Origin of the sequence: Pseudomonas lactucae, from assembly GCF_036688725.1 — a bacterium.
Lineage (GTDB): Bacteria > Pseudomonadota > Gammaproteobacteria > Pseudomonadales > Pseudomonadaceae > Aquipseudomonas > Aquipseudomonas lactucae.
The window spans coordinates 113,582-171,252 of sequence record NZ_JAQQPT010000004.1; the positions used below are offsets into that span (position 1 = coordinate 113,582).

At 61.5% G+C, this 57,671-nt stretch carries 47 protein-coding genes (2 of these 47 running past the window's edge); 23 read left to right on the forward strand and 24 right to left on the reverse strand.

Translation table 11 applies throughout. The annotated features are described in order from the left end of the window. Window positions 1-156 carry the 5' portion of a rubredoxin gene (locus V6M90_RS05595; RefSeq protein WP_027616797.1) on the reverse strand. 12 nt of this gene lie to the left of the window's left edge, so the window shows 156 of its 168 coding nt (coding positions 1-156); the start codon lies at window positions 154-156; its stop codon lies off the left edge, out of view. 195 nt (window positions 157-351) lie between these two features. On the opposite strand from V6M90_RS05595, the gene V6M90_RS05600 reads away from it, so the two are divergent. Further along, the gene (locus tag V6M90_RS05600; RefSeq protein WP_078826602.1) at window positions 352-915 is read left to right on the forward strand and encodes a chorismate--pyruvate lyase family protein; all 564 of its coding nucleotides are present in this window, start codon (window positions 352-354) and stop codon (window positions 913-915) included. Further along, complete coding sequence (gene ubiA / locus V6M90_RS05605) at window positions 915-1,805, forward strand: 4-hydroxybenzoate octaprenyltransferase (protein ID WP_332846190.1); 891 nt, start codon at window positions 915-917, stop codon at window positions 1,803-1,805. Before V6M90_RS05600 ends, ubiA begins: the two co-directional genes overlap by 1 nt. A 109-nt stretch (window positions 1,806-1,914) precedes the next feature. Here ubiA and V6M90_RS05610 read toward each other — a convergent pair whose 3' ends face one another. Beyond that, window positions 1,915-2,292, reverse strand: a complete 378-nt coding sequence (locus V6M90_RS05610; RefSeq protein WP_003176963.1) for a COG4315 family predicted lipoprotein — start codon at window positions 2,290-2,292, stop codon at window positions 1,915-1,917. A 155-nt stretch (window positions 2,293-2,447) separates the two neighbouring features. On the opposite strand from V6M90_RS05610, the gene phoB reads away from it, so the two are divergent. The 3 genes from phoB to V6M90_RS05625 all read left to right on the forward strand — a co-directional run bounded on the left by phoB (window position 2,448) and on the right by V6M90_RS05625 (window position 6,027). Then, on the forward strand, window positions 2,448-3,137 hold the full coding sequence (phoB, locus tag V6M90_RS05615) for a phosphate regulon transcriptional regulator PhoB (protein ID WP_003176964.1): 690 nt from the start codon (window positions 2,448-2,450) through the stop codon (window positions 3,135-3,137). Window positions 3,138-3,232: 95 nt separating this feature from the next. Further along, window positions 3,233-4,519 carry a phosphate regulon sensor histidine kinase PhoR gene (phoR, locus tag V6M90_RS05620; RefSeq protein ID WP_258317757.1) on the forward strand — a complete coding sequence of 429 codons (1,287 nt, stop codon included), beginning with the start codon at window positions 3,233-3,235 and terminating at the stop codon, window positions 4,517-4,519. Between the two features lie 167 nt (window positions 4,520-4,686). Then, window positions 4,687-6,027 (forward strand): hemolysin family protein, encoded by a 1,341-nt coding sequence (locus tag V6M90_RS05625; protein WP_078826606.1) that lies wholly within the window; start codon window positions 4,687-4,689, stop codon window positions 6,025-6,027. 63 nt (window positions 6,028-6,090) lie between these two features. Here the strand turns inward: V6M90_RS05625 and V6M90_RS05630 are convergent, their stop codons facing one another. The 7 genes from V6M90_RS05630 to V6M90_RS05660 form a co-directional block, all read right to left on the reverse strand. Continuing rightward, window positions 6,091-7,002 (reverse strand): response regulator, encoded by a 912-nt coding sequence (locus tag V6M90_RS05630; RefSeq protein WP_305428108.1) that lies wholly within the window; start codon window positions 7,000-7,002, stop codon window positions 6,091-6,093. Between the two features lie 166 nt (window positions 7,003-7,168). Beyond that, window positions 7,169-7,930, reverse strand: a complete 762-nt coding sequence (phoU, locus tag V6M90_RS05635; RefSeq protein ID WP_003176968.1) for a phosphate signaling complex protein PhoU — start codon at window positions 7,928-7,930, stop codon at window positions 7,169-7,171. Window positions 7,931-8,000: 70 nt separating this feature from the next. Beyond that, window positions 8,001-8,834, reverse strand: a complete 834-nt coding sequence (gene pstB / locus V6M90_RS05640) for a phosphate ABC transporter ATP-binding protein PstB (RefSeq protein WP_049710890.1) — start codon at window positions 8,832-8,834, stop codon at window positions 8,001-8,003. Between the two features lie 93 nt (window positions 8,835-8,927). Next, window positions 8,928-10,598: a phosphate ABC transporter permease PstA gene (gene pstA, locus V6M90_RS05645; protein ID WP_141062841.1), complete on the reverse strand. Its 1,671-nt coding sequence runs from the start codon at window positions 10,596-10,598 to the stop codon at window positions 8,928-8,930. 15 nt (window positions 10,599-10,613) lie between these two features. After that, window positions 10,614-12,647: an ABC transporter permease subunit gene (locus V6M90_RS05650; protein WP_198140494.1), complete on the reverse strand. Its 2,034-nt coding sequence runs from the start codon at window positions 12,645-12,647 to the stop codon at window positions 10,614-10,616. Between the two features lie 384 nt (window positions 12,648-13,031). Then, window positions 13,032-14,018 (reverse strand): phosphate ABC transporter substrate-binding protein PstS, encoded by a 987-nt coding sequence (locus V6M90_RS05655; protein ID WP_003176973.1) that lies wholly within the window; start codon window positions 14,016-14,018, stop codon window positions 13,032-13,034. A 261-nt stretch (window positions 14,019-14,279) separates the two neighbouring features. Next, window positions 14,280-15,569: an MFS transporter gene (locus V6M90_RS05660; protein WP_003176974.1), complete on the reverse strand. Its 1,290-nt coding sequence runs from the start codon at window positions 15,567-15,569 to the stop codon at window positions 14,280-14,282. Between the two features lie 409 nt (window positions 15,570-15,978). Between V6M90_RS05660 and V6M90_RS05665 the strand changes: the two genes are divergently transcribed. Both V6M90_RS05665 and V6M90_RS05670 read left to right on the forward strand, forming a co-directional pair. Continuing rightward, the gene (locus V6M90_RS05665; protein ID WP_003176975.1) at window positions 15,979-16,383 is read left to right on the forward strand and encodes an acyl-CoA thioesterase; all 405 of its coding nucleotides are present in this window, start codon (window positions 15,979-15,981) and stop codon (window positions 16,381-16,383) included. A gap of 58 nt (window positions 16,384-16,441) precedes the next feature. Beyond that, complete coding sequence (locus tag V6M90_RS05670; protein ID WP_003176976.1) at window positions 16,442-17,341, forward strand: D-hexose-6-phosphate mutarotase; 900 nt, start codon at window positions 16,442-16,444, stop codon at window positions 17,339-17,341. A gap of 132 nt (window positions 17,342-17,473) precedes the next feature. Here V6M90_RS05670 and V6M90_RS05675 read toward each other — a convergent pair whose 3' ends face one another. The 5 genes from V6M90_RS05675 to V6M90_RS05695 all read right to left on the reverse strand — a co-directional run bounded on the left by V6M90_RS05675 (window position 17,474) and on the right by V6M90_RS05695 (window position 21,248). Beyond that, window positions 17,474-18,010, reverse strand: a complete 537-nt coding sequence (locus V6M90_RS05675; RefSeq protein WP_050784921.1) for a DUF3299 domain-containing protein — start codon at window positions 18,008-18,010, stop codon at window positions 17,474-17,476. Between the two features lie 77 nt (window positions 18,011-18,087). Beyond that, on the reverse strand, window positions 18,088-18,333 hold the full coding sequence (locus V6M90_RS05680) for a GlsB/YeaQ/YmgE family stress response membrane protein (protein ID WP_003176978.1): 246 nt from the start codon (window positions 18,331-18,333) through the stop codon (window positions 18,088-18,090). 108 nt (window positions 18,334-18,441) lie between these two features. After that, the gene (locus V6M90_RS05685) at window positions 18,442-19,527 is read right to left on the reverse strand and encodes a 5-(carboxyamino)imidazole ribonucleotide synthase (RefSeq protein WP_003176979.1); all 1,086 of its coding nucleotides are present in this window, start codon (window positions 19,525-19,527) and stop codon (window positions 18,442-18,444) included. Between the two features lie 11 nt (window positions 19,528-19,538). Further along, window positions 19,539-20,030 carry a 5-(carboxyamino)imidazole ribonucleotide mutase gene (gene purE / locus V6M90_RS05690; protein ID WP_003176980.1) on the reverse strand — a complete coding sequence of 164 codons (492 nt, stop codon included), beginning with the start codon at window positions 20,028-20,030 and terminating at the stop codon, window positions 19,539-19,541. A gap of 309 nt (window positions 20,031-20,339) precedes the next feature. Continuing rightward, window positions 20,340-21,248, reverse strand: coding sequence for a LysR substrate-binding domain-containing protein (locus tag V6M90_RS05695; protein WP_078735269.1), 909 nt, complete (start codon window positions 21,246-21,248; stop codon window positions 20,340-20,342). Window positions 21,249-21,430: 182 nt separating this feature from the next. Between V6M90_RS05695 and aspA the strand changes: the two genes are divergently transcribed. The 7 genes from aspA (at window position 21,431) to V6M90_RS05730 (ending at window position 33,834) form a co-directional block, all read left to right on the forward strand. Next, a complete protein-coding gene (gene aspA / locus V6M90_RS05700; protein WP_042945500.1) occupies window positions 21,431-22,855 on the forward strand; it encodes an aspartate ammonia-lyase in 1,425 nt (474 codons plus the stop codon). A gap of 389 nt (window positions 22,856-23,244) precedes the next feature. Then, entirely contained in the window at window positions 23,245-24,690 is a 1,446-nt protein-coding gene (locus V6M90_RS05705) for an alanine/glycine:cation symporter family protein (protein ID WP_078826612.1), read from the forward strand. 77 nt (window positions 24,691-24,767) lie between these two features. Next, on the forward strand, window positions 24,768-25,745 hold the full coding sequence (locus V6M90_RS05710) for an asparaginase (RefSeq protein ID WP_332846191.1): 978 nt from the start codon (window positions 24,768-24,770) through the stop codon (window positions 25,743-25,745). A gap of 84 nt (window positions 25,746-25,829) precedes the next feature. After that, entirely contained in the window at window positions 25,830-26,822 is a 993-nt protein-coding gene (locus tag V6M90_RS05715) for an AraC family transcriptional regulator (RefSeq protein WP_003176987.1), read from the forward strand. Between the two features lie 128 nt (window positions 26,823-26,950). Further along, window positions 26,951-27,991 (forward strand): histone deacetylase family protein, encoded by a 1,041-nt coding sequence (locus V6M90_RS05720; RefSeq protein WP_141062837.1) that lies wholly within the window; start codon window positions 26,951-26,953, stop codon window positions 27,989-27,991. Continuing rightward, complete coding sequence (locus tag V6M90_RS05725; protein ID WP_141062836.1) at window positions 27,988-29,079, forward strand: polyamine ABC transporter substrate-binding protein; 1,092 nt, start codon at window positions 27,988-27,990, stop codon at window positions 29,077-29,079. The genes V6M90_RS05720 and V6M90_RS05725 overlap by 4 nt, the downstream gene beginning before the upstream one ends. Window positions 29,080-29,196: 117 nt before the next feature. After that, entirely contained in the window at window positions 29,197-33,834 is a 4,638-nt protein-coding gene (locus tag V6M90_RS05730) for a dermonecrotic toxin domain-containing protein (RefSeq protein WP_332846192.1), read from the forward strand. On the opposite strand, the gene V6M90_RS05735 is transcribed toward V6M90_RS05730, so the two are convergent. Further along, window positions 33,814-36,168, reverse strand: a complete 2,355-nt coding sequence (locus V6M90_RS05735; RefSeq protein ID WP_332846193.1) for a hypothetical protein — start codon at window positions 36,166-36,168, stop codon at window positions 33,814-33,816. The genes V6M90_RS05730 and V6M90_RS05735 overlap by 21 nt on opposite strands. Window positions 36,169-36,236: 68 nt before the next feature. Beyond that, complete coding sequence (gene pdxR, locus V6M90_RS05740; protein ID WP_003176992.1) at window positions 36,237-37,778, reverse strand: MocR-like pyridoxine biosynthesis transcription factor PdxR; 1,542 nt, start codon at window positions 37,776-37,778, stop codon at window positions 36,237-36,239. An 87-nt stretch (window positions 37,779-37,865) separates the two neighbouring features. On the opposite strand from pdxR, the gene V6M90_RS05745 reads away from it, so the two are divergent. Genes V6M90_RS05745 through V6M90_RS05755 form a run of 3 tightly spaced genes read left to right on the forward strand, consistent with a single transcriptional unit; the run spans window position 37,866 to window position 39,635 of the window. Then, a complete protein-coding gene (locus tag V6M90_RS05745) occupies window positions 37,866-38,504 on the forward strand; it encodes an FMN-binding negative transcriptional regulator (protein WP_003176993.1) in 639 nt (212 codons plus the stop codon). Beyond that, complete coding sequence (locus tag V6M90_RS05750; protein ID WP_003176994.1) at window positions 38,501-38,947, forward strand: GNAT family N-acetyltransferase; 447 nt, start codon at window positions 38,501-38,503, stop codon at window positions 38,945-38,947. The genes V6M90_RS05745 and V6M90_RS05750 overlap by 4 nt, the downstream gene beginning before the upstream one ends. Before the next feature lie 10 nt (window positions 38,948-38,957). Continuing rightward, entirely contained in the window at window positions 38,958-39,635 is a 678-nt protein-coding gene (locus V6M90_RS05755) for a GNAT family N-acetyltransferase (RefSeq protein WP_003176995.1), read from the forward strand. A gap of 79 nt (window positions 39,636-39,714) precedes the next feature. On the opposite strand, the gene V6M90_RS05760 is transcribed toward V6M90_RS05755, so the two are convergent. Further along, window positions 39,715-40,614, reverse strand: coding sequence for a homocysteine S-methyltransferase family protein (locus V6M90_RS05760; protein ID WP_042945504.1), 900 nt, complete (start codon window positions 40,612-40,614; stop codon window positions 39,715-39,717). A 113-nt stretch (window positions 40,615-40,727) separates the two neighbouring features. Between V6M90_RS05760 and V6M90_RS05765 the strand changes: the two genes are divergently transcribed. Next, window positions 40,728-41,549, forward strand: a complete 822-nt coding sequence (locus V6M90_RS05765; RefSeq protein ID WP_003176997.1) for an ABC transporter substrate-binding protein — start codon at window positions 40,728-40,730, stop codon at window positions 41,547-41,549. Continuing rightward, window positions 41,546-42,316: an amino acid ABC transporter permease gene (locus tag V6M90_RS05770; RefSeq protein WP_003176998.1), complete on the forward strand. Its 771-nt coding sequence runs from the start codon at window positions 41,546-41,548 to the stop codon at window positions 42,314-42,316. Before V6M90_RS05765 ends, V6M90_RS05770 begins: the two co-directional genes overlap by 4 nt. Window positions 42,317-42,319: 3 nt before the next feature. Here V6M90_RS05770 and V6M90_RS05775 read toward each other — a convergent pair whose 3' ends face one another. Together V6M90_RS05775 and V6M90_RS05780 are read right to left on the reverse strand one after the other, a co-directional pair. Continuing rightward, window positions 42,320-42,598: a helix-turn-helix domain-containing protein gene (locus V6M90_RS05775; protein WP_003176999.1), complete on the reverse strand. Its 279-nt coding sequence runs from the start codon at window positions 42,596-42,598 to the stop codon at window positions 42,320-42,322. Next, window positions 42,595-43,929 (reverse strand): type II toxin-antitoxin system HipA family toxin, encoded by a 1,335-nt coding sequence (locus tag V6M90_RS05780; protein ID WP_003177000.1) that lies wholly within the window; start codon window positions 43,927-43,929, stop codon window positions 42,595-42,597. The genes V6M90_RS05775 and V6M90_RS05780 overlap by 4 nt, the downstream gene beginning before the upstream one ends. A gap of 290 nt (window positions 43,930-44,219) precedes the next feature. On the opposite strand from V6M90_RS05780, the gene V6M90_RS05785 reads away from it, so the two are divergent. Continuing rightward, window positions 44,220-45,506 carry an autotransporter outer membrane beta-barrel domain-containing protein gene (locus tag V6M90_RS05785; protein WP_003177001.1) on the forward strand — a complete coding sequence of 429 codons (1,287 nt, stop codon included), beginning with the start codon at window positions 44,220-44,222 and terminating at the stop codon, window positions 45,504-45,506. Between the two features lie 77 nt (window positions 45,507-45,583). Here the strand turns inward: V6M90_RS05785 and oadA are convergent, their stop codons facing one another. Further along, window positions 45,584-47,392 (reverse strand): sodium-extruding oxaloacetate decarboxylase subunit alpha, encoded by a 1,809-nt coding sequence (oadA, locus tag V6M90_RS05790; RefSeq protein ID WP_332846194.1) that lies wholly within the window; start codon window positions 47,390-47,392, stop codon window positions 45,584-45,586. 11 nt (window positions 47,393-47,403) lie between these two features. Further along, window positions 47,404-48,819, reverse strand: a complete 1,416-nt coding sequence (locus V6M90_RS05795) for an acetyl-CoA carboxylase biotin carboxylase subunit (protein WP_010565910.1) — start codon at window positions 48,817-48,819, stop codon at window positions 47,404-47,406. A 197-nt stretch (window positions 48,820-49,016) separates the two neighbouring features. On the opposite strand from V6M90_RS05795, the gene V6M90_RS05800 reads away from it, so the two are divergent. After that, complete coding sequence (locus V6M90_RS05800; protein WP_141062828.1) at window positions 49,017-49,991, forward strand: LysR family transcriptional regulator; 975 nt, start codon at window positions 49,017-49,019, stop codon at window positions 49,989-49,991. On the opposite strand, the gene V6M90_RS05805 is transcribed toward V6M90_RS05800, so the two are convergent. The 3 genes from V6M90_RS05805 to V6M90_RS05815 all read right to left on the reverse strand — a co-directional run bounded on the left by V6M90_RS05805 (window position 49,921) and on the right by V6M90_RS05815 (window position 54,146). Further along, entirely contained in the window at window positions 49,921-50,118 is a 198-nt protein-coding gene (locus V6M90_RS05805) for a PA3496 family putative envelope integrity protein (RefSeq protein ID WP_078735289.1), read from the reverse strand. The genes V6M90_RS05800 and V6M90_RS05805 overlap by 71 nt on opposite strands. Window positions 50,119-50,244: 126 nt before the next feature. Next, entirely contained in the window at window positions 50,245-51,111 is an 867-nt protein-coding gene (hexR, locus tag V6M90_RS05810) for a transcriptional regulator HexR (RefSeq protein ID WP_003177007.1), read from the reverse strand. A gap of 161 nt (window positions 51,112-51,272) precedes the next feature. Continuing rightward, complete coding sequence (locus tag V6M90_RS05815) at window positions 51,273-54,146, reverse strand: EAL domain-containing protein (RefSeq protein ID WP_042945508.1); 2,874 nt, start codon at window positions 54,144-54,146, stop codon at window positions 51,273-51,275. Window positions 54,147-54,424: 278 nt separating this feature from the next. Here V6M90_RS05815 and uvrD point away from each other — a divergent pair, with 278 nt between their 5' ends. Then, a complete protein-coding gene (uvrD, locus tag V6M90_RS05820; RefSeq protein WP_003177009.1) occupies window positions 54,425-56,608 on the forward strand; it encodes a DNA helicase II in 2,184 nt (727 codons plus the stop codon). A 296-nt stretch (window positions 56,609-56,904) separates the two neighbouring features. After that, window positions 56,905-57,671, forward strand: partial view of a Tim44 domain-containing protein gene (locus V6M90_RS05825; RefSeq protein WP_003177010.1) — the 5' portion only. The gene runs 103 nt beyond the window's last position; the window shows 767 of its 870 coding nt (coding positions 1-767); its start codon is at window positions 56,905-56,907; its stop codon lies beyond the right edge, outside the window.

Sequence of the window (57,671 nt, forward strand, 5' to 3'; positions counted from 1 at the left end):
GATCATTTCGAAATCCATTTTGCCCACGCCGCAATCCGGGCACAGCCAGTCTTCAGGGACGTCTTGCCACAGGGTGCCCGGAGCGATTCCGTCATCCGGCCAGCCGTCTGCTTCGTTGTAGATCAGGCCGCAGACTACACATTGCCACTTCTTCATTCTTGCTTCCTCAGGGTCCAGGCATCTTGGCCGACGGTCGATAGACCAGCGTTGCCGTACGGCTCAGGGCGTTTTGTACTGATCGGAGCCTGCAGATGCAAGCGCGATCGACGCAAGGTGCCGGCTCAGCCCGGCAAAAGTCCAAGGCGCCATGGTAAGCTCGCCGCCTCTTTCGCTGCCAATTACTGACTCTCCGTGCCGCACTCAATCGCCCTCCCCGAGGCTTGCCAATGGCTGATCCAGAGCCATTTGAGCCCCCTGCCCACGCCCTTGACCCTCGATTGGCTGTTCGATGAAGGCTCACTGACGCGCCGGTTGACGCGGCTGTCGAACGACGGCTTCAGCGTCACCCCACTGTTCGAAGGCTGGCAACCGCTGCGGGACGATGAGTGTGCGGCCCTGGACCTGGCCCCGGCCACGGTCGGCTGGGCGCGCGAGGTGTATTTACGCGGGCATGGCCAGCCGTGGGTATTTGCCCGCAGCGTGGCATCACGCAGTGCGCTGCAGGGCGACGGTTTGCACATGGACGAACTGGGCAGCCGCTCGCTGGGCGAGTTGTTGTTCTGCGACCAGGCGTTTACCCGCCAGGCGATCGAGGTGTGCCGTTACCCTCGGCAATGGCTGCCGAACGCCGACCAGGCTGATGGGCTATGGGCCCGTCGCTCGCGCTTCGACCGTGGCGCGCTGAGCGTGCTGGTGGCGGAAGTCTTCTTGCCGGGTTTCTGGCAGGCGCTGCATGACCATCCGGAGAACTGCTGATGTATCAACGTGCGCTCAAATCCTTGAACCGCTTGAACCCAAGGGCCTGGGACTTCATTCAGTTGACCCGCATGGACAAGCCCATCGGCATCTACCTGCTGTTGTGGCCGACGCTGTGGGCGCTGTGGATTGCCGGCAAGGGTTCGCCGTCGCTCGCCAATATCGTGATTTTCGTACTGGGCGTGGTACTCACCCGAGCGGGCGGCTGCGTGATCAATGACTGGGCCGACCGCAAGGTGGACGGCCATGTAAAGCGCACGGCACAACGTCCGCTGGCCAGCGGCAAGATCAGTTCAAAAGAGGCACTGGTGTTCTTTGCGCTGTTGATGGGCGTCAGTTTCCTGCTGGTGCTGCTGACCAACGCCACCACCATCCTGCTGTCCCTCGGCGGCCTGGCGCTGGCGGCAAGCTACCCGTTCATGAAGCGCTACACCTATTACCCGCAGGTGGTGTTGGGCGCGGCGTTTTCCTGGGGCATGCCGATGGCGTTTACCGCCGAAACAGGCGATTTGCCCGCCACTGCATGGCTGCTGTACATCGCCAACCTGCTGTGGACGGTGGGTTATGACACTTATTACGCAATGACCGACCGCGACGACGACTTGAAGATCGGCGTGAAATCCACCGCAATTCTGTTCGGCGATGCCGACCGGGTGATCATCCTCACGTTGCAGGGCCTGGCGCTGGTGTGCCTGTTGCTGGCGGGCGTGCGGTTTGAGCTGGGCGGCTGGTTCCACCTGGGGCTGCTGGCGGCGGCGGGCTGTTTTGCCTGGGAGTTCTGGTATACCCGCGACAGGGACCGCATGAAGTGCTTCAAGGCGTTTTTACACAACCACTGGGCGGGGTTGGCGATTTTTGTCGGGATTGTGGCCGACTACGGGTTTCGCTGAGGTTTTTGTGGTGGCTGTACCGGCGTCATCGGGGGCCCCCTCCCACAGGGGTACGCATTCCCACTGCGGGAGGGGGTTTGCCCCCAATGCTCTCAGCGGCGCCGCAGGCTTATGGCTTGATGATGTGCCACGCGCCGCCCTTGCCATCTCCGGTCTTGTCACCGGCCCTCTTGTCGTCCTTGTAGGTGTACACCGGCTTGCCTTTGTAGGCCCACTGACTGGTCTGGTCATCACGTGTAATAACCGTCCAATCGCCCGTCTTTGTATCTGTGGATTCAGCCTTCAGCGGCGGCCAGTTGGTCGCGCACTGGTCCTTGCACACTGACTTGCCGTCGGCATCCTTGTCGAAGGTATAGAGCGTCATCCCCTTGTGATCCACCAACATCCCATCTTTTTTCATCGCCGGCTCTGCGGCAAAGGCCAGGCCTGGCAGCATCAACGCCGCCGATAGCAGCAGGGCTTTCCAGGAAACAGTGCTGTAAGTCATCGGAACCTTCCTTTTGTGGTTGTCAGGATTCGGACCCAAAGGGTAGTCCAGAGTGCCGTGAATTGCCCGGACGACTAAATTACTGTCACACGACTGCAATAATTCCGTTATCTAATGCGGCGCAAGACAGTTAAATGACAAGAGGATTTTTGAGCATGGTTGGCAGGAGCATTCTGATTGTTGACGACGAAGCGCCCATCCGCGAGATGATCGCCGTTGCGTTGGAAATGGCCGGCTACGACTGCCTGGAGGCGGAAAATTCCCAGCAGGCCCATGCCATTATCGTCGACCGTAAGCCGGACCTGATCCTGCTGGACTGGATGCTGCCCGGCACCTCCGGCATCGAACTGGCGCGCCGTCTCAAGCGCGACGAGCTGACCGGGGACATCCCGATCATCATGCTTACCGCCAAGGGCGAAGAGGACAACAAGATCCAGGGCCTGGAAGTGGGCGCCGACGACTACATCACCAAGCCGTTTTCCCCACGCGAGCTGGTTGCACGCCTCAAAGCCGTACTGCGCCGCGCCGGCCCGACGGATGGCGAAGCGCCGATCGAAGTCGGTGGGCTGCTGCTGGACCCGATCAGCCACCGCGTGACCATCGACGGCAAGCCGGCCGAAATGGGCCCCACCGAATACCGCCTGCTGCAGTTCTTCATGACCCACCAGGAGCGCGCCTACACTCGTGGCCAGTTGCTCGATCAGGTCTGGGGCGGCAACGTCTACGTCGAAGAGCGCACCGTGGACGTGCATATCCGCCGTCTGCGCAAAGCCTTGGGCGATGCCTATGAGAATCTGGTACAAACCGTGCGCGGCACGGGCTATAGGTTTTCAACCAAAGGCTGAGCCAGCCGCTTCGTGACTCAAGAGCCTGACTTAAACAGCTGACAAGGACGCATGTTCAAGTGAACCAAAACTGGCATGGCACCCTGATCCGCCACATGCTTCTGTTGATCACCGGCTGCCTGTTGGTCGGGCTGATCAGCGGCTACTACGGCTGGAGCCTGGCCATCGGCATCGGCCTGTACCTGGGCTGGACCCTCAAGCAACTGCTGCGCCTGCATGAATGGCTGCGCCAGCACAAACCCGACGAAGCGCCACCCGACGGCTACGGCCTGTGGGGCGAGGTGTTCGACAGCATCTATCACCTGCAACGCCGCGACCAACGGGTACGCGGGCGCCTGCAAGCGGTGATCGACCGGGTGCAGGAGTCCACCGCCGCGCTCAAGGACGCGGTGATCATGCTCGACAGCGACGGCAACCTGGAATGGTGGAACCGCGCGGCCGAAACCCTGCTGGGCCTCAAGACGCCCCAGGACAGCGGTCAGCCGGTGACCAACCTGGTGCGCCACCCGCGCTTCAAGGAGTACTTCGAGCAGGACAACTACGAAGAAGCCCTGGAAATCCCCTCGCCGACCAACGACCGCGTGCGTATCCAGCTGTACCTGACGCGCTACGGCAACAACGAGCACCTGATGCTGGTGCGCGACGTGACCCGCATCCACCAGTTGGAACAGATGCGCAAAGACTTCGTCGCCAACGTCTCCCACGAACTACGCACGCCGTTGACGGTGATCTGCGGGTATCTGGAGACGCTGCTGGACAATGTCGACGAGATCAACCCGCGCTGGAGCCGCGCCCTGCAACAGATGCAGCAACAGGGTTCGCGCATGCAGACCCTGCTCAACGACCTGCTGTTGCTGGCCAAGCTCGAGGCCACCGATTACCCCTCGGACAACCACCCGGTGGCCGTGCAAAGCCTGCTGCAGACCATCAAGAATGACGCCCAGGCCCTCTCCGGCGAGCGCGGACAGCAGATCAGCCTGGAAGCTGACGCTTCAGTGATGCTCAAGGGCAGTGAGGGCGAACTGCGCAGTGCGTTCTCCAACCTGGTGTTCAACGCCGTGAAGTACACCCAGGACAAGGGCACTATCCGCGTCCGCTGGTGGGCCGACGCGCAGGGCGCGCACCTGAGCGTGCAGGACTCCGGCATCGGCATCGACGCCAAGCACCTGCCGCGCCTGACCGAACGCTTCTACCGCGTCGATTCCAGCCGCAACTCCAACACCGGCGGCACCGGGCTGGGCCTGGCGATCGTCAAGCATGTGTTGCTGCGCCACCGCGCACGCCTGGAAATCAGCAGTGTGCTGGGGCATGGCAGTACGTTTACCTGCCATTTTCCAACGACGCAGGTAACGCGTTCGCGCCTCGTCGGGAATGACGAATAATCCAAACACAACACAGCTGGAAATGTGGGAGGGGCGGATTCCACACACCAACCGGCAGCAACCACTAGGCAAGCGCCCCGTCAGCGGCTACATTGGCCGACTTACGCCTGCCTTTCAGGCCCTTCTGTCATCCCTTATTGAACACACGGAACCCGCAAAACCCCATCATGGACCCTTCCCCTGGCATCACCCTCGCGACCCTCTTCGCCGACTTCGGCATGATTCTTTTTGCTCTGATCCTGGTACTGCTCAACGGTTTCTTCGTTGCGGCGGAATTCGCCATGGTCAAATTGCGCTCGACCCGGGTCGAAGCCATCGCCCACACCAACGGCTGGCGCGGGCAGATCCTGCGCACCGTACACAGCCAGCTCGACGCTTATCTGTCGGCCTGCCAGCTGGGTATCACCCTCGCCTCCCTGGGGTTGGGCTGGGTCGGTGAGCCGGCCTTTGCGCATATCCTTGAGCCTCTGTTGGGCGCCGTGGGCGTCGAATCCCCGGAAGTGATCAAGGGCGTGTCGTTCTTTGCCGCGTTCTTCGTGATTTCCTACCTGCACATCGTGGTCGGTGAACTGGCGCCCAAGTCCTGGGCCATCCGCAAGCCCGAGCTGCTGTCGCTGTGGACGGCGGTGCCGCTGTACCTGTTCTACTGGGCCATGTACCCGGCGATCTACCTGCTCAACGCCAGCGCCAACGCTATTTTGCGCATTGCCGGCCAAGGCGAGCCTGGCCCGCATCACGAACACCATTACAGCCGCGAAGAACTCAAGCTGATCCTGCACTCCAGCCGTGGCCAGGACCCGAGCGACCAAGGCATGCGTGTGCTGGCCTCGGCCGTGGAAATGGGCGAGCTGGAAGTCGTGGACTGGGCCAATTCCCGGGAAGACCTCGTCACCCTGGACTTCAACGCCCCGCTCAAAGAGATCCTGGCGCTGTTCCGCCGCCACAAGTTCAGCCGCTACCCGGTGTATGACGCGGTGCGCAACGAGTTCGTCGGCTTGCTGCACATCAAGGACCTGCTGCTGGAACTGGCGGCCCTGGATCACATCCCCGAGTCGTTCAACCTGGCCGAACTGACCCGTCCGCTGGAACGCGTTTCCCGGCACATGCCGTTGTCGCAGTTGCTGGAGCAGTTCCGCAAAGGCGGCGCACACTTCGCCCTGGTGGAAGAAGCCGACGGCAAGATCATCGGCTACCTCACCATGGAAGACGTGCTGGAAGTGCTGGTGGGCGATATTCAGGACGAACACCGCAAGGCCGAGCGCGGCATCCTGGCCTACCAGCCGGGCAAGCTGCTGGTGCGCGGCGATACACCGCTGTTCAAGGTCGAACGCCTGCTGGGCGTCGACCTGGACCACATCGAGGCCGAAACCCTGGCCGGCCTGATCTACGACACGCTCAAGCGCGTGCCGGAAGAGGAAGAAGTGCTGGAGGTTGAAGGCCTGCGCATCATCATCAAGAAGATGAAAGGGCCGAAAATCGTGCTGGCCAAGGTGTTACTGCTGGACTGACCTCCGGAACGCAAACCAAATGTGGGAGCAAGCCCCCACATTAGTTAGGCGTTGCTCTGCAGATCACGCACCCGGCACAAAATGCTTCTGCGCCGTGCCCCGTGCGATCAGGCGGGAAATGTAGTCGAGTTTCTGCGCGTCCTGGTCGATAAACCGGAAGGTCAGCTGCAGCCAGTCGCTGTCGGGCCTGGGCTCGAAGGCGACGATGGCGTGCAGGTAGCCGTTGAGGCGGGCCACTTCGGCGTTCTCGCCTTGCTCCAGGTCAAGCACGGCGCTTTCCAGTACCTGAGGCAGGACGTCACCTCGACGCACCACCAGCAGCGCTTCCTTGATGCTCAGCGCCTTGATCACGCATTGCTGGGTGCCGCTGGACAGGCGCAGTTGGCCCTGGCCACGGCCGGCGGACGGCGCAGCGGCGGAGGGCGCTTGAACCGGCGGGCTGTTGAGCAGGCCTCTGCTTGGCGCAGGTGCGGCGGCGGCAACGGGCGCTGCGCGCGCGGCCTCAGGCTTGCCGCCCGTCAGGGCGCTCAGAGAGTCGTTGCCGAACGCCGAGTTCATCTTGGTCGGTGCGCTGGCAACCAGGGCGTCGAGGCGACCGACCTTGTGCAGGGCCTGCTTGACCTTGTTCAGCAGTTGCTCGTTGGTGAACGGCTTGCTGACGTAGCCGGAAACCCCAGCCTGGATGGCCTGGACTACGTTCTCTTTGTCGCCACGGCTGGTCACCATCACGAATGGCATGGCCTTGAGGTGCGGTTGCTCGCGGCACCAGGTCAACAGCTCCAGGCCGGACATCTCCGGCATTTCCCAGTCGCACAGCACCAGGTCGAAGGACTCGCGCATCAGGATGGTCTGGGCCTTCTTGCCATTCACCGCATCTTCAAGCTTGATCCCAGGGAAGTAGTTGCGCAGGCACTTCTTCACCAGGTCGCGGATAAACGAGGCGTCATCCACCACCAATACACTGACTTTACTCATCGACCCTTCATCCTATAAAAACTTCGGCACGCAAAACGCCTGACTGATGGCATTTTGCCAAAACTCTGTAGTCACGTTCGGACTTTCTTTTACCCGATTCGTAAAAATTCAGGTGCCACAAACGAAAACGCCCGACCAAAGGCCGGGCGTTAATTTCTCGGGCAACTTACTTATCGTCAGGTTCGCCCGGAACATTAGGGTTTTGATCGGCTGAACCTTCAACTTCAGCCTTCATGCGCTTGAGGCCCATGTGCCGTACGTCGGTACCGCGAACCAGGTAGATCACCAGTTCCGAGATATTGCGCGCGTGGTCGCCGATCCGCTCCAGGGAGCGCAGCACCCAGATAATGCTCAAGACCCTTGAGATAGAGCGCGGGTCTTCCATCATGTAGGTGGCCAGCTCACGCAGGGCGGTTTTGTATTCGCGGTCGATGACTTTGTCGTACTGCGCGACCGACAACGCCAGGTCCGCGTCGAAACGCGCAAACGCGTCAAGGGCATCGCGCACCATGTTGCGCACTTGGTCGCCGATATGACGCACCTCCACATAACCGCGCGGCGCTTCGCCTTCTTCGCAGAGCTGGATGGCGCGGCGGGCGATCTTGGTGGCTTCGTCGCCGATGCGCTCCAGGTCGATCACCGACTTGGAGATGCTGATGATCAAACGCAGGTCCGAGGCCGCCGGCTGGCGACGGGCGAGAATGCGCAGGCATTCTTCGTCAATGTTGCGTTCCATCTGGTTGATCTGGTCGTCAATCTCACGCACTTGCTGGGCCAGGCCCGAATCGGCCTCGATCAGCGCGGTGACCGCATCGTTGACTTGCTTCTCCACCAGGCCGCCCATCGCCAGGAGGTGGCTGCGCACCTCCTCGAGCTCGGCGTTGAACTGCGCGGAGATGTGATGGGTAAGGCCTTCTTTGCTAATCATGTTGGCGTCCTTGGAGCGTCCGGTAAGGTGCGGAGAACCGCAGCGTCAGTGCAATCAGAACCACAGCTTCCTAGCCGTAGCGACCGGTGATGTAGTCTTCGGTCTGCTTCTTCGCCGGATTGGTGAACAGGGTATCGGTATCGCCGAACTCCACCAACTTGCCCATGTACATGAACGCGGTGTAGTCGGACACCCGCGCCGCCTGTTGCATGTTGTGAGTCACGATGACGATGGTGAACTTGGATTTCAGCTCGTAGATCAGTTCTTCGACTTTCAGCGTCGAAATCGGGTCGAGTGCCGAGCACGGTTCGTCGAGCAGCAGCACTTCCGGCTCCACGGCGATGGTACGGGCGATCACCAGACGTTGCTGCTGGCCGCCGGACAAGCCGAGTGCGGATTCGTGCAGGCGGTCCTTGACCTCGTCCCACAGCGCCGCGCCCTTCAAGGCCCACTCGACGGCTTCATCGAGGATGCGCTTCTTGTTGATGCCCTGGATGCGCAGGCCGTAGACCACGTTTTCGTAGATGGTCTTGGGGAACGGGTTGGGCTTCTGGAACACCATGCCCACCCGACGACGCAGCTCGGCCACGTCCTCGCCCTTGCGGTAGATGTTGGTGCCATAGAGGTTGATGGCGCCTTCCACACGGCAACCGTCCACCAAGTCGTTCATGCGGTTGAACGTGCGCAGCAGCGTGGATTTACCGCAGCCCGACGGGCCGATAAAGGCGGTCACACGCTGCTTGGGGATGTTCATGCTGACGTCGAACAGCGCCTGCTTTTCACCGTAGTACAGGCTCAGGCCCGGTACTTCGATGGCCACGGTTTCCTGGGCCAGGCTCAGGCTCTGCTTGTCGCGACCCAGGGCAGACATGTTGATGCCGTGGGAATGGGTGTCTTGTTGCATGGTCTCACTCCGTTCGTAGCTGCAAGCTTTTAGCTGCACGCCGCAAGATTTGAGCAAAAGCGGCGTGTAGCTTGCCGCTTGTGGCTAATAGCTTTAGCTGTCCAACGCTTTGTATTTTTCGCGCAGGTGGTTACGAATCCACACCGCCGACAGGTTGAGCGTGGCGATCACCAGCACCAGCAGCAACGCGGTGGCGTACACCAGCGGCCGCGCGGCTTCGACGTTGGGGCTCTGGAAGCCAACGTCATAGATATGAAAGCCCAAATGCATGATCTTCTGGTCCAGGTGCAGGTACGGGTAGTTGCCGTCCAGCGGCAGCGACGGCGCCAGTTTCACCACGCCTACCAGCATCAGCGGCGCGACTTCGCCGGCGGCACGGGCCACGGCGAGAATCATGCCGGTCATCATCGCCGGGCTGGCCATCGGCAGCACGATCTTCCACAGCGTTTCCGCCTTGGTCGCGCCCAGCGCCAGCGAGCCTTCGCGCACGGTGCGAGGAATCCGCGCCAGGCCTTCTTCGGTGGCCACGATCACCACCGGCACGGCCAGCAGCGCCAGGGTCAGCGAGGCCCAGAGCAGGCCCGGGGTACCGAAGGTCGGGGCCGGCAGGGCCTCGGCGAAGAACAGACGGTCAACCGAACCACCCAGTACATACACGAAGAAGCCCAGGCCGAACACGCCGTAGACGATGGCCGGTACACCGGCCAGGTTGTTCACGGCGATGCGGATGATGCGGGTCAGGGTGTTCTGCTTGGCGTACTCACGCAGGTACACCGCGGCCAGTACGCCGAACGGGGTCACGATCATCGCCATGATCAGGGTCATCATCACGGTGCCGAAGATAGCCGGGAAGATCCCGCCTTCGGTGTTGGCTTCCCGTGGGTCATCGCTGAGGAATTCCCAGACCTTGCTGAAGTAGAAGCCGATCTTGGTCAGCGTGCCCATGGCGTTCGGCTGATAGGCGTGCACCACTTTGCCGATGCCGATTTCAATTTCCTTGCCGTTGCCGTCACGGGCCGTCAACGCGTCGCGGTTGAACTGGGCGTGCAGGTCGGCCAGGCGCGCTTCGATGTCCTGGTAACGGGCGTTCAGCTCAGCGCGGTCGGCGTCCATGTCGGCCTGGGCGGCGGCGTCGAGCTTGCCTTCCAACTCCAGCTTGCGACCGTGCAGGCGGATGCGCTCCAACCCGGCGTTGATCGCGCCGATATCGGTTTTTTCCAGGGTCTTGAGCTGGGCGGCCAACGCGTTGACGCGGTCGACGCGGGCTTGCAGCTCCGGCCACGCGGCCTCGCCTTCGGCGATGACCTTGCCGTCCTGCTTGACGTTGACCAGGGTGCCGTAGAAGTTACCCCACTCGCGCCGTTCGATGGTCATCAGGTTCGCGGGCCTGGTCTGATCCTTGAGCCATTCGCCGACGATCCAGGTGAAATCGTTGCCGTTCAGGTCGCGGTTGCCGACCTTGATCAGCTCGCGGGTCATGAATTCCGGGCCCTGGTCCGGCACCGGCAGGCCCGCGCTTTTCAGACGCTCGCGCGGCACTTCTTCCTTCTGCACCACTTCGCCGATGACGACATGGTTTTCCTGGCCCGGCACGCTGTAGTTGGCCTGGATCAGGTCGGCCGGCCAGAAATGGCCCAAGCCACGCACCGCAATCACAGCCAGCAGGCCAATGGTCATGATGACCGCGATGGACACCGCGCCACCGCTGATCCAGACGCCGGGGGCGCCGCTCTTGAACCATCCATTCAGGGAGTTCTGTTTCACAGACTTCTACCTTTCTTAAAGCGACGAGTATTTCTTGCGCAGACGCTGACGGATCAGCTCGGCGAGGGTGTTCATGATGAAGGTGAACAGCAGCAACACCAGCGCCGAGAGGAACAGCACGCGATAGTGACTGCCGCCCACTTCCGACTCGGGCATCTCCACCGCGACGTTGGCCGCCAGGGTGCGCAGGCCTTCGAACAGGTTCATCTCCATCACTGGCGTGTTACCGGTGGCCATCAGCACGATCATGGTTTCGCCGACGGCGCGGCCCATGCCGATCATCAAGGCCGAAAAGATGCCCGGGCTGGCGGTCAGGATCACCACGCGGGTCATGGTCTGCCACGGCGTGGCGCCCAGGGCCAGCGAGCCCAGGGTCAGGCCGCGTGGCACGCTGAACACGGCGTCTTCGGCGATGGAGTAGATGTTCGGGATCACTGCAAAACCCATGGCCAGCCCCACCACCAGTGCGTTGCGCTGGTCGTAGGTAATTCCCAGGTCGTGGGAGATCCACATGCGCATGTCGCCGCCGAAGAACCAGGTCTCCAGGTACGGGCTCATGTACAGCGACAGCCAGCCCACGAACAGGATCACCGGGATCAGGATCGCGCTCTCCCAGCCATCCGGAACCCGCAGGCGAATCGATTCGGGCAGGCGACTGAAGACGAAACCGGCGACGAGGATGCCTATCGGCAGCAGCATCAGCAGGCTGAAAATCCCCGGCAGATGCCCCTCTACATACGGCGCCAGGAACAGGCCGGCGAAGAAACCGAGGATTACCGTCGGCATCGCTTCCATCAATTCGATCACCGGCTTGACCTTGCGGCGCAGGCTCGGGGCCATGAAGTAAGCGGTGTAGATGGCCGCGGCAACCGCCAGTGGCGCCGCCAGCAGCATGGCGTAGAACGCCGCCTTCAGCGTACCGAAGGTCAATGGCGCCAGGCTCATCTTGGGTTCGAAGTCGGTGTTGGCGGCGGTCGATTGCCAGACGTACTTAGGCTCGTCGTAGTTTTCGTACCAGACCTTGCTCCACAACGCGCTCCAGGACACTTCGGGGTGCGGGTTATCCAGCAGCAGCGGTTGCAGCTTGCCGTCGGCCTCCACGATCACGCGGTTGGCGCGAGGCGACAGACCGAACACGCCCTGGCCGTCAACCACCGGGTCCACCAGCAAAGTGCGGTGGGCGGTGCTGTGGAACACGCCGAATTTGCCGGAAGCGTCGAGGGCGGTGAAACCTTTGCGACGCTCTTCGGCGGTGATTTCCACAATCGGCGCGGTGCCCATCTGGAAGGTGCGGATTTGCTTGAGGTGCTGCTCGCCATCCGGGTCGCGGGCCATGAACCACTGGGCCAGGCCACCTTTGGAGTTACCGACGATCAGCGAGATACCGCCCACCAGCTGGGTGCTGGCGGTGATTTCGGCGTTGCCGTCTTCCAATAGCTTGTATCGACCATTGAGGCTCTTGTCGCGCAGGCTGAACACATCGGCCAAGGCACGGCCGTTGATCACATACAGCCACTGCTGGCGCGGGTCGATGAAGATCGCCTTCACCGGCTCGGTCATCTGCGGCAGCTCGACACGTTTCTGCTCGCTGGTGACTTCGCCGGTCATCATGTTTTCTTCGCGGCTCAGGGTCAGCACATTCAGGTGCGAACCGGCGGAACCGGCCACCACCAGGGAGGTGTCGGTGGCATTGAGTGCTACGTGCTCCAGCGAGCGACCAGCCTCGTCCAGCACGATCGGCGTTTCACCGTAGGGGTATTCGATCGCGGGGGTGATGGTCTTCTTGCCGTCCGGGTAGGACACCTTGTAGGTGTGGCGGAACACCAGGGACTGACCATTGGACAAACCAAGAATCACCAGCGGGCTGCCCGGCTGGTCTTCGCCGATGGATGCAACGCTGACACCGGCCGGAAGCGGCAGGTCGAAACGCTTGAGTTCAGCACCGGTGTCGACTGCAAAAAACAGCGCCTGGCCCTTGTCGGAAACCCGCATGGCGACTTGGTTCTGTTCTTCGAGGGAGATCAGCAACGGCTTGCCGGCGTCCTGCATCCAGGCAGGTGTCAGCGCATCTTCCTTGGTCAGCGAGGCACCCTGGAACAGCGGCGCGACTACATAGGCGAGGAAGAAGAAGATCAGGGTGATAGCGCCAAGGACAGCGAGGCCACCCACCAGCACGTACCAACGGGTCAGGCGGTCCTTGAGCGCGCGAATGCGGCGCTTGCGTTGCAGCTCAGGCGTATTGAAATCAATGCGCTTGGGAGGAGAAGTCGTCGTCATGGTGGAATTGGCCAGATCATTCATGCGCACACCCTAGCGATCCTGTATGACAGAAAGATGACAGTGCAGTGACGCAACGAATCCGCCGCGAAGCAAGGCTGGCAGCGGATTGTAAAATTCGGATGCGGAGCCGGTATTCCGGCCCCGCAGAGGCAATCAGTTGCCTTCTTTCAGACCCAGGTCAGCCAGGGCCTTGGCGGCGACTTTGGCTGGCAGTGGGATGTAGCCGTCTTTCACCACAACTTCCTGGCCCTGTTTGGACAGAACCAGTTTCACGAACTCGGCTTCCAGCGGCGCCAGAGGCTTGTTCGGGGCTTTGTTGACGTACACGTAGAGGAAGCGCGACAGCGGGTATTTGCCGTTCAGGGCGTTTTCTTCACTGTCTTCGACGAATTCAGTGCTGCCTTTCTTGGCCAGGGCCACGGTCTTCACGCTGGCGGTCTTGTAGCCGATGCCCGAGTAACCGATGCCGTTGAGCGAAGAGCTGATCGACTGCACGACCGAAGCCGAGCCGGGCTGTTCGTTCACGTTAGGCTTGTAGTCGCCTTTGCACAGGGCTTCTTCCTTGAAGTAGCCGTAGGTGCCGGATACCGAGTTACGACCGAACAATTGGACCGGCTTGTTGGCCAGGTCGCCGGTCACACCCAGGTCGCCCCAGGTTTTCACGTCAGCTTTGCCACCGCACAGGCGAGTCGAGGAGAAAATCGCGTCGACTTGTTCCATGGTCAGGTGCTGGATCGGGTTGTCCTTGTGCACGAACACGGCCAGGGCATCGACGGCGACCGGGATAGCGGTAGGCTTATAGCCGTACTTTTGCTCGAAGGCCGCCAGTTCGGTGTCCTTCATCTTGCGGCTCATCGGGCCCAGGTTGGAGGTGCCTTCAGTCAGCGCAGGTGGCGCGGTGGCGGAGCCGGCAGCTTGAATCTGGATGTTGACGTTCGGGTATTCCTTTTTGTACCCCTCGGCCCACAGGGTCATCAGGTTAGCCAGGGTATCGGAACCGACGCTGGACAGGTTGCCCGACACACCAGTGGTCTTAACGTAAGCCGGGATTGCCGGGTCAACACCAGCGGCCACCGCGTTGGCGGTCGCAACGCCAGCAGCGACAAAAGTCATTGCCGCCATCAAACGTTTCAGTTTCATGCCTTGCTCCTAGCAGATAGGGATAATTGGATCGGGGCCAAGTATCGAGAGGCCGTGTGAACACTCTATGTCTGGAATATGACAATTAGATGAAAGGCCACTATCGCAAGCAAAGGTTTAAGAAGACTAAAAGTGGGATGAACACCGTCCCTGTGGCGAGGGAGCTTGCTCCCGCTGGGTCGCGAAGCGGCCCTGAAGAGGGGGACTGCTGCGCAGTCCTACGGGAGCAAGCTCCCTCGCCACAGTGAATCGGGCAGGGTATTACCGCCCGCGCTTCCAGAGATACCCACCCACCACCATCCCCATCACGCACAGGACGGCAACATAGTAAGCCGGGCCCATCGGGCTTTCCTTCATCAGCAGCGACACCGCCAGCGGCGTCAGTCCGCCAAATACGGCGTAGGCCACGTTGTAGGAGAACGACAGACCACTGAAACGCACCACTGGAGGGAACGCCTTGACCATCACATACGGCACCACGCCGATAGTGCCGACGAACAGACCAGTCAGCGCGTAAAGCGGGAACAGCCAGTCCGGGTGGGCCATCAGGCTGTGGTACAGCGTCCATGACGTCGCCAGCAGCAAGGCGCAACCGGTGATCAGCACGCGGCCGGCGCCAAAGCGGTCGGCCAACGCGCCGGAGGCGATGCAGCCCAGGCTCAGGGTGACGATGGCCAGGCTGTTGGCCTGCAGCGCAACGGTCGGGCTGAAGTGGTAGATAGTTTGCAGCACGGTCGGGGTCATCAGGATGACCACCACCACACCAGCCGACAGCAGCCAGGTCAGCAGCATCGACAGCACAATGGCGCCGCGGTGGTCGCGCAGCACGGCACGCAAGGGCAACTCGGCGGCCAGGGTCTTGCGTTGCTGCATCTCGGCGAAGATTGGCGTTTCATGCAGCCAGCGGCGCAGGTACACCGACAGCAGGCCGAACACGCCGCCAAGAAGAAACGGGATACGCCAGGCGTAATCCGAAACCTGCTCCGGGCTGTAAATAGTGTTGATGGCGGTGGCCACCAGTGAACCCAGCAGGATCCCGGCGGTGAGGCCACTGGTCAGAGTGCCGCAGGCATAGCCGATATGGCGCGGCGGTACGTGCTCGGAGACGAACACCCAGGCGCCCGGCACTTCGCCGCCGATTGCGGCGCCCTGGATGATGCGCATCAACAGCAACAGGACCGGCGCCCACAAGCCGATCTGCGCGTAGGTCGGCAGCAGGCCCATGATCAAGGTCGGCACGGCCATCATGAAGATGCTCAGGGTGAACATTTTCTTGCGGCCCAGCAGGTCGCCGAAGTGCGCCATGATGATGCCGCCCAGGGGCCGCGCCAGGTAACCGGCGGCGAAGATGCCGAAGGTCTGCATCATGCGCAGCCATTCGGGCATGTCGACGGGGAAAAACAGTTTTCCGACCACGGTGGCGAAAAACACGAAAATGATGAAATCGTAGAACTCCAGCGCCCCGCCCAAGGCAGACAGCGAGAGGGTTTTGTAGTCGTTGCGGGTCAGCGGGCGCGAGGGTTGCGCACTGCTTGCGGGCACGGAGGACATGGCAAGGCTTCTCTTATAGTCATTATCGATATCAAGGACGGCACGCCCGTGACTGGCGGCGGGTTTGGCAAGATAGCAAATCGCTTGTAAAAGCACAGCGCCAGGAGAACAGTTGCCCGCAAAAGCCCCGATACAGCGCCTATTTACCGACCAAATGAGCCTCGAGAGGTCGTCGTGATGCCAGGGTGTCGATATACTCGGCCCTTGCAGGCGCAAGAACCTCAGTCTTGAGGGGCTGCTGTGCCAAAACGCCGTTGGGTGCCACCCAGCCGATTTGGCAGAGTTTCCCTTTAGTACGCCTTACGAGAAACGCATTGAGCGGTGTATGTTGGTGCTGAAACGTTTTTCTACAAGACGGCTATCCACTTGAAATACCCATGAAGCGTCACGGGTCAGAGGCACCCCCGGCATGATCGAACTCGAACAAGAAGATCCTATCCCGCAAGGCGATCTCGCCCTGCAAATCACCGCGCTCCCGCGTGAAACCAACGGTTTCGGCGATATCTTCGGCGGCTGGCTGGTGGCGCAGATGGACCTGGCCGGTACAGCGATGGCCAGCAAGGTCGCGGGTGGCCGTGTGGCGACCGTCGCCATCGACCGCATGGCGTTCCTGGTGCCGGTGGCGGTGGGTGCGCAGTTGTCCTTCTATACCCAGGCCCTGGAAATCGGCCGCAGCTCGATCCAGATGATGGTCGAAGTGTGGAGCGACGACCCGTTGTCCAGCGAATGGCGCAAGGTCACCGAGGCGGTGTTTGTCTTCGTTGCCATCGATGGTAGCGGCCGCACACGCTCGGTGCCGTCACGCGCGCGTTAAACCTCACCGGGTTTTGACGGTCAATTGCCCCATTGCCTGCTATCAAGAGTGCTGTGTCATGCCTTTGCCCCACGTTGAAACCCTGAAAATCGACGAGCTGGACTGCTGGCTCATCCGCCACAACGGCGCCGAACTGAGGGTGGCCCAGCAGGGCGCGCACATCTTCAGTTACCAGCGTGACGGCGAGCAGCCGCTGATCTGGCCTAACCCGGCAGCCGTGTTCAAGCAGGGCAAAGGCATCCGCACCGGAGTCCCGGTGTGCTGGCCGTGGTTTGGCGTGTTCGACCGCAACCCGCCCAGCGTAAAGGCGATGCGCCAAAGCGATCAGCCGGCCGGCGCCCATGGTTTTGTGCGTACAGCGCTGTGGGAATTGGCCGGGACGGCGTTTGAAGGCGAGGCTTTGCGCATCGACCTGATACTACCGGTGCCTGCAGGCGGTTTCCCCGGCTGGCCCCATCAAGTCGACCTGAAACTCAGCCTGCTGCTGGACGACCACCTGCATATCCGCCTGACCAGCCATAACCGTGGCACAGACACCGTGACCCTCAGCCAGGCGCTGCACACCTACTTCGCCGTGAGCGATGTGCGCAATGTGCAGGTCGAAGGCCTGGATGGGACGACGTATATCGACACCGCCGATGGCTGGAGCGAGAAAACCCAGTCCGGGCTGCTGAGCTTTACCGCAGAGACTGACCGTATCTACCTGGGCACGCCCGCTGAGCTGAGTATTGTCGACAACGACTGGCAGCGCCGTATCCAGCTCTCCAGCGAAGGTTCGAAGTCGACCGTGATCTGGAACCCCTGGACCGAACGCGCCAAGGCGTTCGACGATATGGCCGACGATGGCTGGCAGGGCATGCTGTGCATCGAGACGGCGAATGTGCTGGACGATGTGGTTGAATTGGCGCCCGGCAAAAGCCACATCTTGGGCGTGAGCATTACCAGTACTACTTTATAAACCCAATCAAAATGTGGGAGGGGCTTGCTCCCGATAGCAGAGGGTCAGTCAGCACATTTGTGACTGATAGACCGCTATCGGGAGCAAGTCGAATCGTCGCACCGCCCCTCCCACATTGGTTTGTGTTTTGGTTTAGAGATCGGATTCCTTCACCACCCGCACCTTCCCCGCATCCAGCGCATACGCCGCATCCGCCAGGTCGTTGTTCACCTTCTCCACCTTCAAGGTGCCGGTGACCCACAACGGTGTGTAGATATCATCCAACTTCAACCCCTTGGGATAACGCACCAGCACCAACTGATTAGGTGGCGGTGGCGGCACGTGGATGCACGCGCCTGGGTACGGCACCAGGAAGAACAACGTGCTGCGGCCCTTGGCGTCGGTTTCCAACGGTACCGGGTAGCCGCCGATACGGATGTTCTTGCCGTTCATGGCGGCCACGGTCTTGGTGGAATACATCACCGCCGGCAAACCTTTGCTCTGCTTCAGGCCGCCCTTATCGGTAAAGGTGCCCTGGGCTTCGGGGGAGTTGTGGTCAATCTCGGGCATGGCTTCGAGGGCTTTCTGGTCTGAAAGCGGCATGAGGTCGAGCCAGTCGGTTTCCGGCAGTTCACCGGCGTGCGCCAGGCCAGAGCCCAGCAAGAGAAGAGTCAAGAGAAGACGGCGCATGAAGAAGCTCGGCAAGTACAAGTGCCGAGCATTCTAGCCCTCTGCGCCTACGCAGCGCAGAGGACTTCGTCGGCTGATTACTTCTTTTTGATCAAGCCGTAGATCACCAGCAGCACAATGGCGCCGACCAGCGCGCCGAGGAAGCCTGCGCCTTGACCGGCCTGGTAGATACCCAGGGCCTGACCACCATAGGTCGCGGCCAGGGAGCCGGCGATACCCAACAGAATGGTCATGATCCAGCCCATGCTGTCGTCGCCTGGCTTGAGGAAACGCGCGAGCAGACCGACGATAAAGCCGATAACGATGGTTCCGATGATACCCATGGCATTTCCCTCTGAATGAAGTGAACTATGCCAAAGCCTAGACAGGCTTTGGCATCCTGCAATCAGAGGATGGCGATCCCCGAATGGTTCCCGCCATCGCCAGGCAAATTATTGCTCGGCGATCAGCGCTTCGACCTTGAGGATCTGCGCCTGCAGCGTCGCGCGGTCCTTGCAGCGCAGGTTGGCATGGCCGACCTTGCGCCCGGCCTTGAAGGCCTTGCCGTAGTGATGCACGTGGCAATCGTCGATCGCCATCACCCGCTCAACCGGCGGCACCGTACCGATGAAGTTGAGCATGGCGCTCTCGCCGACCTTGGCCGTGGAGCCCAGCGGCAGGCCTGCCACGGCACGCAGGTGGTTTTCGAACTGGCTGCACTCGGCGCCTTCGGTGGTCCAGTGCCCGGAGTTGTGCACACGCGGGGCGATTTCGTTGGCCTTGAGGCCGCCGTCGACTTCAAAGAACTCGAACGCCATCACACCGACATAATCCAGCTGCTTGAGCACACGGCTGGAGTAGTCTTCGGCCAGCGCCTGCAACGGGTGGTCGGTGCTGGCCACGGACAGTTTGAGGATGCCGTTGACGTGAGTGTTGTGCACCAACGGGTAAAAACGGATTTCGCCATCCCGAGCCCGCACGGCGATCAGCGAGACTTCGCCGGTGAACGGCACGAAGCCCTCCAGCAGGCAGGCGACGCTGCCCAGCTCGGCGAAGGTGCCGACCACATCGGCAGCGGTTCGCAGGACTTTCTGGCCCTTGCCGTCGTAACCCAGGGTGCGGGTTTTCAGCACGGCCGGCAGGCCAATGCTGGCGACAGCGGCGTCGAGGTCGGCCTGGGATTGAATATCGGCGAAGGCCGGGGTCGGAATGCCCAGATCCTTGAACATGCTCTTCTCGAACCAGCGGTCACGCGCGATGCGCAGGGCTTCGGCGCTTGGGTATACCGGTACGAACTGCGAAAGGAACGCGACGGTTTCGGCCGGGACGCTTTCGAACTCGAAGGTCACCAGATCCACTTCGTCGGCCAATTGGCGCAAGTGGTCCGGGTCGCTGTAGTCAGCGCGCAGGTGTTCACCCAGGGCGGCCGCGCAGGCGTCCGGCGCCGGGTCAAGGAAAGCGAAATTCATCCCCAGCGGGGTTCCCGCCAGCGCCAGCATGCGGCCCAGTTGGCCGCCACCGATTACACCGATTTTCATCGTCAACAACCTCAGGCGATACGTGGGTCTGGATTGTCCAGCACGCTGTCTGTCTGCTCAGCACGGAATTTTTTCAGCACCGCGTGAAACTGCGGGTGCTTGGCGCCCAGGATGCTGGCCGACAGCAGGGCTGCGTTAATCGCGCCAGCCTTGCCGATCGCCAGGGTGGCCACCGGGATCCCGGCCGGCATCTGCACGATGGACAACAGCGAGTCCACGCCCGAGAGCATCGCCGACTGCACTGGCACGCCTAGCACCGGCAGGTGAGTCTTGGCCGCACACATGCCTGGCAAATGCGCTGCACCGCCGGCACCGGCGATGATCACCTCGATGCCACGGGATTCTGCTTCATCGGCATACTGGAACAGCAAATCCGGGGTGCGGTGGGCGGAGACCACCTTCACTTCATACGGAATGCCGAGCTTTTCCAGCATATCGGCGGTGTGGCTAAGGGTGGACCAATCGGACTTGGAGCCCATGATCACGCCAACCAATGCACTCATCGTCGTGCCTCTTCTCTCTGGGCGCCCGCGGGCGCGTCAAAAAACAACAAGCCACGCGGGAAATCCGGCGTGGCTTGGTGTACGAATTTAGGCCGGTTGGACCGGCCGAAGGCCGCGCAGTATACCGTAATAATGCAGATAAACAGCCCCTGGAATGACCATCCGTCCAGCGGCACAAACCTGCGGTTTTATTGACTTCCGAGTCAGCGAAAACACCACAAAACCCTATGGGAGGGGGCTTGCTCCCGATCGAGGTGTATAAGTGCCAGATTCAGTGCCTGACACACCGTAATCGGCCCGATATTGGGCTCAGGTGCTTTGCGCCGCTCCCCCTTCCAACTTGCGCCACAACAACCGCACATTCGCCTTGCGCACCAACGCACAGCGATACAGGCGAATCTCCAGCGGCACATGCCATTGCGGCCCGCCGCACACCACCAATTCACCACGGGCCAGTTCGGCACGCACGCTCAGTTGCGGCACCCAGGCAATGCCCAGCCCCTCCAGGGCCATGCTCTTGAGGCTGTCGGCCATGGCGGTTTCGTACACGGTGGTAAAGCGCAGCGCACGCTGGCGCAGCAACAGATGCACCGAACGGCCGAGGAATGCACCGGCGCTGTAGGCCAGCAACGGCACGCTGCCCTCGCCTTCGAGGTCGAACAGCGGTTTGCCGTCGGCATCGGCGGCGCACACCGGGAGCATTTCGGTGTCGCCCAGGTGCAGCGACGGGAAGATTTCGGCGTCCATCTGCATCGCGGCGTCCGGGTCGTAGAACGCCAGCATCAGATCGCAGCCCCCCTCGCGCAGGGCGTGCACGGCGTCACCGACGTTGGTGGCGACCAGCCGCGTGGCGATGTTCAAGCCTTCGTTGCGCAATTGCGCGATCCAGCGCGGGAAGAAGCCCAACGCCAGAGAGTGGGCGGCGGCGACTTGCATGACTTCGCCCTGCCCGCCTTCCAGATGATGCAAATGGCGCAACACTTCACCCAACTGTTCGACCACGGTGCGCGCGGTGACCAGAAATAGCTGCCCCGCCGCTGTCAGCTCGACGGGCGTGCGCGAGCGGTTGACCAGGGTCAGGCCCAAGGCGGCTTCCAGGCTGCGGATGCGTCGGCTGAACGCCGGCTGGGTGACGAACCGCCGCTCCGCCGCCTGGGAAAAGCTGCGGGTCGCGGCCAGGGCGCTGAAGTCTTCCAGCCATTTGCTTTCAAGGTTCATCACTGCCTCCCACGGGTACGCACCATTTTGGCACACACGCCCGCCATGATAGCCGGGTCACACCTGCATTATGCCGTTTATGCATAGGCCAGTGTTTAACAGCATTGGCCCAAAAATTCGTACGCGCCTAGCATTCGCAGCGTTCCGGCCAGTTCCGGGTCCCTATCGAGATGATTTCCGTCATGTCCTCTGCTGCATCTTTCCGTACAGAAAAAGACCTGCTTGGCGTACTCGAAGTACCTGCTCAAGCGTATTACGGCATCCAGACCCTGCGTGCGGTGAATAACTTCCGCCTCTCGGGCGTTCCGATTTCGCATTACCCGAAATTGGTGGTCGGCCTGGCAATGGTCAAGCAAGCAGCCGCAGATGCCAACCGCGAGTTGGGCCAGCTCAGCGAAGCCAAGCACGCTGCCATCAGCGAAGCCTGTGCCCGTCTGATCCGCGGCGATTTCCACGAAGAGTTCGTGGTGGACATGATTCAAGGCGGCGCCGGCACTTCAACCAACATGAATGCCAACGAAGTCATCGCCAACATCGCGCTGGAGGCCATGGGCCACCAGAAAGGCGAATACCAGTACCTGCACCCCAACAACGACGTGAACATGGCGCAGTCGACCAACGACGCCTACCCGACCGCGATCCGCCTGGGTCTGCTGCTGGGCCATGACGCGCTGCTGGCCAGTCTCGACAGCCTGATCCAGGCCTTCGCCGCCAAAGGCGTCGAGTTCAGCCATGTGCTGAAAATGGGCCGCACCCAATTGCAAGACGCTGTGCCGATGACCCTCGGCCAGGAATTCCGTGCCTTCGCCACCACCCTGGGTGAAGACTTGGCACGCCTGAAAACCCTGGCGCCGGAGCTGCTCACCGAAGTCAACCTGGGCGGCACCGCCATCGGTACCGGTATCAACGCCGACCCGCGTTACCAGGCCCTGGCCGTACAACGCCTGGCGATCATCAGCGGCCAGCCCGTGGTTCCGGCAGCCGACCTGATCGAAGCCACCTCCGACATGGGCGCCTTCGTGCTGTTCTCCGGCATGCTCAAGCGTACCGCCGTGAAACTGTCGAAGATCTGCAACGACCTGCGCCTGCTGTCCAGCGGCCCACGCACCGGCATCAACGAGATCAACCTGCCGGCGCGCCAGCCAGGCAGTTCGATCATGCCCGGCAAGGTCAACCCGGTGATTCCGGAAGCCGTGAACCAGGTAGCGTTCCAAGTTATCGGTAACGACCTGGCCCTGACCATGGCAGCCGAAGGTGGCCAACTGCAACTGAACGTGATGGAGCCGCTGATCGCCTTCAAGATCTTCGATTCGATCCGCCTGCTGCAACGCGCCATGGACATGCTGCGCGAGCACTGCATCGTCGGTATCACCGCCAACGAAGCGCGCTGCCGCGAACTGGTGGAGCACTCCATCGGCCTGGTGACTGCGCTGAACCCGTACATCGGCTATGAAAACGCCACCCGTATCGCACGTATCGCCCTCGAAAGCGGCCGTGGGGTACTGGAACTGGTGCGCGAAGAAGGCTTGCTCGACGACGCCATGCTCGACGACATCCTGCGCCCCGAAAATATGATCGCTCCACGTTTGGTCCCGCTGAAGGCCTAAGCGCTTGTTGCACCGCTCACCAGGTTGAGGGACTAGACACCTCTCACCTTTTGAGGGCCTGAAGGCTCGTTCTTCAGGCCCTTTTTTTTGCTCCGAGGTTGTGAAATGACGCCCATAAAAAATCCAATATCGCACCGCAAACCCACCTCCCCTGTAATGGCTTGGCTGAAACCTTTAATCGGCCCGGGCAGACGGATCACGTTCGCCTAGGTATAGTGCCGCCCCTCTTCGCATCTGCGGCCGTCGACAACGGCTAGCACGCAGCGAAAGCGCATGAATAACAACACCCGCAAAAGGATTGGGGCCGAAGCGTCGTGCACTGCCTGGTGCCGAGCGATGCGTCGAACCGTCCTGCGTTTGCCATTAGAAAAATCAGCGAGGAACACTCCATGCTCGAAGTCATCAACGACTTCCTCTCAGGGAAAGTACTGATCGTGCTCATTGTCGGGCTCGGCGGTTATTTCACGATCCGCTCGCGTTTCGTTCAGTTTCGTCATTTCTTCCACATGTTCGCGGTGTTTCGCGACAGCCTCAAAAGCAGCTCCGATCAACTCAGCTCGTTCCAGGCGCTGATGCTCAGCCTGGCCGGCCGCGTGGGTGCCGGTAACATCGCCGGTGTCGGCATTGCCGTGACCCTGGGTGGTCCCGGTGCCGTGTTCTGGATGTGGGTCACCGCGCTGGTGGGCATGTCTTCGAGTTTTATCGAGTGCTCCCTCGGCCAGTTGTACAAGCGCACCGACGCCGAAGGCACTTACCGTGGCGGCCCGGCCTATTACATCCAGCACGGTTTGCACAAACGCTGGCTGGGCATGGTCATGGCGTTCCTGCTGCTGGTGACCTTCGGCTTTGCCTTCAACGGCCTGCAGGCCCACGCCGTGACTCACTCGCTGAACAACGCGTTCGGCCTGGACACCACCTACACCGGCCTGGCCCTGGCGGTATTGCTGGGCCTGGTATTCATCGGCGGGATCAAGCGCATCGCCTCGATCGCCGACCTGCTGGTGCCGGTCAAGACCCTGGTCTACATCGCCGTGACCCTGTACGTGATCGTGCTGCAATTCGACCACGTACCGGCCATGCTCGCGACCATCGTCAAGAGCGCGTTCGGCCTCGACCAAGCCTTCGGTGGCCTGGTGGGCAGCGCGATCATCATGGGCGTCAAGCGCGGCGTGTTCGCCAACGAAGCCGGCTTGGGCAGTGCGCCGAACGTGGCGGCGGTAGCGTCGGTTGAACACCCGATCGCCCAAGGCGTGGTCCAGGCGTTCAGCGTGTTCCTCGACACCTTCGTGATCTGCACCTGCACCGCGTTGCTGATCCTGCTCTCCGGCTTCTACACCCCAGGCTTTGAAGGCGACGGCATTGCCCTGACCCAGAACTCCCTGGCGGCGGTCGTCGGCGACTGGGGCCGCATGTTTATCTCGGTGGCCCTGGCGTTGTTCGTGTTCACCTCGATCATGTACAACTACTACCTCGGCGAGAGCAACCTGCGCTTCCTGGTGGGCAACAACCGCAAGGTGCTGATCGGCTACCGCACGCTGGTGCTGGTCCTGATTTTCTGGGGCTCCATCGAGAACCTGAGCACCGTGTTTGCCTTTGCCGATATCACCATGACCCTGCTGGCGTTCGTCAACCTGTTCGCCCTGGCGTTCCTGTTCAAGATTGCCATGCGCATCCTGAACGATTACGACAACCAGCGCGCGGCGGGCATCAAGACCCCGGTGTTCGATTCCAGCCAGTTCCCGGACCTCGACCTGGACCGCAAGGCCTGGCCGGCAAACCCGGTAAACCCGCAAGCGGCCCCCTCGGCTGAACTGAATGCTCAAGTGCAACGCTGAGCATAGATAGATGACACGCCGCACGACCTTGGGCATGCTCGGGGCCGTGCGGCGTTTTTCGTTCAGGAGAATTTACGATGTCCTCATCCAGCAACGTCATGGTGCTCTACACCGGCGGCACCATCGGCATGCAGGCCAGTGCCAACGGCCTGGCGCCCGCCTCCGGCTTCGAAACACGCATGCGCGAGCAGTTAGCCAACCAGCCCGTTCCCGCGTGGCGCTTTCGCGAAATGGTGCCGTTGATCGACAGCGCCAACATGACCCCCGCCTATTGGCAGCGCCTGCGCAGCGCAGTGATTGAAGCCGTGGACCAAGGCTGCGACGCCGTGTTGATCCTGCACGGCACCGATACCCTGGCCTACAGCGCGGCGGCCATGAGCTTCCAACTGCTGGGCTTGCCGGTGCCGGTGGTGTTTACCGGTTCGATGCTGCCGGCGGGCGTGCCGGACAGCGACGCCTGGGAAAACGTCAGCGGCGCGCTGCACGCCCTGGGCGCCGGCTTGGCGCCGGGCGTGCACCTGCACTTTCACGGCGCGCTGCTGGCGCCGACCGCGTGCGCGAAAATCCGCAGTTTCGGGCGCAACCCCTTTGCGGCGCTTAACCGCCAGGGCGGCGTTACCCGTGTCAAATCCATCCCCCCGGCGCTGGACTATCGCCAGCCGAAAGCCCTGGCCAATGTCGGTGTGCTGCCGCTGGTGCCGGGGATCGCTGCGGCGCAGCTGGACGCCCTGCTCGACAGCGGCATCCAGGCGCTGATCCTGGAATGCTTCGGCAGCGGCACCGGGCCCAGCGACAACCCTGAGTTCCTGGCCAGCCTCAAGCGCGCGCAGGACAACGCGATTGTCGTGGTCGCGATTACCCAGTGCCATGAAGGCGGCGTGGAGTTGGATGTCTACGAAGCCGGCAGCCGTTTGCGCGGCGTGGGTGTGCTCTCGGGTGGCGGCATGACCCGTGAAGCGGCATTCGGCAAGCTCAACGCGCTGCTCGGTGCCGGCCTGGATAACGCCGAGGTTAGGCGCCTGGTGGAAACCAACCTGTGTGGCGAACTGGGCTGAGGCCGTCTCCGACCCCGCGATTGTTTTTCGAGCGACGGCACACAACTTGCTCCCCCAAGGGCTGACCCCTTGGGCGGAGCCATCATGCTGCACTCACACCTGACCACCCTGAATGCCGTGTCCCTGCTGCTGGCGACCTTCGAGGCCCAGGGCCTTGCATCCGACGCATTGCTGGCCGGCAGCGGCATAGATGTGCGGGATTTACACCACGCCGACACCTGTATCACCACCCACCAGGAGATGCAGGTATGTGCCAATGCCGTGGCTCTGCGCCGGGACATCGGCCTGGATGTGGGCCAGCGCATGCACGTGTCATCCTATGGGTTGCTCGGCTATGCGTTGCTCACCAGTGCCACTTTCGGTGACGCTCTGCGTCTGGCCCTGCGCTACCCGGCGCTGTTGGGAACACTGTTCGAGCTGAGCCTTGAAGAGGACGGACAGTGCATCTGGTTCACCGCCGGCGACTATCGAGAGGCGCCGGCGCTGGCGCAGTTCAACGTCGAGTTCTGCCTGGTGTCGCTGAAGGTCATCTGCGAAGACTTGCTGGGTCACCCTCTGCCGCTGTCGGGAGCACGATTTGCCTACCCCGCTCCGGACTACCGGACGCGCTATGCCGAGCGCTTCGACTGCCCGTTGCAGTTCGACGCGCCAGCCAATGCCTTTGCCTTCGACGCACACTGGCTGCAACAACCGCTGCCCCTGGCCGACGCCATTACCCACCGCGCCATGGCCGAACGTTGTCGCAAGCTGAACACCGAATTCACCGGGCGCCAGGCCTGGCTCAATCGCGTGCGTCAGTTGCTCGCCGCGCAACTGCATGCGGCGCCGGGGCTCGATGGCCTGGCCGGGCAGATGAACTGCTCGCCGCGCACCCTGCGCCGCCACCTGCAGGGCCTGGGTTGCAGCTATCAGGAATTGCTCGATGAGTTGCGCTTCGAACAGGCCAAACAGTGGCTGGCGCAGGATCGACTGCCCATCCACCGCATCGCCGAGCAATTGGGTTTCAGCGAAACCGCGAGTTTCCGCCACGCCTTTGTGCGCTGGAGCGGGGTGGCACCCAGCCAGTTCCGGCCCTGACGCCCTAAAAAGGGGCGAATAGCGGTCACATTCTTTGGCCCTATTTATCCCCTTTTGGCCGCTCCTGCCGTTCTCTTGCCGCGCCCGTACCGCAACACTGGGGGACGACCAGCCTTGAGAACAACAACATGCTGACGATCTATTCGGACGATCACCATTTGCACCACGGCCGCTGCGAATTGATGGATGGGCAATTGATGCCCTGTTTCGAAATGCCCTCGCGCGCCGACCACGTTTTGCAACGGGTCAGGGAGCGCGACCTGGGCCCGGTGCAGGCACCCACCGACTTTGGCCTGGCGCCGTTGCAACGCGTTCACAGCCGCGACTATCTCGACTTTTTCCAGGGCGCCTGGGCACGCTGGGCGGCATCCAACCTGGACGGCGACTTGCTGCCCTACACCTGGCCCGCCCGCACGCTGCGCCGCGTGCTGCCCAGCAGCCTGCACGGCCAGTTGGGCTATTACAGCTTCGACGGCGGCGCGCCGATCACGGCCGGCACCTGGCAAGCGGCGTACAGTGCAGCGCAGGTTGCGCTGACGGCGCAGCAGGCCATCCAGCACGGCGCCCACAGTGCCTTCGCCCTGTGCCGGCCGCCAGGGCACCATGCCGCCAGCGACTTGATGGGCGGTTATTGCTACCTCAACAACGCGGCGATTGCCGCCCAGGCCTTTCTCGACCAGGGCCACGCTAAAGTCGCGATCCTCGATGTGGACTACCACCACGGCAACGGCACCCAGTCGATTTTCTATGCGCGCAGCGACGTGCTGTTCACCTCGATCCACGGCCATCCGGAGGCGGAGTTTCCGTTTTTCCTGGGCTATGCCGATGAGCTGGGCGAAGGCGCGGGTGAAGGTTTCAACTTCAATTACCCACTGCCGGCCGGCTCCGGCTGGGAGCGTTGGAGCGCGGCATTGGACAGCGCCTGTGATGAGATCGAACGCTACGCTGCCGACATTGTGGTGGTCTCGCTGGGCGTGGATACGTTCAAGGACGACCCGATCTCGCAGTTCAAGCTCGACAGCCCGGACTACCTGGCCATGGGCCGCCGCATCGCGCGCCTGGGCAAGCCCACGTTGTTTGTGATGGAAGGCGGTTACGCCGTGGCGGAAATCGGTATCAACGCCGTCAACGTTCTTGAAGGTTTCGAAACAGAAGGTGCGACCCAATGAACAAACTCACAACCCTGGCCCTGTGCGCGGTCCTGCTCAGCGGCGTGGCCCACGCTGACGAAAAAACCCTGCGCGTCTACAACTGGTTCGACTACATCACGCCCAAGGCCCTCGAGGATTTCAAGGCGCAGAACCCGAGCCTCAAACTGGTCTACGACATCTTCGATACCAACGAAGCCCTCGAAGCCAAGTTACTCACCGGCAACTCCGGGTATGACGTGGTGGTGCCGTCCAATGTGTTCCTGGCCAAACAGATCGAGGCCGGGGTGTTTCAACCTCTGGACCGCAACCAGTTGCCCAACTGGAACCATCTGGACCCCAAGCTGATGAAGCTGATCGAGGCCAACGACCCCGGCAACCAATTCGCCGTGCCCTACATGTACGGCACCATCCTGATCGGCTTCAACCCGGCCAAGGTCAAGGCCGCGCTGGGCGATAACGCACCGGTGGACAGCTGGGACCTGATCTTCAATGAAGAAAACATCAGCAAGCTCAAGCAGTGCGGCGTGGCATTGCTCGACTCACCGTCGGAAATCCTGCCGCTGGCCCTGCAGCACCTGGGCCTGGACCCCAACAGTAACAACCCCAAGGACTACGAAAAAGCCGAAGCGTTGCTGCTCAAGATCCGCCCCTACATCACCTACTTTCATTCTTCCAAGTACATGGCCGATATCGCCAACGGCGACATCTGCGTGGCCGTCGGTTACTCGGGCAGTTTTTCCCAGGCCGCCAACCGCGCCAGGGAAGCCCACAACGGCGTGACCGTGGACATGCGCCTGCCCAAGGAAGGCGCGCCGATCTGGTTCGACATGCTCGCGATCCCCAAAGGCGCAAAAAACCCGCAGGACGCGTACACCTTCATCAACTACCTGCTGCAACCGCAGGTCATCGCGCCAATCAGTGATTTTGTCGGCTACCCCAACCCGAACAAGGACGCCACCCAGCAGGTCGACCCGGCGATCCGCAACAACCCCAACCTGTACCCCACGGAAGCAGCCATGGCCACGCTCTACACCTTGAAGCCTCTGGACAGCAAAGCCGAACGCGCCAGGACGCGGGCCTGGACCAAGATCAAGTCGGGGACCTGAAACCAGTGCCCGCGCCGGGCGTGGGCCAGGCTATTTATCTACCGTCCATGTGACCCCCTCAGTGATTACTTTGCGGCTCCCAGCCCGACCGGGCTGACGACCGCAAAGGAACTGAACGTGCCCAATGACGCCACCCCACAAACCAACCACACCAACAATCATCGCCCCTCTACCGCCTATGGGTTGCTCACTCAGTTAACCACTGGCCCCACCCTGCGCGAAGTCGCCGCCAATGTACTGCGCACGGCGCTCATGGAGCAGTACCCCACACTCAACCTCAACCCGGACCTTACCCAGGTCGTCACGCCGCGCTGGCGGGTAAGTGAGGATGCGATTGAGCCCGCCGAGCCGCAGGCCGAATCCCTGACCACCGTCCTGGCCCGCCAGGCGCTGGCGCCCGGACCCTTGATGTACCTGGAAGGTGAGCACTTTCTGACGCTGCAACCCGACGCCACTCCCGCCGTGCACTTGCCCGTCAAGATCGATGCCATCGCACGCTTGATCAACGAATTGTCCACGCTGCTGTATAGCGCCTTCCAGGAGCAGCAACTGGACTACTGGAACACGTCCTACAACAGTGCCGGATTGCGCTGGAAAGTCTTCGCCCATGCGCTGCGCAAGATATGGAATGTCACCACGGTGGACGGTTGGGATGCCGATGATTGCGCCATCGCACGCGGGCTTTATCTCGCTCCCGATCTGGCTGACCGCGCGCTCAACGACCCTTACCAGAGCCATGCCTACCTGATCGACATCGACCTGCGCCTGTCGAACCGCCAGGAGCATCGAGTCATGCTGGACACCGTCGTCCTGGTTGGCCAACACAAAGGGCGCCCGATCATCCTGGCTTACTCGCTGGTTGCCGGTTACGAACGTTTTGACTCCATGGAGCAATTCTCCACGTCCCTGCTCGACAAAGTGAGTTACCTGGGCAGCGATGCCAACCTGCAGTGGCGGCTGTATGAGCCAGAGGGGAACGTCTTCGAAAGCCAGGCGTGCGCCATGATCGCCCTGCAGATCGAAGCCATCGACTCGCTGGGCAGTGACGTTGCCCAGAGCCAGGACGAACCGTCCGTACGGCACCCGACCGTCGCGCGGATCATGCCCAGTGTCGAGGACCTGAGCGAACACCGCCTGTCAAACATCCGGGATATCCACCAGCGTCTGCCGGCCTGGCTGACCGCCGCCTCGGACTTGGAAATGGCCGCCTACAGTCGCCTCATGATCGACCTGGCCCAATTGCACACGCACCATCATGGGCGCACCTTCAATAGCGACATCCCGCCGATCCGCGATTACGCCCGCCAGCAACTGCAAGGCCAGATAAAAACACATCCGAACGGCGCAGACCTGACCCTGGACAAGGTCGAGGTGGTGATTCAGACCCCGGTAACCTGGGGCTTCATTCTGGTACCCGGCGCTAAAGACATCACCCGTCGCAGCCTGGTCGACCTCGCCCTGGAAAACCTCACCGGCCTGCCCAGTGGCGCGACCAGTGTGACCTACAACGACACGGACGCCCCCGATTGGCTGTCTTATGACTACCTAAAAGGCGTGATCGAAGGCCTCGATATCGGTGCACGCTATCCGGCCTTGATCCAGCAGAAATTATTGGAAGATCCCCTGGAGTCCCTGCAGCGCCAGACACTCTACACCTCGCACTTGCGCGTACAGCTGCCGTTGTTGGCGCTGCAATTGAAAATGCAGCGACGCAACGACCTCGATAGGCTCGGCGTTCTTTACGTCACGGCAGTGATGCAGGAGCAGGAGCACGAACGCCAGATCAATGGGCAACCCATCGTGATCCGCCCTCTGTCGTTCAACCCCACCTTGCGACCCGGCCACCGCCAGGATGGGGTTGCCAATATGTTCGTGATCGGTCCCAAGGATCACACGGCCGGGCCCTGCGTGCTCTATCGCCCGTTACTGGAGCCGATACTGTGGCAGTTTCCCTCCCGGCAAAACCTGCTCTACGCCATCAAGCACGAACCTGCCTTACGCGAATCAGTGTTGGCCTGGCTCCCCGAAACAGAACGTTTCAACTATGAGCAGTATGTGTTTCCCGAGACCTTGCCATCGCCATGGACTGCCGTGCGTGCACTGGCGGAACCGGCCACCGTGCTGTACATGAGCGGGCCGATCGATCTGAGCGACGAGGTACTGTCCGGCGATGTGCTGGCGACATTGTTCACGACCAATGCCAGCGCCTTGATCGAGCTGGCGACCCGGCAGTCGGTGTCCAACGCGCAAAAACGCTGGGACAGTTTGCGCAATGCCGGTTGGCAGATTTTCAACGCGGCCCTGCCCTTTCTCGGACGCACTGTTGGCATCGCGGCGTGGATCTGGCAGATCATGGACGACCTGGAGGAAGCCGAGCATGTCATCGATACGCCCCAGGCCCCGGCACCGTGGACGGCCTTGGTGGATATGTTTCTCAACCTGGGCATGGCCTTGGCGCTGCACGTTGCACTACGCCACCCGCCGCGCGAAGCGATTGCCAAGACGCGCGAGCCGTTGGCTGAAACAGAGTTTGACCTGGGGGAAGCGACAAAAGAAAAACCCGCACCGGCGATCAAGACGACCTCGATCACTCAACAGCCCGACGTCCCCGACCGCAAGCTGCCGGCCTTGCACCAAGGCCCGCTGAATGTCAGCGGGGCCTTGCCGCGCACGCCTGCCGCGCTTCGTGCAACATTGGACAGCTTCGCATTGGCCAAACCCGAAGGGCTGGGCGAGCCCGGCAAAACCGCCGGCCCCTATACGCACCTCTATCCCCTGGCCGAAAAATGGTACGCCCTCGTCGGGCAGCGCTGGTTCGAAGTCACGCTGGATGCCAATGACAACGTGCTGATCGTCGACCCCAAAAACCCTTCCCGTACCGGCCCTCTGCTGGTAAGCAACCAGGCCGGACAGTGGTTTATCGACACGCGCCTGCGCCTGCGCGGCGGTGGTTTCCGGAACCGCCGGCGCACCTCCCAGGAGCGCAGACCCTCGCGCATCCTGGCCCTGCGCGAAAACCTTAACGCATTCAACGCCGATGAAGAGCGTGCCCAGGCGCAATTGTCCAACGCGCTGTCAGCGATAGGCTCCGAGCCTGGCCCCTCCACCGACTTGCGCCGCGAAGCCTTCATCGGCCAGGTGGATGAACGCTTGCAAGCCTATGACGCACCGATCCGCCAACTCCGGGCCCTGGGCATCATCGATAACGTGCCCAATTACCAGAGCACGATGGTCGACTACCTGAACAAACAACTGGTGCTGACGCGCACGGCGGTGAATGAGCGCCTCGAACCGTTTCGCGACCTGGTGGAGCGGACCGTGGAAGCACTGGAGTCCGAGCGGCCCGCCGCCCCCCAGGCCCGGGCCGAGCAAGCGCGGGCAATGTCGAACATGAACGATGAAATAATCCGGCGCATGGAATACGTCGAGTCTCGCTTTCGTGAATTGGGCGACCTGGGCGCGGCAGGCGCCCAGGTTATCCAGAGCACCCTGAAGTTGATGCCGAAAATCAAGGTGGCCGACCTCAAGGCGCTGCAAATCACCGTCGCACGTCACCTGTGCACGACCACCGCCGAGGGCGAAGAACCGAACAGCGTTCGCAGGCAACTGGACGACATCGTCGACGAGGTGGACCTGAGTGTGCAGAGCTTTATCGATATCAGCGACAAGACCAACGGCGGCCCTCTGGAACAACGCATCGAAGCGCTCAACAGTCTGGTCGAACAATTCGCCCTGGGCGACCAACGCCTGCTGGACCTACACGCCGATTATCCGCAACACCTGCTGCGCGAGCCGCTGGAGCGCTTGCGCCAACTGATTGATGAATTTCATCAGCGCGCCACGCAGGAGCTGGTACAGCGGCTGCGGGAAAGAAAAGCCCTGGAGCCCAAGCCTGGGCCCTCCAGCCTTCCCGTGACCCCACAGCGCAAGATTATCAAGACGCGCTTCAAAGGCGTGGTGGTCGGTGAGCCGCGTACGTCCGACAGCAGCCTGGTGGATATCAAGGCCCCCATGACCGGCAAGATCATTGCCACCTTCCACGAGAAAACCCCTGGTGTATGGGTTGAGCGGGACACTCCGAGCGAACAGCCGCCGTCACCGGAAAAAATCGACCTGAATACCAGCCTCAACGCAGGTCAGCTCCTGATCGATCAAGAACCGGCCGTGACCCGGCGCATCCAGGGTCATTCGCGCAAAGCTGGGCGCATTCCGGTGGAAATCGAAGAAATGTTTTACCAGCACGCCACAAAACTGGAGCGCGCCGCAGACGCCATCGAAACCGCGCTGACCCAGCGCAACCTGACGGAAAGCGACCGCCCATCTGCCGCCGCCCTCAACAAGAAGCTCTCCGAGAGCGCCGCGCACCTGTTCGCATTGGGCAAAAGCACGCGCATCCACATGACCAAGCAACAACCGCCCACCGCCGCACGCCTGGAGTGGCTGCACAACGAAGGGCAAGTGGCGATCAACAAAACCGTCACGCGCCGACGCCTCAAAGGGCCCGACAAGGACTATCTCGACGAATACGAAATTCGCGATGTGCAAGACAACGCGGTGCTCTGGTATGCGCATTTTCATTACCCATCGCCCCAGGCTGCCGCGCAAGAGTTCGCCGCCGCGCACCTCAAGAACCGCGAACAACAGAAACTCGGTGGGGCGGTGGAGCGCAGAGGCAGCAGCGACCGCGACCAGATCGCGATCTATCGCAGCGAGATCAGCCCCGCGCTGGCCAAGTCAGTGTTTTTCCGAGGTTGAATCCTGCAGGAATACCTGAAACTCTGAGTCGGTAGAGATCGGCGCGCGGTAGATGCGTGTATTTCGACCGGCCAGGGCTTCTGTCCGTTCGAATTCACGCCCCATACGCCTTTGGGCCCACGTCTTCAGGTGGGCCTTGGTCGGCCGTGTTTTGTCCGCGGCGGGTGTGGAGTAATGAAAGTGAGCGTACCAAAGGGGCCTCGCGTGGCCGGTCAGGTCCTGCACTTCATATTCCTGCAAGTAATCCTTCGTGCCATCGATGATCTCCTCCACACGACCATTGACCGGCTTGATGCCAATCGCGCCTTGCGCCAGCAGATACATCACATCCCCCATGGTGGGCACAGGGTTGGCAAGGCTTTGCCTTATACGCAGCGTGCGGCCCAGTGCGCGCAACTCACCCGCTTGTCGACTTAACAAAGCGATCATGTCAGAGGACTGCACGGTACTGCGTACCGTGGTATAGCGTTCAATAGCCGCAATCGCCACCTCCAGTGCGCGAGCCTCGCGTTCGAAACGCTCCTCGACTTCAACCGGCAGCTCGTTCGGGCGTGCGCGCTCAGTGAGCAGGGCTGTCGCCTCGGCCGATAAACTGGAGGCGCGCTTCATCGCTTTTTCCGCATTCACACTCAGCCCTTGTGCGTCACGCCGTCGTCGCGGCGCTCGGTCAAAGTCCCAATCGTGCGCTTGTGTACGTTTGATGTAGGGACCGGTGCAGACCGAGTTGTCCGAATCCTTACACACTCGATATTCGACAACGTTAAGGTTGAGCACGACGTTAAGTCGGTTCTTCGAAAAGACGTTGAAGCTGTTTTCATCCTTGTTGAAGATCAACAGGTTGTTAAGCAGATGCAACCCCCGATGGATACCTTCCAGAATCCTCACACCCAGGCTCGGCGAACGTTTGACTTTGGCCGAGCGCTTGAATGTCTCCAGTCGCTGTCGCTGCCTCAGTGAAAATGACTGGCAGGCCCCGGCCCACTCGGCGTCCATGCATTTGAGCTTCAGATGCGTCGCAGTGCCTTCGCTGATGTACGCCGTGCCGCGACACACCAGCAGCAATGCCAGGTTACGCAACAGGCTTACTTCACTGCGCCATTCCTCAGGGGGGCTTCTTGTCTGGCAGCTATCCAGGTTGCCGCCGACCTGCTTGAGACGTGCCAGAGTTTGCAGGGGGGACTCTGTCCAACCTGGCATTGTCGGCTCTTCACCGCAGGACTTACACAGCGCCGAAAAAGGGTCGGCCACCGTCGGCATCGTCTCCGGCGCGTTTGTCACTTGCTGCAAGGGCTCGCGGTTGCCGGGGCGGTACGTCAACCAGGGACCTGCCTCGCTTTGAGATGGGCCAATCAGGTAGCCGGGCTCGTCACGCAAGGGTTTGAACACCATTTGCAGGCCATTGACGTGTCGGTCCGTGGCGTACGTCCTGACGGCGGCGCGCAGACGCTGGTAGCCGTCCTGCGTGATGCCGGCCAAGCCTCGCAGGCAGGACTCCAGCGCAATACGGCGCAACTGCAGCGCCATGCATCGGCTAAACGGCGCAGGTTGCTCGGCGCTGTCATCAAGCCCCTTGCCACGGTACCGCCTGTGTAGCGAGGCCATCGCCACCAATAGTTTGCTGTAGTCCAGGCGGTCGGCGCTGGAGGCGTTGCGCAGCCAATCGGGCAATTGCTGCTCCAGCTCATCACGCAGCAGGTCTTTATCGGTGGAAGACGCAAAAAAATCGCTCAGGTTCGTGGCCCAGGCCAATTGACGATCCAACGGCTCAACCCCGGGAAACACGTCCAGGTCGATCGCCTCAATGCGCTGCAAAGCGCCGTCAAGGGCCGCCAGGGCCCAGCCTTCAAACACGTCGTCCTCCAGCTCTTCAGCGCCCTTGAGCAGCTGTTCTTTCTCTGCCGAGTCCACAGGCTCCAGCGCTTGCCCCAAGGCATACACCAGCATCGTCTGCCCTTTGACGATACCCAGCGCAAGGCAACCCTGACGTCGGACCCGGTAAACCCGCGGCGCTTGTGCGCCCAGAACCTGAGAACGCTCGCCGCTGTCGGGATAATCGAGGACTGCCTTGATAATGTCCTGGGTCTCGACGTGCATCGACTTGCGCAGTTGCTGCGCCAGCAGTTGCGCCAGGTGCCTCCATCGGCTGTGCGGTTCGGGTTTACAGAAAAAATCGATCAACTGCTCAACATAATAATCGAGTACGCCAGCAGGCATTTCATTCAGTTTGGCTTTAGAGATACCCAAGGAGCCAAGGGTGGGTCGCAGCGCGAGCAACTGGCAGATGCGCAGTTGCTGCGTGCCTGGAGCACAGGCGCTTGTAGCGAGATCAGACATGGTATTTACCTCAAGCGGTTCAAATGGAACACTCACGGTAATAACCCTGCCCGCCAGGCAGACGGTAGTTAGTTAAGCTGCCAGGCCCCGCGCAGACGCTGCAGTGCCAGGGCGATCGCAGGCTCGGGCACGGCGGCGAAGCCCAGTACCAGGCCGGCGCGTTGGTCCATTGGGGTGGTGGAGTTCGGCAGCCAGTAACTGCTCAAGCCATTGACCTCGACATCCACCTGGCGCGCCTGCTCCAGCAGTTGCTGTTCGCGGGCAAGGGTGTCGACGCGCACGGTCATGTGCAGCCCCGCCGCCACGCCTGGCAATGGGCCGACTCCGGGCATACCGCTCGGCCAGCCGGCCAGCAAGGCATTGCGTCGGCTCAACGCCGCGCGCCGCATGCGTCGGATATGCCGCTGGAAGTGCCCGGCCGCCATGAACTCAGCCATCACCGCCTGAGTGCTGACTTCCGAGTGTCGTACATCGACGGCGCGCCGCCGCGCAAACGCATCCACCAGGCCGGGCGGCAATACCAAATAGCCCAGGCGCAACGCCGGAAAGGCTACCTTGCCGAACGTGCCGACATAGAGCACACGCCCACTGCGGTCCAACGCGGCCAGGGGCGCCAGCGGGGCGCCGCTGTAGCGGTACTCGCCGTCATAGTCGTCCTCGATGATCCAGCCGTCGCTGCGTTCGGCCCAGGCCAGCAGTTCCAGGCGCCGCGCCAGACTCATCACCACACCCAGCGGGTATTGATGGGAAGGCGTGACATAGGCCACGCGACAGCCGCTCAGGCCGTTGAGGACCTGGCAATCAATGCCATCGCTGTCCACCGGCACGCCATGCAGGCGCCCACCGGCCAAGGCGAACGCATGGCCTGCCGCGCGATAGCCGGGGTTTTCCAGCGCGACCCCGTCGCCAGGCTCCACCAGCAGCTGTGCACAAAGGCTGATCGCCTGCTGTGCGCCACTGGTGATCATTATTTGTTCAGGTGTGCACTGCATACCGCGCGAGCTGCGCAGGTACGCGGCGATCAAGCCGCGCAGGCGACCATCCCCTGCCGGGTCGCCGTAGCACAGTTGCTGCAGGTCGGGTTTACGCCAGAAAGCCCCGTTGAGCTTGGCCCACACCTCGAACGGGAACAGATCGAAGGCCGGTATGCCCACGCGAAATGCTTTGGGAGGCCCGGCCGGTGGTGGCGGCAGGTGGTGATTTTCTACCCTTCCCAACGCCGGCCTGTGGATAAGTCCGTCTGACGCATTCACCGGTAAATTAAGCCAATTTGTGGATAACCCTGGGGATAAGCCTGTGGGCAACCCTGTGGATGGTTTTGTGGATAGTTTTTTCGGCGTGGGCAGTTGGGCCACATAGGTGCCGTCACCGACACGCCCCTCGATAAAACCTTCGGCATACAACTGGTCGTAGGCCCGCACCACACTGTTGCGCGAAATGGCCAAGGCTGCGGCCAGGTCACGGCTGGCGGGCAAACGCGTGCCGCTGACCAGGCGGCCATCCAACACGCGCTGGCGCAGCGCCTCGTAGAGTTGGCGGGTGAGGCCCTGACGCCGGTCCAGTTCGATGCCGGCAGGGTTGAAGGACAGCGGTGGCGAGTGCGGCGACATATTGGACCTATGAAATTGACCCTAGATGGCTCTTACAACAGACCATTAGCCTGCCTAGGATGCAGGCATTCGCCAAGGAAAATAATCATGTACACACCTCGCGCCTTTGCCCTGGATGATTTGCCCGAACTGCAGCAGTTGATCCGGCACACCCGCCTGGCGCAATTGGTGACGTTCGGCGAGCACGGCCTGAACGCCAGCCATCTGCCACTGCTGCTCAACCCCGATGAAGGCCCCAACGGCACGCTCTACGGGCACCTGGCCAAGGCCAATCCGCAGTGGCACGAGCTGCAGGCGGGCAGCGAAGCCCTGGTGATCTTTGCCGGCGCCGAGGCCTATATCAGCCCGGCGTTCTACCCGGGCAAGGCCGAGCACGGCAAAGTGGTGCCCACTTGGAACTACATCGCCGTGCACGCCTACGGCAGGGCCGAGGTGTTTACCGATGCCGAGCGTGTGTTGCACGTGGTCAGTGCCCTCACCGACAGACACGAAAGCGAACGTGCCGAGCCGTGGAAAGTCAGCGACGCACCGGCCGATTACATTGAAGGCATGCTCAAGGCCATCGTCGGCTTCGCCCTGCCGATCGAGCGCCTGATCGGCAAACGCAAACTCAGCCAGAACCGCAGCCCGGCGGATATCGCCAGCGTACGCGAGCGACTGGCCGCCAGCCTCGACGTGCGCGACCAGACCCTCGCACGCTTTATTCCCCAAGGAGCCTCAGAATGAGCCCGATCGACATCCGCCTCGTCACCGCCGCCGACCATGCCGCCTGGCTGCCGTTGTGGCAGGCGTATTTGACGTTCTACAACACCCAATTACCGGACGCCGTGAGCCAAAGCACCTGGCAACGCTTGATCGATACCCGCGAGCCGACCCATTCGGCGCTGGCATGGCAGGATGGCAAGGCGGTGGGCATGGTCAACTTCATCTACCACCGCTCCAACTGGAGCATTGAGAACTCCTGCTACCTGCAAGACCTGCTGGTGGACCCGGCCCAGCGCGGTACCGGGGTTGGTCGCAAACTGATCGAGTTCGTCTACACCACCGCCAAGGCCGATGGCTGCTGTAAGGTGCATTGGCTGACCCACGAGACCAACGCCACCGCGATCCAGCTGTACGAACGCATCGCCGAACGCCCGGGTTTCATCCAATTTCGCAAAGGTCTTTAAGGAGCGCAGCATGTCCACTCCCCTCGCCCACTGGAAAGGCGCCCCGGCGCCATCGGCTCAACTGCTCGAAGGGCGTTTTATCCGCCTGGAAAAACTCGACCCCGCGCGCCACGCCGATCAACTCTGGCAAGCCCTCGAAGGCCCCGGCGCCGACCCCAAGCTGTGGGACTATCTGCCCTACGGACCGTTTGCCGAGCGCAGTGCATTCGATGCCTGGCTGAACAACCATGCGACCCATGTCGACCCGTACTTCTTCAGCGTGGTCGACCGCGCGACAGGCGAGGTGCAAGGCATCCTCAGCCTGATGTCGATCGTACCGGCCCAGGGCCGTATCGAAATCGGCCACGTTACCTTCGGCGCGCCGATGCAGCGCTCGCCGAAAAGCACCGAGGCGGTGTACCTGCTGGCCAAGTACGCGTTCGACCAGGGTTACCGTCGCCTGGAGTGGAAATGCAACAACGGCAATGCGCGCTCCAAATACGCGGCCGAGCGACTGGGTTTCACGTTTGAAGGGGTGTTTCGCCAGCACATGGTGGTCAAAGGGCAAAACCGCGACACGGCGTGGTATTCAATTCTGGATTCGGAATGGCCAGCGGTGGGAGCGGGGTTTGAGGCGTGGCTGTCGGAGGCGAACCAGAGCGGTTCGGGGCAGTTGAAAACGCTGGCCGAGTGCCGTACCCCTATTTAACACCCCACACAAAACTATTGTGGGAGGGAGCAAGTCGAATCGTCGCACCGCCCCTCCCACAGTTTTGAGCGGTGGTGAGTCAGTTGGCCAAGTGCTGGGCCAGCACCGCAATGTGCTCTGGCCCGATGCCGCAGCAGCCGCCCAGATGACTGGCGCCGCGGGCTTTCCAATCAGCGGCCCAATGCAGATACCCCGGCGGGTCGAGGTCGTCGCGCAGCGGGTCCAGGCCATCGTTGGCCGTGGCTTCCTTGGGCTGCGGCGGGAAGGCGTTGGCGTAGGCACCGATCTGGATCGCAACGCCCAATCGCGCGAAGGTGTCACGCGCCGCGTCGATGGCCGCGCCGATCACTTCCGGCTGGCTGCAGTTGAACAGCAATACCTGCACGCCCAATTGCGCAGCCGCCTCGGCCGCCTGGGCCACGGGCTCGCCCGAACGCAGGCGCGGTACGTCGTCGGTGTCTTCGTCTTTCAAGGTAAACGACAGCCAGAACGGCTTGCCATCCGCCGGCAAACCGGCCTGGATCGCCCGCGCCTCGGCAATTGAACTCTGGGTTTCGGCCAGCCACAGATCGACATGCGGCGCCAGGCCCCGCACCAGCGGTGTCAGCAGTTCGGTGACGCGCTCAGCCTCAAACAGGTCAGGGCGATAGGAGCCAAACAGCGGCGGCAGCGACCCGGCCACACGCACGGCCTTGCCGCAAGCGTCCACCGCACGTCGCGCCAACTCCCCCGCCAGTGCCGCCAGCGCTTGGCCTTCGGCGGCAAACCGCGCCTCACCGATATGGAACGGCACCACCGCGTAGCTGTTGCTGGTGATCACGTTGGCGCCGCTGTCGATATAGGCGGCGTGCACCGCCTCCACTGCCTGTGGCGCTTCGCTCAGGGCCAGCGCCGACCACTCCGGCTGGCGGAACGGTGCGCCACGGCGTTGCAGTTCACGGCCCATGCCGCCATCGAGAATTACAGTTTCTGCGGCCATATTCTTTTTACTCATAAGCTTATGAAAATAACTCACTATGAGAGTCGTTCTTATAACTATTTAATGCGTACCACCCGGTTAATAACAACCTCTTTTTTATTCAGGTGTCGATTTTGAAACTTAAACCGCTACTGGCCCTGGGCCTGACGATGCTGGCTGCTTCTACCCAAGCCTTTGGCGGTGCCACGCTGGATCGTGTCGAGCAAAAGAAAGAACTGGTCGGCGTGCTGATGGAAAGCTATCCGCCGTTTTCCTTCCTCAACGACCAGAACCAACTCGATGGTTTCGACGTCGACGTGGCCAAGGCTGTGGCGCAAAAGCTGGGCGTGAAACTGCGCCTGGAAACGCCGTCGTGGGATGTGATTGCCGCAGGCCGCTGGAGCGGGCGCTACGACATTTGCATCTGCTCGATGACCCCGAGCAAGGCCCGCGCCGAGGTGTTTGATTTCCCGGTGGAGTACTACGCCTCCCCCGCGGTGATCGTGGTCAACGCCACGGACGATCGCATCCACAACGCTGCGGACCTGAGCGGCAAGAAAGTCGGCCTCACCAGCGCCTCCAGCTATGAGAGCTACCTGAACAAGAACCTGGTAATCGAAGGCGCCGAAGACAAGCAACTGCGATACCCGTTCGAGAATGTACAGATAGCCCCCTACGACACCGACAACGTGGCGTTCCAGGACCTGGGCCTGGGTGCCGGCGTGCGCCTGGATGCGATCCTCACCAACCTGGTCACGGCCCAGCCGCGCCTGAGTCAGGACAAGCGCTTCAAGCTGGCCGGCGAGCCGCTGTACTCGGAACCCAACTCGGTGGCCATCGAAAAAGGCGACCCACAATGGGACAGCAAGGTGCGTGAAGTCTTCGCCCAGCTGAAACAGGACGGCACCTTGAGCATGCTGTCGCAGAAATGGATCGGCGCCGATATCAGCCAATGAGCTTTCGCATACGGCTTTACCTGACCTGGGCGGCGCTGTTCGCCCTGTTTGCCGGTTTTTTCCTGAGCTTTGACCTGAAGTTCTCGATCATCCTCGACAAGCTGCCCAACCTGGTCGGCCTGCATCTGGCGCCCAATGGGTTCCTGCAAGGCGCGGCGCTGACCGTGTTCTTGTGCCTGTGCGCGATTGCCGCATCGTCGGTGCTGGGCTTTATCACCGCCCTGGGGCGCCTGTCGAAAAGCGCGGTAGCGTTTGGCATTGCCACGTTCTACGCCTCGTTCTTTCGCGGCACGCCGCTGCTGATCCAGATCCTGCTGATCTACCTGGGCCTGCCGCAACTGGGCCTGGTACCGGGCGCCATCGTCGCCGGGATCATCGCGCTGTCGCTGAACTACGGCGCCTATCTGAGCGAAATTTTCCGCGCCGGCATCCTCGGCGTACCCCACGGCCAGCGCGAAGCCGCTCTGGCCCTGGGCATGCGCGACAGTGCGATCTTCTGGCACGTCACCCTGCCCCAGGCCATGCGTACGATTATTCCGCCGGCCACCAACCAGTTCATCTCGATGCTCAAGGACTCGTCGCTGATCTCGGTGATGGGCGTGTGGGAAGTGATGTTCCTGGCGCAGTCCTACGGGCGCTCAAGCTACCGCTATATCGAGATGCTCACCACGGCGGCGATCATTTACTGGGTGATGTCCCTGGGCCTGGAACTGATCCAGGCACGCATGGAGCGTCACTATGGCAAGGGGTATGTGCGGCGCGGGTGAAGGTCAGGGCCTGTCGCGCCGCACCTTGACCACACCCATCTGCAAGCCGAAGGGGCGAAAGACTGCATTCAGGGATTTGAGGGTCTGATTGCCCTCGCCATGCTCGATGTGCACCAGGGTGCGTACTGAAATCTTGCACATCCTGGCGAACTGGCTCTGTTGCAGGCCGGTGACCTCGGTGCGCAGCCGGCGTACGGCGTCTCCCAGTTCCAGTGTGCCGTCGGCCAGCCCTTGTTCGACGCTCTCGATCAGCAGAGCCCGCGCATCCAGCGTAATCGTCATCTGAGCCCCCATTGTTTTAAGCGCAGGTCCAATTTACCGAGCGCGATAGCGGGATGATTCAAGGTTGCGGCAGGCAAGCCGCTGCTCACGAGGATGTCCGGGAGCGCGCGCAGACGCTCGGCTTCTTGCCTTAATCGCTCAAAGGTCTGCTCAGGGTCGACCACATCAATCAACGCGTCGCACACGCCCCTCCAGTTAATTTCGCCCGCTACCTCCAGGTCTTTGGGCCACTTGGTGGTTCGAGTGACACCTTCGTCATCCATGACCATCGGGGCCAAGTCATAAATTGGAGCCAGGCGCAGAGCGTCACGCTCGCGGATGATCGAAGTATTTCGTCCGTGGTTGTCCGAGTTGCCCACCACCTTGTTCAACAAGTCGCGGCACAGGTATTGCGCGACAAGATCAGGCACCTGCTCTTTTTGCCCAACTGACCGCCATAGCTCTACCAGCAGCCTGATCACTTCCAGATGATCCATGTAACTGCCCGGTATCGTGACGCCCGCCAGAGAGTAGATTGATTCAACCGCCAACCGCTCCACACCGTTCTTACCGACCTTTCGATCAAAGCGGTGCATCCACAGGCTGGGCTTGGCGGCTTCCTCCAACGCCAGCCCTTGAGCGGCAACCGTTTCTATACCCAGTGCCTGCAGCGCCCTGTAGTAGTGGTATTCACTTCTCAAGATATCCTGATCGGTCTGTCTGGCCTGGTTGCGCGCAAACTTGATAAACCAATGCTGAGCGACATCGTCGTCATTCAATACGGCATCCGGATACAGCAGTCCATCTGTGCTCTGGGTCATCAACAACTTTGGAGCCTCGCCCCCTGCGCCTGTCGCGCCGCCCATGGCAGCACCTTGTTCGTAGGCATATTCCAGGAAGCTGCTATCGCGACTGATCACCTCATTACGAGGAAAACCAACCGGCCTCCCAACACCCAGGGTTGGCACGGATTCCTTTACGCGCATATTTCCAACAGGTGCCGGCGTACTGCGCCCCAATAGAAACAGGTCAGCACTGATGTCTTGCGGCTTTTCGTGGCCAAACCGCCTCATCAAGGACCGCTTGGCCGCCCCGGCAGGGGCAATGTCATGCAAGAAGGCCGGGGCTGACTTGAGCATCGCAACGTTCCAATCCAGCCTGTAACGTGCACTGACCGACGCTGAAAACGGCAACTGTATGCTGTCCAGGTTATCGACCAGATAATCCTGCCGGTAATGAAACCTGCAAGGCCCGTCAAACCCCTTTTGCGGCTCGGAAAACTCCAGGCGCATGGCGTCATGCCAATGACCATCGGCGAAGATCTGCAGCATCAGGCTGTAGGGGGTTTCCATCTGCAAGTTAGTGCACCTTGGATAGGATTCAGGAAGCTTTGACTGCAATATAGTGCATAAAATTAACAGCATCTAAGGATTTTATGCATTAAAATGCATTTTAGGATGAGTTGGCGGCAGAAAGACCCCGCGTTGGCGCCACAACGATCTCCCGAGAAGCTCATCCACGATGCGTTTTAAATCGCGCGTTACCAAGGACAACTCCCGCACACCAGCGGTCGCCGGGCTGACAGTTCTCATCCCGCCACCTCGCTAAATTCCCGGCCTCACTCACAAGAGGTTGGGAATTCATGCGCCTTACACCCCCTAGAATCATACTTGCCATCAGCCTGACGCTGGCTTCCGGCCTGCAAACGGCCCATGCACGCGGCGATATCGAATATGCGCCGTATCGGTTCCAGTCCTACGATGCGCTGGATGCCGAGTGGTCGAGCCCGCCCGTGGAAGTTCCGAGCATTGAAAGTTACCTCAGCCAGCAAGCCACTTCGCACAATGGAATGCAGGTGGCCAAGGTGCTGGAGTCGGCGTTGAAGCGCTCGCTGGAGTCCGGCGAGCTGACCTCAGAGCAAATCAAAGCCCTGCAAACCTTGGGGGACGCCATCGTCCAGCAGCCTGGCGCCATGGGCGCGGTGCTCGAGCAACTGGCCGGCAGCCAGAACGCCAACCTGGCCGCGGCGACCCAGGCCACCACCCAACAGCTCGGCAACCAGCTGCTTTCGACACTGCGCAGCCTGCCCACCGACGAAGACGGACACTTCTGGGTACAAGGCGTGGGCCATGACGGCACGCTCGACGGACAAGGCGGCAGCAACGGCCTCAAGCATGGCGATCGTGGCCTGCTGCTGGGCGCCGATTGGGCCGTCGACCACGCCTGGCGAGTCGGGATCATGGGCGCAAAAACCACCAGCCGCTTCGATGCCTCACGCTTTGCCGGCGATCTCGACAGCTGGCACCTGGGTGGGTATGCCGTGCGCCAGGACGGCCCGCTGGCCCTGCGCCTGGGGGCGATCTACAGCCGCCACGACGGGCAGAACACACGCACCGTGCAGATCCTCGACACCCAGCAATCGCTGGTCGGCAACTACAACGCCCAAAGCCAGACGGTGTTCTCCGAAATGGGTTACCAATTGGGCAGCGAGGCCATCGACGTAGAGCCCTTCGCAGGTCTCGGCTATCAGCGTTATCAGCGTGATCGCTACAAGGAGAACGGCGGCGTGACCGCACTGAACGTCGGCTCGCAAACCCAGCAAAACCTGAGCAGCACGTTGGGCCTGCGCCTGGCTACGCTGTATCGGTTCGATAACCGGATGAGCCTGCGGCCGCACCTGAGTACCGGCTGGAAACACCTGTATGGCACTGTCGACAGCCAAGTACGCCAGTCGAGCCGGGCCCTGCCGGTGGGCATTGACAGCTTCACGGTCAACGGCACCTCGCTGGACCGCAATAGCCTGGACCTGCAAGCAGGCCTGGACCTTGGTTTGTCGGCGCAGCACACCGTCGGCCTGACCTACAGCGGCCAAGCCGGCACCCACAGCCGTGACCAAGGCCTGATGGGGCAATGGCGGATGAGCTTTTAACCCGGCCTGAATCGCAGGCGAAAAAAAGGGGGCACCTGCCCCCCCGAGGTTTAAACGGTTCTGTCGAAGGCTGGGTATCAGCCTTCGATTTCGATCAGGATTTCGCCAGGGTTGACCCGGTCGCCCTTGGCCACGTGCACGGCAGTCACCTTGCCGGCAATGGAGGCCTGAACTTCGGTTTCCATCTTCATGGCTTCGGTAATCAGCACGGCCTGGCCGGCCTTGACCACGTCGCCTTCCTTGACCAGCACGTCAACGATGTTGCCCGGCATCGCCGTGCTCACATGGCCGGGCTCCGTGGCCTGCTTGCGCTTGCTGCCGCCGCCGCTGACAAACTCGTTGAGCGGTTCGAACACCACTTCTTCGGGCATGCCGTCGATGGACAGGTAGAAGTGACGCTTGCCTTCGGCCTTCACACCGACACCGGTGATGTCCACGCGGTAGCTCTCACCGTGCACATCGATCACGAACTCGGTCGGCACACCTTCGCCGCCGGCACGGGCAACACCGCCCGCCTCCGGGATCGGCAGCAGCACTTCCGGCGCAAGGGTGCCGGCGTCGCGTTCTTCGAGGAACTTGCGGCCAATGTCCGGGAACATGGCGTAGGTCAGCACGTCTTCTTCGGACTTGGCCAACGCGCCGATTTCACCGCGCAACTTGGTCATTTCCGGCTTGAGCAGGTCAGCCGGGCGTACATCGATCACCTCTTCGCTGCCGATGGCCTGGCGACGCAGTTTCTCGTTCACCGTACCCGGCGCTTTGCCGTAGCCGCCTTGCAGGTAAAGCTTCACTTCGTTGGTGATGGTCTTGTAACGCTCGCCGGCCAGTACGTTGAAAAACGCCTGGGTGCCGACGATCTGAGAGGTCGGGGTGACCAGTGGCGGAAACCCGAGGTCTTCACGCACGCGCGGAATTTCGGCGAGCACTTCGCTCATGCGGTTGAGGGCGCCCTGCTCCTTGAGCTGGTTGGCCAGGTTGGAAATCATCCCGCCGGGCACCTGATTGACTTGCACCCGCGTGTCGACGGCGGTGAATTCGCTTTCGAACTGGTGGTACTTCTTGCGCACGGCGTAGAAGTACAGGCCGATCTCTTGCAGCATTTCCAGATCGAGACCGGTGTCGAACTCGCTGCCTTTAAGCGCGGCGACCATCGATTCGGTGCCCGGGTGGCTGGTGCCCCAGGCGAAGCTGGAGATCGCGGTGTCGATGTGGTCGGCACCGTTTTCGATGGCCTTGAGTTGGCACATCGCAGCTAAACCTGCGGTGTCGTGGGAGTGGATGAAGATCGGCAGGTTCTGCTCGGCTTTCAGCGCCTTGACCAGTTCGCCGGTGGCGTACGGGGTCAGCAGGCCGGCCATGTCCTTGATCGCAATCGAGTCGCAGCCCATGGATTCCAGTTGCTTGGCCTGGGCCACGAAAGCCTCGACGGTGTGAACCGGGCTGGTGGTGTAGGCGATGGTGCCCTGGGCATGTTTGCCGGCAGCCTTGACCGCTTCGATGGCCACGCGCAGGTTACGCACGTCATTCATCGCATCGAAAATGCGGAATACGTCGATGCCATTCACGGCGGCCTTGGCGACGAACGCTTTGACCACGTCGTCGCTGTAATGGCGGTAGCCCAACAGGTTCTGGCCGCGCAGCAACATTTGCAGGCGGGTGTTGGGCAACGCGGCGCGCAGTTGGCGCAGGCGCTCCCACGGATCTTCCTTGAGGAAGCGTACGCAGGCGTCGAAAGTCGCGCCGCCCCAGACTTCCAGGGACCAGTAGCCGACTTTGTCGAGCTTGTCGCAGATCGGCAGCATGTCGTCGGTGCGCATGCGAGTCGCCAGCAACGATTGGTGGGCGTCGCGCAGGATGGTATCGGTTACGAAGATCTTTTTAGTCATTGGAATATTCCTCACAGGCCTGCGTGGGCGGCGATGGCGGCGGCGATGGCCAAGGCCAGCTCTTCGGGTTTGCGCTTGATCGAGTAGTTGGTCAGCTCAGGGTGGCTTTCCACGAAACTGGTGTTGAACTGGCCGCTGCGGAATTCCGGGTTGCGCAGGATTTCCTGGTAATAAGCGGCGGTGGTCTTCACGCCTTGCAGGCGCATGTCGTCCAAGGCGCGCAGGCCGCGGTCCATGGCTTCTTCCCAGGTCAACGCCCACACCACCAACTTGAGGCACATGGAGTCGTAGAACGGTGGGATGGTGTAACCGGTGTAGATCGCCGTGTCGGTACGCACGCCGGGTCCGCCGGGCGCGTAGTAACGGGTGATCTTGCCGAAGCTTGGGAGGAAGTTGTTCTTCGGGTCTTCGGCGTTGATACGGAACTGCAACGCGAAGCCACGGTGCTGGATATCTTCCTGCTTTACCGACAGCGGCAGGCCCGAGGCGATGCGGATTTGCTCGCGAACGATGTCGATCCCGGTGATTTCTTCGGTGATGGTGTGTTCCACCTGCACCCGGGTGTTCATCTCCATGAAGTACACCTCGCCCTCGGCGAGCAGGAACTCCACGGTGCCGGCGTTCTCGTAGCCCACGGCCTTGGCGGCGCGCACCGACAGGTCGCCGATGTAGGCGCGCTGTTCAGGGGTCAGCTGTGGGCTGGGGGCGATTTCGATAAGCTTCTGGTTGCGGCGCTGGATCGAGCAATCGCGCTCGAACAGGTGCACCACATTGCCAAAGCTGTCACCGAGGATCTGCGCCTCGATGTGCTTGGGATTGACGATGCATTTTTCCAGGAACACTTCCGCCGAACCGAAGGCCTTGGTCGCTTCGGAGATCACGCGAGGGAAGGCTTGTTCGAGTTCTTCGCGGCTGTTGCAACGACGAATACCGCGACCGCCACCACCGGAGGTGGCCTTGAGCATCACCGGGTAACCGATACGGTCGCCTTCGGTGAGGGCTTCGGCGATGTCGGCGACGTTGCCTTCGGTGCCAGGGGTGACCGGCACGCCGGCCTTGATCATGCTGCGGCGCGCTTCGGTCTTGTCGCCCATGCGGCGGATCACTTCAGCGGCCGGACCGATGAACTTGATTCCGCGTTCGGCGCAGATGTCCGCAAGTTCCGCGTTTTCGGACAGGAAACCGTAGCCAGGATGCAGCGCATCACAGCCGGTTTCCACGGCCAGGTTCACCAGCTTGCGCGGGTTGAGGTAGCCCGCCAACGGCTCGGCGCCAATGCTGTGGGCTTCGTCGGCACGCTTGACGTGCAACGCATGACGGTCGGCGTCGGAATACACCGCGACCGAGCGAATGCCCATCTCGGCGCAGGCACGCACGATTCGTACGGCAATCTCACCACGGTTGGCGATCAGGATCTTTTTTATCACTTGGAAATTCCCTTGAGCCGATTGCTGCGTTCTTCGACCCGCTTGGAGCCGGGTCGGCGCGTGACTAAATGTTTCATGACAGTCGCGAGACACACACTAAGCCCGCTGATGGATTAACAAAAATCAATAATTATTGGGTCGGGCATAAGTAAAGACTTATAGTTGGCCCATCAGTCTGGCACGGAAGTAGGAAAATAATGCGTAAGTCATTGATGCGCATGACATTGCGTCAACTGCAGATCTTTAATGAAGTGTGCGATTTGCGCTCGTACAGCCGCGCGGCCGAAGAAATGTCGCTCACACAACCGGCCGTTAGCCTACAAATTCGTCAGTTGGAAGAGCTGATCGGCCAGCCACTGTTCGATTACGTCGGCAAAAAACTCTACATGACCGAGGCCGCCGAAGCCCTGCAGCGCGCCAGTCGCGACATCTTCGGCCGCCTGGAAAACCTCGATATGCAGTTGTCGGACATGCAGGGCTCATTGCAAGGCCAGCTCAAGCTGGCGATTGAATCCAGCGCGAAGTACTTCGTCCCGCATTTGTTTGCCGCGTTCAAGCGCCAACACCCCGACGTGCAACTGCATCTGACCGTGGTCAACCGCGCCCAAGTCATTCGTCGCCTTTCCGACAACCGCGACGACCTGGTGATCATGTCCATGGTGCCCCAGGATATGGGCCTGGAGTTCCTGCCGTTTCTCAACAACCCCATCGTTGCCGTGGCGCTGCCGGATCATCCCTTGAGCCTGCAAGGGCCGCTGCGCCTGCAGGATCTGGAACCCTACACCCTGCTCATCCGCGAACCGGGCTCCGGCACGCGGCTGGCGTGTGAGGAATACTTCAAGGAAAAACGCGTGCACTTCACCCAGACGCTGGAAGTGGCCTCGGCCGAGGCGCAGCGTGAATGCGTATGCGCGGGGCTGGGCGTGGCGTTGTTGACGCGCCACGCCCTGAACCTGGAACTGGCCACCGGCGGGCTCAAGGAGCTGCCGGTGGAAGAGCTGCCGCTGTACCGCAGTTGGTGCCTGGTGCAGGCCAAGGCCAAGCGCCTGTCACCGGTGGCCCATGCGTTCCTGGGCTTTATCCGCAGCGAACGGGTGCAGATCAGCGCGCTGGCTGAGCGCTTCGCTGGGCAGCCGCGGGTGCCTGCCAGTGCAGTTCCGGGTAGTCACTGATGCTCTGGAGCAGCTGGCGCTGATCGCAGCGGTCTTCGATTGCGCGACGGAACGCCATGCGGCGCTGGTCTTCCTGCTGACGACGGGTTTTGACGCAGCTGTTGCTGTCTTCGTAGGGCCGGGCCATTTGGAGTCTCCCAATGCGATTACGGGAGTACAGGATGGCCGTGGGGGATGACGCGACGATGACAGCCCGATGAAGATTCTGGACACGCAGGAGAGCCCCCTCCCACATTTGGATCTGTGTACAGTTTCAGTCGTCCAGGGCTTTGACCGATTTTGGCGACAACCGCAGGCTGCGCAAACTGCGCTTCACGCTCTTGAGGTGGTTGACCAGGCTTGGCCCGCGCGCCATGGCCACACCCATCGCCAACACGTCGATCACCACCAGGTGGGCGATGCGCGAGGTCAGCGGTGTGTAGATCTCGGTGTCTTCGTGCACATCGATCGCCAGGTTGACCGTGGACAGCTCGGCCAACGGCGTCTGGCTCGGGCACAGGGTGATCAACGACGCACCGCTCTCACGCACCAGGTTGGCGGTGATCAGCAGGTCCTTGGAGCGACCGGACTGAGAAATGCAGATCGCCACGTCGGTCGGCTTCAAGGTCACTGCCGACATCGCCTGCATGTGCGGGTCGCTATAGGCCGCCGCCGTGAGCAGCAAGCGGAAGAATTTGTGCTGGGCATCGGCCGCCACGGCGCCGGACGCACCGAAGCCATAGAACTCGACACGCTGGGCCTGGGACATGGCGGTCACGGCCTTTTGCAGCTCCACCGGATCGAGCTTTTCACGCACTTCCATCAGGGTGTGTAACGTAGTGTCGAAAATTTTCAGGCTGTAATCGGCGACGGAGTCGTCTTCGTGAATCGCAAACTGGCCGAAGCTGGCGCCGGCGGCCAGGCTCTGGGCCAGCTTGAGTTTCAAGTCCTGGAAACCGGAGCAACCGATGGCACGGCAGAAACGCACGATGGTCGGCTCGCTGATGCCCACGCTGTGGGCCAGATCGGCCATGGAACTGTGCATCACAGCCGCAGGGTCAAGCAGCACGTGATCGGCAACCTTGAGTTCCGATTTGCGTAACAGGTGGCGCGACTGGGCGATATGTTGCAACAGGTTCAAAGGGCAGGACTCTTGTTATTGGCAGGGCCAGGGATGTAGCAAGCTTGTAGTTATACTACAAGAATTACCGTTTTGCCCGTCCGACGCATCACTAAATCGCCCTGCTGCCCTCTGATTCAAAGGGCAGGCGGTTTGTAGCCACAACGGCGCCCTTGGCGTCTCTAGGAAAAATCCACGTTTTTGCGTAACAAATCCGCCAACCCGTCGGCCTGCATCGGCCGGCTGATCAAGTAGCCTTGCACTTCGTCACAGCGCTCCACCCGCAGGAAGTCCAGTTGCTGCTGATCTTCCACGCCTTCGGCCACGACCTTGAGCGACAAACCGTGAGCCATGGCGATGATCGCTCGGGTGATGGCGGCATCTTCGCGACCTTGGCCGAGACCACGGATGAAGGCTTGATCGATCTTTACGTAGTCCACCGGGATGCGCTTGAGGTAGCTGAGGGACGAATAGCCGGTGCCGAAGTCGTCGATGGCCAGCTTCACGCCCAGATCCCGCAGCTGCTGGAACGTCGCAATGATGTGTTCGACGCTGTCGAGCAACTGGCTTTCGGTCAATTCCAACTCAAGGTATTGCGGGTCCAGGCCGGTTTCTTCCAGCACTTGGCGCACCAGGCTGACCAACTTGCCCTGGCGCAACTGATGCACCGACAGGTTCACTGACACGCGAATCGGTGCCAGCCCCTGGCGCTGCCATTCGCACGCCTGCCAGCACGCTTCACGCAAGACAAATTCGCCCAGCGGCACGATCAGGCCGGTTTCTTCGGCCAGACCGATAAAGTCGGCGGGTGGCACCATGCCCCACTGCGGGTGCTCCCAACGGATCAACGCTTCGACCGCATTGAGCTTGCCGGTGGCCAGGCACAGTTTGGGCTGATAGAACACGGTGAGCTGACGCTCGTCGATGGCTTTGCGCAGGTGGTTTTCCAGCTGCAGGCGCTCCAGGGTGCTGGCTTGCAGGCTGTCGGTGTAGAACTGGAAGTTATTGCCGCCCAGGTGCTTGGCGTGCTGCATGGCCATGTTCGACTGGCTGACCAACGCAGAAATTTCCCGCGCATTGTCCGGCAGCAGGCTTACGCCCATCGAAGCACTGACTACCAGCTCATGGCCTTCCACCGCCACCGGCACCCGTAGCTTGGCCAGCAGCCGCGTAGCCACCCGCGCCAGGCTCGACAGGTTGCCGTAGGCGTCGAACAGCACCGCAAACTCATCGCCGGACAGGCGCGCAATGGTGTCCGCTTCAGGCAAAGCGTTGATCAGCCGACGAGCCATCTTTTGCAACAACTGGTCGGCGACTTCATGACCCAGGCTGTCGTTGAGCAGTTTGAAGCGATCAAGGTTGATGTGCAGCAGCGCAAGGCTGCGCCCGCCCTGGCGCACACGCTGATGCGCCTCGCGCAACCGTTCGCGGAACAGCGAGCGGTTGGCCAGGCCGGTCAATTCATCGTAATGGGTGAGGTAGCGCATGCGCTCCTCGGACTCGCGCCGCGCCGACAAATCGGCGAAGAAACCCACGATATGACTGACTTTTCCCCGTAGATCGCGCACGGCATTCAGCTGTAGCCATTGCGGGTACAGCTCGCCGTTCTTGCGCGTTTCCACCAACTCGCCCTGCCACGTGCCGTGGCTGAGCAACGCCTGGCGGATCACTGGGAAGTGACGGCGCGCATCGCGGCTGCTGGGCAGTTCCACCACGTTGCGACCCAGCATGTCATCGATTTCAAAACCGGTGACGCGGCTGAACGCCTGGTTGACGGCAAGCAGGACGTAGTCCGGATCGAGGATCACGATGCCCTCGCTGGCGGCTTCGAACACCGTCGATGCCAGCCGCTGCTGTTCTTCAAGCACTTTGCCAGCACTGATATCGCGGCGAGTGCCGAGCATGCGGATCACGCGCCCGTTCGGCGCACGCTCCACGGCGCGGCCGCGATCCTCGATCCACACCCAGTGGCCAGCACCATGGCGCACGCGGTACTCCACCTGATAATCCTCGGTACGGCCCTTGAGGTGCTCCACCAGGGCGCGCTTGAGCAGCGGCAAGTCGTCGGGGTGCAGGCGTGGCTTGAGATGACCGAGCATGGCCGTGACGTACTCGGGCTCCAGGCCGAACAGCTCTTTTAGCTGCGTGTGATGGACTTCATCGGTTTGCAGGTTCCAGTCCCACAGACCCAGTTCACTGGCTTGCAGGGCCATGACCAGGCGCGCTTCGCTTTTGTTCAGGGCCAGGCTGGCGGCGTCCAGCTCCTGACTGCGTTGGGCCACGCGGTCCTGCAGGCCGAGTTGCGCTTCGCGCAGTTCCTCCTCGACTTGACGACGCTGCTCGACTTCACGCATCAGGTCCTGGTTTAACTGCTCGCTGCGCTGCTGCGCCTCTTGCAGATGCTCGATCAGCGCCTGATTCTGGAAACGCCGTAATAATTCGCGCTGGATCAGCCGGTTGATCTGCCATGCCACCAGGTTCAGCGACACCAGCAGGATCAGACCGAGCACGCCCCAGCCTTGTTGCTGCGGGTTGCCATCCCACAATAGATACACGATGGACGGCACCAGGCACGGCACGGCAAAGGATAGAAACGCCGGCAGGCTCACGGCGTAGGCCACACTGGCCGACAAGGTGGCAGCGCCGATCAGGCCAAATACCCAGGCTTGCTGCATGAAGCTGTTCACCGGTGCCAGGGCGATGGCGGCAGCGGCCAGGGTCAAGCCGCTCACCGCCGAACCGAGCATGAACATGCGCCGCCACACCGGGTGGGCCTGGCGGCTGGGCATGGCCGAATCGAAAGCCGCCACCTGGATCACACGCAGGGCAACCAACGCCAGCAGCCAGACCAGCCAGATGCTGTCCAGCAGCACTTGCCTGGGGTTCCACAGCAGCCAGACGCAGACCAGGCCATTGACCAGCATTAACAAGGTAGGCAGCAAAGAACCCTGATACAGCAGGCGTGTACGTTCGACCGCGATCTCGGTGGCGTAGTGTTTGCGGATGACCTGCGCGGGCGATATCGAGAGGCCCATCAGATCGGAGCTAAGGGTCATAGGCAGTGTTCTTATAATGGTGAGCCCGAAACGTCGACGGAGCATACACAAGCAAAGGCTCGGGCCAAACTGCTCCAGGTCATAAAAACTACCCGGTCATCCTCCGCAAACCTCGGGCCCAGAGGGCTTGAGCGAGACACCGTGCGGGCTGCGCGGCTGACCGACCGGTCATCACCCCAGGCAGAATGTTTGCCCGGCCCGAACCGCAGCGGCTATTTTGCATCGACCATCCGGCATTGGGATTTGCCCGACACCCCCCGGCACCCTAGAATGCGCCGATGCGCGATGATCTCTCTCTTTTGCTGAACTCCCTCAACGATGCCCAACGCCAGGCCGTAGCAGCCCCCGTTGGCCGTCAGTTGGTCCTGGCCGGTGCTGGCTCCGGTAAAACCCGAGTGCTGGTGCACCGTATCGCCTGGTTGATCCAGGTCGAGAACGCGTCCCCGCATTCGATCCTGTCGGTGACTTTCACCAACAAGGCCGCTGCCGAGATGCGTCACCGTATCGAGCAGTTGATGGGCATCAGCCCGGCCGGCATGTGGGTGGGCACCTTCCATGGCCTGGCGCACCGCCTGTTGCGGGCGCATTGGCAGGAAGCAGGCCTGGCCCAGACCTTCCAGATTCTGGACAGCGATGACCAGCAACGCCTGGTCAAGCGAGTCATCCGCGAACTGGGCCTCGACGAACAACGCTGGCCGGCGCGCCAGGCCCAGTGGTTTATCAACGGCCAGAAAGACGAGGGCCTGCGCCCGCAACATATCCAGGCCAGCGGCGATTTGTTCCTGGCGACCATGCGCAGCATTTATGAAGCCTACGAGGCCGCCTGCGTACGCGCCGGGGTGATCGACTTCTCCGAGCTGCTGTTGCGCGCCCTCGACCTGTGGCGCGACAACCCAGGCTTGCTGGCCCATTACCAGAAGCGCTTTCGCCACATTCTGGTGGACGAGTTCCAGGACACCAACGCCGTGCAATACGCCTGGTTGCGCCTGCTGGCCAAAGGCGGCGACAGCCTGATGGTGGTGGGCGACGACGACCAGTCGATCTACGGCTGGCGCGGCGCGAAAATCGAGAACATCTACCAGTATTCCGAAGATTTCCCGGACGCGGTCACCATACGCCTGGAGCAGAACTACCGCTCCACCGCCGGCATCCTCAAGGCCGCCAACGCCTTGATCGCCAACAACACCGGGCGCCTGGGCAAAGAGCTGTGGACCGACGGCGGCGAAGGCGAAGCGATCAACCTCTACGCCGCCTTCAACGAGCACGACGAAGCGCGCTATGTGGTGGAAACCATCGAAAGCGCCCTGAAGACCGGCCTGGCACGCAGCGATATCGCGATTCTGTACCGCTCCAACGCCCAATCGCGTGTATTGGAAGAAGCCCTGCTGCGCGAACGCATCCCCTACCGCATCTATGGCGGCCAGCGCTTCTTCGAGCGGGCTGAAATCAAGAACGCCATGGCGTACCTGCGTCTGCTGGAAGGCCGTGGCAACGATGCGGCGCTGGAGCGGGTGATCAATATCCCGGCCCGTGGCATCGGCGAGAAAACCGTTGAAGCGATCCGCGACCATGCGCGCCACGCCGATGTGTCGATGTGGGAGTCCATGCGCCTGCTGATCGCCAATAAAGGCCTGACCGGTCGCGCTGCCGGTGCGTTGGGCGTGTTTGTCGAGCTGATCGAGAACCTCGCCGCCAAATGTGCGGATATGCCGCTGCACTTGATGACCCAGACGGTAATCGAGCAGTCCGGGCTGATCGCCTATCACGAAGCGGAAAAAGGCGAGAAGGGCCAGGCTCGGGTAGAAAACCTCGAGGAACTGGTCAGCGCCGCCCGTGCGTTCGAAAACACCGAGGAAGACGAAGAGCTGACTCCCCTCGCCGCGTTCCTCGGCCACGCATCACTGGAGGCCGGTGACACTCAGGCCGACGAGCATGAAGACAGCATCCAGTTGATGACCTTGCACAGCGCCAAGGGCCTGGAGTTTCCGTATGTGTTCCTGGTGGGCATGGAAGAAGGCCTGTTCCCGCACAAGATGAGCCTGGAGGAGCCCGGCCGCCTTGAGGAAGAACGCCGCCTGGCCTACGTTGGGATCACCCGTGCGATGCAGAACCTGGTGATGACCTATGCCGAGACCCGACGCCTGTACGGCAGCGAGACCTACAATAAGGTGTCGCGTTTCGTACGTGAAGTGCCTAAGGGTCTGATCCAGGAAGTGCGTCTCTCCAACAGCGTCAGTCGCCCGTTCGGCGGCGGCCAGCAGCAGAACTCCAGCACCCTGTTCGCCGGTTCCGAGATTCCGGAAACCCCGTTCAGCCTTGGCCAGCAGGTCAAGCATGCGATCTTCGGTGAAGGCGTGATCCTCAACTTCGAAGGTGCCGGTGCCCAGGCCCGCGTACAGGTGAACTTCGCCGAAGGCAGCAAGTGGCTGATGATGGGTTACGCAAAGCTCGAAGCTGTCTGAGCTGATCATCTGTGGCGAGGGAGCTTGCTCCCGCTGGCGTGCGCAGCGCGCCCGTTTTTTGGGGCTGCTACGCAGCCCAGCGGGAACAAGCTCCCTCGCCACAATGAAACACTGCGTAACATGAAGATTGTCGGCCCGCCCTTGTTTTAGACAAGTGCGGACCTACATCTGTAACTAGTCCTACAGCCCCTTCGGATTAGGTCTTACGCAAAAGCCCGAAACATTATGTCGCTAGCCACTGTCATTACACCTGTGCAACATGGCGCGCGTGCAATCCACAAATGGGAATTCCCTTTATGAAACGTTTTCTTAGCATCGCCATGGCGTTGTGCATCGGCCTGACGATGAGCCTCGACGCCAACGCCAAACGCTTCGGTGGCGGCAAAAGCTCGGGCGCGGCGCCGACTCACCAGACCAGCCAAATGGCTCCAACCGCCGGTGCGGGCGGTGCTGCGGCTACCGCGGGCGCAGCCGGTGCCACTGGCGCCGCCGCCAAAGCCGGCGGTGCTTCGCGCTGGTTGGGCCCTCTGGCCGGTATCGCAGCCGGTGGCCTGCTCGCGTCCATGTTCATGGGCGGCGGCTTCCAGGGCATGCAGATCTTCGACATCCTGATCATGGCCGTCATCGCCTTCCTGGTCTTCCGTTTCATCGCCGCCCGTCGTCGCAAGCAGCAGGAGCACCTGGCTCCAGCCGGCGCGCCGATGCAGCGTGAAGCGTTCGAGCAAAAACCTGCCATGGGTTCGATCTTCGGTGGTTCAGCAGCACCCGCTGCAGCCCGTCCGGTGATCAACGCACCGGCCTGGTTCAACGAAGAGCGCTTCGTCGAAGCGGCCCGCAGCCACTTCCAGTCCCTGCAGCAGCACTGGGACGCCAACGAAATGGACAAGATCTCCGAGTTCGTGACCCCACAACTGCTGGAGTTCCTCAAGCGCGAACGCGCCGACCTGGGCGACGGCTTCCAGTCGACCTATATCGACGACCTGCGCGTACAGCTGGACGGTGTGGACGATCGCGCCGACAAGACCATCGCCACCCTGACCTTCAGCGGTGTGTCGAAGACCTC

What these genes read in the sequence shown, in the direction of transcription:
- uvrD (WP_003177009.1), top strand. Translation starts at nt 54,425, where the DNA reads ATGCGCGATGATCTCTCTCTTTTGCTGAACTCCCTCAACGATGCCCAA.
- phoB (WP_003176964.1), top strand. Translation starts at nt 2,448, where the DNA reads ATGGTTGGCAGGAGCATTCTGATTGTTGACGACGAAGCGCCCATCCGC.
- pstB (WP_049710890.1), bottom strand. Translation starts at nt 8,834, where the DNA reads ATGCAACAAGACACCCATTCCCACGGCATCAACATGTCTGCCCTGGGT.
- V6M90_RS05655 (WP_003176973.1), bottom strand. Translation starts at nt 14,018, where the DNA reads ATGAAACTGAAACGTTTGATGGCGGCAATGACTTTTGTCGCTGCTGGC.
- V6M90_RS05660 (WP_003176974.1), bottom strand. Translation starts at nt 15,569, where the DNA reads ATGTCCTCCGTGCCCGCAAGCAGTGCGCAACCCTCGCGCCCGCTGACC.
- pdxR (WP_003176992.1), bottom strand. Translation starts at nt 37,778, where the DNA reads ATGTCGCCGCACTCGCCACCGCTGTCCTTCAACCCTGCCGGCATCGAA.
- V6M90_RS05625 (WP_078826606.1), top strand. Translation starts at nt 4,687, where the DNA reads ATGGACCCTTCCCCTGGCATCACCCTCGCGACCCTCTTCGCCGACTTC.
- V6M90_RS05815 (WP_042945508.1), bottom strand. Translation starts at nt 54,146, where the DNA reads ATGACCCTTAGCTCCGATCTGATGGGCCTCTCGATATCGCCCGCGCAG.
- phoU (WP_003176968.1), bottom strand. Translation starts at nt 7,930, where the DNA reads ATGATTAGCAAAGAAGGCCTTACCCATCACATCTCCGCGCAGTTCAAC.
- V6M90_RS05735 (WP_332846193.1), bottom strand. Translation starts at nt 36,168, where the DNA reads ATGTCTGATCTCGCTACAAGCGCCTGTGCTCCAGGCACGCAGCAACTG.
- V6M90_RS05665 (WP_003176975.1), top strand. Translation starts at nt 15,979, where the DNA reads ATGATCGAACTCGAACAAGAAGATCCTATCCCGCAAGGCGATCTCGCC.
- V6M90_RS05705 (WP_078826612.1), top strand. Translation starts at nt 23,245, where the DNA reads ATGCTCGAAGTCATCAACGACTTCCTCTCAGGGAAAGTACTGATCGTG.
- V6M90_RS05670 (WP_003176976.1), top strand. Translation starts at nt 16,442, where the DNA reads ATGCCTTTGCCCCACGTTGAAACCCTGAAAATCGACGAGCTGGACTGC.
- V6M90_RS05715 (WP_003176987.1), top strand. Translation starts at nt 25,830, where the DNA reads ATGCTGCACTCACACCTGACCACCCTGAATGCCGTGTCCCTGCTGCTG.
- V6M90_RS05805 (WP_078735289.1), bottom strand. Translation starts at nt 50,118, where the DNA reads ATGGCCCGGCCCTACGAAGACAGCAACAGCTGCGTCAAAACCCGTCGT.
- V6M90_RS05675 (WP_050784921.1), bottom strand. Translation starts at nt 18,010, where the DNA reads ATGCGCCGTCTTCTCTTGACTCTTCTCTTGCTGGGCTCTGGCCTGGCG.
- V6M90_RS05610 (WP_003176963.1), bottom strand. Translation starts at nt 2,292, where the DNA reads ATGACTTACAGCACTGTTTCCTGGAAAGCCCTGCTGCTATCGGCGGCG.
- V6M90_RS05775 (WP_003176999.1), bottom strand. Translation starts at nt 42,598, where the DNA reads ATGACGATTACGCTGGATGCGCGGGCTCTGCTGATCGAGAGCGTCGAA.
- V6M90_RS05760 (WP_042945504.1), bottom strand. Translation starts at nt 40,614, where the DNA reads ATGGCCGCAGAAACTGTAATTCTCGATGGCGGCATGGGCCGTGAACTG.
- V6M90_RS05725 (WP_141062836.1), top strand. Translation starts at nt 27,988, where the DNA reads ATGAACAAACTCACAACCCTGGCCCTGTGCGCGGTCCTGCTCAGCGGC.
- V6M90_RS05780 (WP_003177000.1), bottom strand. Translation starts at nt 43,929, where the DNA reads ATGGAAACCCCCTACAGCCTGATGCTGCAGATCTTCGCCGATGGTCAT.
- V6M90_RS05695 (WP_078735269.1), bottom strand. Translation starts at nt 21,248, where the DNA reads ATGAACCTTGAAAGCAAATGGCTGGAAGACTTCAGCGCCCTGGCCGCG.
- V6M90_RS05680 (WP_003176978.1), bottom strand. Translation starts at nt 18,333, where the DNA reads ATGGGTATCATCGGAACCATCGTTATCGGCTTTATCGTCGGTCTGCTC.
- purE (WP_003176980.1), bottom strand. Translation starts at nt 20,030, where the DNA reads ATGAGTGCATTGGTTGGCGTGATCATGGGCTCCAAGTCCGATTGGTCC.
- V6M90_RS05720 (WP_141062837.1), top strand. Translation starts at nt 26,951, where the DNA reads ATGCTGACGATCTATTCGGACGATCACCATTTGCACCACGGCCGCTGC.
- V6M90_RS05750 (WP_003176994.1), top strand. Translation starts at nt 38,501, where the DNA reads ATGAGCCCGATCGACATCCGCCTCGTCACCGCCGCCGACCATGCCGCC.
- V6M90_RS05785 (WP_003177001.1), top strand. Translation starts at nt 44,220, where the DNA reads ATGCGCCTTACACCCCCTAGAATCATACTTGCCATCAGCCTGACGCTG.
- V6M90_RS05770 (WP_003176998.1), top strand. Translation starts at nt 41,546, where the DNA reads ATGAGCTTTCGCATACGGCTTTACCTGACCTGGGCGGCGCTGTTCGCC.
- oadA (WP_332846194.1), bottom strand. Translation starts at nt 47,392, where the DNA reads ATGACTAAAAAGATCTTCGTAACCGATACCATCCTGCGCGACGCCCAC.
- V6M90_RS05755 (WP_003176995.1), top strand. Translation starts at nt 38,958, where the DNA reads ATGTCCACTCCCCTCGCCCACTGGAAAGGCGCCCCGGCGCCATCGGCT.
- phoR (WP_258317757.1), top strand. Translation starts at nt 3,233, where the DNA reads ATGCTTCTGTTGATCACCGGCTGCCTGTTGGTCGGGCTGATCAGCGGC.
- V6M90_RS05710 (WP_332846191.1), top strand. Translation starts at nt 24,768, where the DNA reads ATGTCCTCATCCAGCAACGTCATGGTGCTCTACACCGGCGGCACCATC.
- V6M90_RS05685 (WP_003176979.1), bottom strand. Translation starts at nt 19,527, where the DNA reads ATGAAAATCGGTGTAATCGGTGGCGGCCAACTGGGCCGCATGCTGGCG.
- aspA (WP_042945500.1), top strand. Translation starts at nt 21,431, where the DNA reads ATGTCCTCTGCTGCATCTTTCCGTACAGAAAAAGACCTGCTTGGCGTA.
- ubiA (WP_332846190.1), top strand. Translation starts at nt 915, where the DNA reads ATGTATCAACGTGCGCTCAAATCCTTGAACCGCTTGAACCCAAGGGCC.
- V6M90_RS05630 (WP_305428108.1), bottom strand. Translation starts at nt 7,002, where the DNA reads ATGAGTAAAGTCAGTGTATTGGTGGTGGATGACGCCTCGTTTATCCGC.
- V6M90_RS05800 (WP_141062828.1), top strand. Translation starts at nt 49,017, where the DNA reads ATGCGTAAGTCATTGATGCGCATGACATTGCGTCAACTGCAGATCTTT.
- V6M90_RS05650 (WP_198140494.1), bottom strand. Translation starts at nt 12,647, where the DNA reads ATGCAGGACGCCGGCAAGCCGTTGCTGATCTCCCTCGAAGAACAGAAC.
- V6M90_RS05745 (WP_003176993.1), top strand. Translation starts at nt 37,866, where the DNA reads ATGTACACACCTCGCGCCTTTGCCCTGGATGATTTGCCCGAACTGCAG.